Here is a 57170-nt window from a genome sequence, read left to right as displayed (position 1 = left end):
TGCGGAGCTTCCCATTGCGCAACCGACGCCGGTATTGAATCCCTTTCTTCATGACTTGGGTGTTGAATTCCTGGAAATGGAAAATGGTCATGCGCGTCTGGCACTGGATTTGACCGAGCGTCACATGAATAGCTGGCAAATTGCCCATGGCGGCGTGATCATGACCATGCTAGATGTGGTCATGGCGATGGCAGGGCGATCAATGAGCAGTGACCTAAAGGGTGTCGTCACGGTAGAGATGAAAACCACTTTCCTGCAACCTGGTGGTGTGCCAGGTGGTCGTATGGAGGCACGAGGCAAGGCGTTCCATCAATCCACCACCATGTGCTTTTGCGAAGGTGAAGTCTGGAATGGCGACAAACTCATTGCCAAAGCCATGGGGACATTCAAATACCTGCGACGCTTGAAGTCTGGCGAAAATATGAAAAAACTTTATGGCAGTGATTAATGTCTTCTGAGTTCCAATAAGCAGTAAGTAGTGCCTGCAAGTCCAATAAAGAATAAATGGAGACAAACATGCAGCAGACTCGCTTTGCAATTCTTTTCTTTGCTTTACTCAGTGGATCATTCATGAGCATGTCTTTGGCACAAACAGCCTTGCCTGATGCCGAGGCAAGTGACCCGCAAAAAATGGGCTGGATGCAAGGCTTTCCGCCTGCACCCGACAAAATCATCAAGTTTGCCAATGGCAGCAATTACCAGTTCCCGCGTACGCGCTGGTCGTTTTCGCATGGGCGTGAACTGGGGCCTACCAGCAATGTCTGGCATGGTGCTGGCCCAGTATCGGCCTTACCTGTGGCTTTGCGTGATCTCGACAAACTGCGCTTTGCAGATGAAAATGGCAAAGATATTGGTTGGGCCGATATGCAGGCCCGCACTTATACCGATAGCATACTGGTGCTGCACAAGGGCAAGATAGTCTACGAGCGTTACCTTGGCATTACCAAAACCTACTTGCCACATATCGCTATGTCGGTCACCAAGTCTTTTGTAGGTACGCTGGCTGCGACTTTGGCTGCGGAAGGCAAACTCGATCCCAGTGCACCTGTCACGCAATATATTCCCGAACTCAAAGACACCGCCTATGGCGATGCCACCGTTCGCCAGGTCATGGACATGACCATAGGTGTGCAGTATTCTGAAAACTATGCTGACCCTAAAGCTGAAGTCTGGGATTACGCCAGGTCAGGCGGCTTACTGCCAACAGCACCAACTCATGATGGGCCTAAAACCTTTTATGATTTCCTGGTGAAATTAAAAAAAGAGGGCAGGCACGATGAAGCCTTTGCTTACAAGACCGTCAATGCCGAGGTGCTGGCCTGGATAGTCAAACGGGCAAGCGGACAAAATCTGTCTGATCTCTTGTCTGAACGTATCTGGCAAAAACTGGGTACCGAGAATGATGCTTATTTTTCGGTCGATAGTGTAGGCACCGAGCAGGGCGGTGGTGGCCTGAACCTGACCTTGCGTGACATGGCACGCTTTGGTGAAATGATGCGCCTGAATGGCAAATTCAATGGCCAGCAGATCATTCCTGCCGTTGCTGTAGAAGATATTCGCAAAGGTGCTGATCCGGCCAAGTTCGCTAAAGCAGGCTATGCCACCTTGCCCGGCTACTCATACCGCAATATGTGGTGGGTGGGACACAACAGCCACCAGACATTTGAAGCACGTGGCATACACGGTCAACGTATTTATATCGACCCGGTGGCCGAAATGGTCATTGTTAAATTTTCTTCCCATCCCATTGCTGCCAATGGCGCAACTGACCCTGTCACTTATCGCGCTTTTCAGGCTCTGGCAAATCACTTGATGAAATGAGCAAATCATGACGACTAATTCTCAACCTTCTTACCAACGTATTGTGCTGGCCTCCCGCCCTAAAGGTCAGGTCGTGCCAGAAAATTTCCGCCTTGAATCTCTGTCTGTGCCAGAACTGAAGGATGGAGAGCTCCTGGTGCGCAATCACTACATGTCGCTGGACCCTTACATGCGTGGCCGCATGGAAGATGCAAAAAGCTACGCAGCCCCACAAGTGATAGGCGAAACCATGATAGGTGGCACGGTAGGTGAAGTGGTCGCCAGCAAGAATGCCAAATTCAATGTCGGTGACAAAGTCATAGGCATGCTGGGCTGGTCAGAAATGGGCGTGTCAGATGGCTTGTTACTGCGTAAAGTCGACACCACGCACATTCCTTTATCTGCTTACCTGGGGGCAGTCGGCATGCCCGGACTGACAGCCTGGTACGGCCTGACACAGATCATGCAACCCAAGGCGGGCGAGACCATTGTGGTATCTGCCGCCAGTGGTGCGGTTGGCAGTGTGGTTGGTCAACTGGGCAAGCAAATGGGTTGCCGCGTCGTGGGCATTGCTGGTGGCGTAGACAAATGTGCTTATGTCGTCCATGAACTGGGCTTTGATGCCTGTATCGATTATAAGGCAGGCAATCTAGAAGCTGATCTGGCAGCCGCAACACCAGGTGGAATTGACGCCGTATTTGAAAATGTCGGCGGTGAAATCTTTGATGCCAGTCTGGCACACATGAATGCCTTTGGCCGTATTGCCCTGTGTGGTTTGATTGCCGGTTACAACGGCGAACAATTAAGTATCAAAAACGCCCGTATATTCCTGACTATGCGTTTGACCATGCGTGGCTTCATCGTCTCTGAACACATGGATTTGTGGCCGCAGGGTTTGAAAGAACTTGGTGGCCTGGTTGCGACTGGTAAATTGAAATTCCGTGAATCTGTCGCTGAAGGGATTGCTGCTGCGCCAGAAGCATTTATTGGCCTGTTGAAAGGCAAGAACTTTGGCAAGCAACTGGTAAAGCTGATCTAGTCCATGTGTTAACCAAAAGAGCGCATAGCAACCATGTCCGATCTTATTTTACACAATTTTGAAATATCTCCGTTTTCGGAAAAAATACGCCTGATCTTCGGTTTCAAGCAATTAAATTGGAAGTCAGTCACGGTACCAATCATTTTGCCAAAGCCAGATGTAACTGCATTGACAGGTGGTTACCGACGCACGCCCATACTGCAAGTCGGTGGGGATATTTATTGTGATACTTCCTTGATTGCCGATGTACTGGAAAAACGTTCGCCAACACGTTCGCTTTATCCCGCCGCCATCAATGGCATTGCCCGCAATCTGGCGCAATGGGCGGACTCTACGCTGTTCTGGACTGCTATTCCTTATGCGTTTCAGCCAGCAGCCATTCCTTCCATATTCGGTAATATTAGTGCGGAGGAATTACAGGCGTTCAGTGCAGACCGTGCCACCATGCGTGGCAATATGCCACGCACCAGCATGGGTGAAGCTAAAGGACAGCTTTGTGAATATTTAATGCGTCTGGAAAACATGCTCAGTGACGATGCGCCATTTTTGCTGGGTGCGCAAGCCAGTATTGCTGATTTCTCTGTGTATCAGGCTTTGTGGTTGGTTCGCCTTGCTCCTGCGATTAGTAAAGTCTTTGATCCACATCCCAAGCTGTTGGCATGGATGGACAGGCTTGGTGCTTTCGGCCATCACCAGTCAGAGGCTTTGAATAGTGCAGAAGCAATTGACATAGCCAGGAACACAAAGAATTTTGACATAGATGGACGCAATTTTATTGACAGTCATGGCATAGCTCTGGGTGAGCAGGTTGCCATCATGCCGACCGACTATGCATTGGACCCAGTCATGGGTGAGTTGGTTATTGCTAGCGAAAATGAATTAGCCCTTCGTCGCGAAGATGTACGAGCTGGAACTGTGGTCGTGCATTTCCCACGCGTAGGGTTCCAAATGAAACGTGCAAAATAAATAAGCGTAATAAATTACATACAGGAGACAACATGAAAGTATTCAAAGACAGAGTAGCCGTGATTACCGGTGGTGCCAGTGGTTTTGGCCGTGAATTTGCGATTATCGGTGCGCGCCTGGGCATGAAGCTGGTGCTGGCGGATGTGCAGCAAGACGCTCTGGATAAAGCCAGGGTCGAGTTGGAAGCGCAAGGTGCACAAGTGCTGGCCATGCGTTGCGATGTGCGTCATGCAGAAGAAGTGCAGGCGCTGGCTGACGCCACCATGGAGAAATTTGGTGCCGTGCATCTGGTATTCAATAACGCCGGTGTCGGATCGGGTGGTCTTATCTGGGAAAACACCCAGGCTGACTGGGATTGGGTGATAGGTGTCAATCTCTGGGGTGTTATCCATGGTGTGCGCATCTTCACTAATCTGATGCTGGAATGTGCAAGAAAAGATCCGCAATTTGAAGGGCATATCGTCAACACGGCATCCATGGCGGGCTTGCTTAATGCGCCGACCATGGGTGTGTATAACGTCTCCAAGCATGCAGTTGTATCTCTGTCAGAATCTTTGTATCAGGATTTAAAACTGGTTGAGGCACCGATAGGCGCATCTGTGTTGTGTCCTTATTTTGTACCTACCGGAATTTCACAATCGCATAGAAACCGCCCTGACGATGTGCCAGGTTCTGCGCCAACCGCCAGCCAAAGAGCAGCTCAGACCATGTCAGACAAGGCTGTTAATTCTGGTAAGGTGACCGCTGAAGAAGTGGCTGAAAACACTTTCAAGGCAATTGCTGATGAGCAGTTCTACATCTTTTCTCATCCTGGCGCTTTGGGTAATGTGCAGGAACGCATGGAAGACATAGTCTTGCAACGCAATCCAGGTGATCCTTACAAGGCTGCACCGCATATTCGTGACATGCTCAGAGCGAAGCTCAAGGCCTGATCATCACTTTCAAACATCAGGGAGAAGCATTGATGACAGCAGAGATACTAAGCAATCAGTTTGCTACACTGGAGAATGGAACCCGCCTGCATTTTGCCTGTGCGGGTGAGCGAGGCAGGCCATTGATCTTGTTCGTGCATGGCTTCCCAGAATTCTGGTACGAATGGTCGGCTCAACTAGCTGAGTTTGGACAGGATTATTTTGCCGTGGCACCGGATTTGCGCGGCTTCAATCTTTCTGATATGCCTAAAGATGTTGCTGCCTACAAGGCCAGACATATTGTCGATGACCTGCGTTTGCTGATTGCATACCTCGGTTATCAGCAAGCCACGGTCGTTGCGCATGACTGGGGTGGGGCGGTATGCTGGAATATGGCGATTGCCCTGCCTGCCTTGTTTGAAAAACTGATCATCATCAATTCACCGCATCCATACCTGTTCATGCAGGCGTTGGCGACTGATCCTGCGCAAAAGACTTCCAGTGAATACATGAACTGGTTGCGCAATCCAGGGTCTGAAGAGGCGCTTGCCAAAGATGATTTTGCTCTCATGGATGGCTTCTTCAATGGCATGGGTCAGGGCGATGCGGAGTGGTTTGATACTGCGACAAAAGCCGCTTATCATGCATGCTGGGCGCGCGGTTTGGCTGGCGGTGTCAATTATTATCGTGCTTCGCCATTACATCCGCCGACTGATAAAAATCCTGGACCTCTACAGTTGAATCTGAATCCGGCTGATTTCCAGGTCAAGGTACCTACCCGCGTCATCTGGGGTGAAAACGATAAGGCGCTACCCAAGACTTTGCTGGATGGTATCGAGAATTTTGTCGATGATATCCAGATACAGCGCATTCCAGAAGGCTCACACTGGGTCATCCATGAACAGCCGGAACGCGTCAACCGTCTTATTCGTCAATTTTTGCAGGGTTAGGGTTTATGGCCAAAGCAGATTTTGCTTTCTTTCATCGCTTGCGAGTGCGCTGGTCTGAAGTTGACATGCAAGCCATAGTTTTTAATGGCAATTACCTCAATTACTTTGATGTCGCCTTTACCGAATACTGGCGTGCTATCGGTCTGCCAAATGTGATTGCGCAAGCCGCAGAGGGGAAGGAGCTGTTTGCCCGCAAATCCACAGTAGAATACATGGCACCAGCCAGGTTTGATGATGAGCTTGATGTCGGTGTACGCTGTGCCAGCTTAGGCAGGTCTTCTCTCCAATTCGTTCTCGAAATTTATCTTGGTGAAAACCATCTGATATCCGGCGAGTTGGTGTATGTCTATGCAGATACTGAAAAACGCAAGGCAGTTGCAGTCACAGATGAATGGCGTGAGATAATTTCATCCTATGAGACGCATGCACCTGTGGATATCCGACCATGAATACTGAAAACCTGCGCCTGGTCATTGCCGACTGGGCTACGCTGCAAAAAGATGCGCAAGCAATACGCTATGAAGTGTTTGTCATTGAGCAAAAAATCCCTGCCGAATTGGAATGGGATGCCGCCGATGCTGAATGTTTGCATGCGGTTGCTTATGATGCCAATGGGCAAGCTGTAGGAACAGGCCGCCTGTTGCCTGACGCGCACATAGGCCGCATGGCTGTATTGGCAACGGCGCGTGGTTTGGGTGTAGGTGCACAGATTTTGCGTGCCCTGATGAAAGAGGCGAAGGCCAGAGGCGAGGTGGCTGTGCGCCTGAATGCCCAACAGTCAGCAGAGAATTTCTATCTCAAGGAAGGCTACACCCGCGATAGTGAGATTTTTGAAGAAGCTGGTATTCCTCATGTGAGTATGACCTACCACTTTGCGTAATGCCAAACGAGCTGCGTCCCCTCGATAAACTTGATTTTATTGCAGCGTTCTTCCCGCCAGATTAGGTGACAACATCGTCGACCTTATAGATTTCATGTGTTCCAGATCGGCAAACGACTCCGTCATTAATTGATTTCGGCCCTACGCATTATTTCCAGAACGGTTTCGTGCAAGATTGCAATAGATCACGCAGGTATATTGCTTCGGTCAGGCTTTTCGTGCCTCATCCTGTTGGGCGAAGCGGATTTTTCCACTCAACAGTTGCCAGTACATGACCCAGTCCCCCATGAAGGAGAATAGAGGCTGCTTGAACGAAGCTGGTCGGTTTTTTTCAAACACAAAATGCCCAATCCAGGCAAAACCATAGCCGCAGATGGGTGCTGCAAGTAGATACATTATTGCACCAGTTGCAATAAACCCTGCTAAACATAATATGACCAATGTGCTACCTAAAAAGTGCAGTTGTCGACAGGTTTTATTACTGTGTTCGGTGAGATAAAAGGCATAAAACGCTGAAAAATTAGTGAATTTTTCTGCCATGTTGGTCTCCTTTTGGCGTCTTGGATTCTGCCGTTTGTTATATATCTGCATATTATGCCAAGCATTGCTGCCTGTGCCTCAATCTTCAAAAAAAATGCACAATCAGATTTCTGAAAAAGTTCAAAGAGGCAATCATTGATTAACTATTTGACATTGCAAAAAAATCTACTACTATTAAATCTGATAAACATTAAATAAATACCTATATATAAATATTGCTACTAAGATTTAGACTTCAATAGTCGCAGTTTATATCCTTAAGTATTTGATATTTAATGGATAAATCCGAAGTTACATTTTTTAATAATTTCCTTGTGGCATTAAAATCTGTGTGGCAATATGAGCTTGTAGCGCAAACCTATGCAAGCCCGGATCTAGTCAAACTCTCTGCATCTGACAACGTTTTTGGGGAAATCATGAACATCGAAAATTCTAAGGTCTCAACCCGTTTGATCACTGGTTTTGGATTGGTTTTGGGGTTATTGCTGGTTGTGCTGCTACTAGGGATCACTTACATGGCCCGGATGAATCAGCGTATGGACGAAATCGCTAACGTCAATAATGTGCAGTCTAAGTTAGCGTCGACCATGTATCTGACAGTGACCGAACGGGCGCTGGCCTTGCGAAACCTTATTCTGCTCTCTGATGAGGCTGAAATTCAGATTGAAGTAAAACGGATTGCAACGCAGACCAAGAAATACAACGATGCAGAAGAAAAACTTTCTCAGATGCTCAAATCTGATACTAACGCATCGCCTGAACAACTTACTCTGCTGGCGAGCATTAGAGATCAGGCAAAACTGTCCGAACCTTTCATCGCCAAGGGCGCTGAGCTAGGTGTCCAAAAAAAAGGTGAAGAGGCGTATAAATTGTTGCGCTTTGAATTCCGTCCGATACAAAAGAAATGGTGGGATTTGCTGAATGAATTTATCTCTGTCGAAGACAAGCAAAATACCGAAGCCATTTTGCAGGCAGAGAAAGACTATGCCAAAGCCAAGAATCTCATGTTTATGTTTGGGGCCGCAGCTTTGTTTTTGGGGGTGCTGGCTGCGTGGATCATCGTCAGGAGCCTACTAAAGCAATTAGGTGGCGAGCCACGCTATGCAGTGCAGATTGCAGAAAGAATCGCGGCAGGGGATCTGTCAGTGCCAATTCGCCTTGCTGAAAAGGATACGCATAGTCTCATGCATGCCATGGATGAGATGCAGAAGGGCCTGGCCAGCATCGTTGGTATGGTGCGCTCTGGTACTGATACTATCGCAACTGCTTCTCGTCAAATCGCTTCTGGCAACATGGATTTGTCTTCACGTACCGAACAACAAGCTGGTTCGCTTGAGGAGACAGCATCTTCAATGGAAGAATTGACTTCGACAGTCAAGCAAAACGCTGATAGTGCTAAACAAGCAAACTTGTTAGCAAAATCTGCGTCTGACGTGGCAATAAAAGGAGGTTCGGTTGTTTCCGAGGTTGTGCAAACCATGGGGTCCATCAATACTTCATCCCGTAAAATTGTCGATATCATTGGGGTGATTGATGGCATTGCTTTCCAAACCAATATACTGGCGCTCAATGCTGCGGTAGAAGCGGCTCGTGCCGGTGAGCAAGGGCGCGGCTTTGCTGTTGTCGCTACTGAGGTTAGAAATTTGGCGCAACGCTCAGCCGAGGCCGCGCGTGAAATCAAGCATTTGATAGATGACTCTGTCACCAAGGTAGGCATAGGTGCAAAGCTCGTTGATCAGGCAGGCGTGACCATGGACGAGATCGTGATCAGTATCAAGAGGGTCACCAGCATCATGAGTGAAATTATGCTGGCCAGTCAGGAGCAGACGGCTGGTATCGAGCAAATCAATGAAGCGATTGTTCAAATGGATGATGTCACCCAACAAAACGCGGCTTTGGTGGAGGAGGCTGCTGCCGCAGCGACAGCGTTGCAAAACCAGGCCGATGATTTGTCTGAATTGGTAAGTACCTTCCAGCTGAGCGCTGAAAAGTACGAGGAACCAAAATGGAGTGAACCTTCCACGGACGACAAAAAAATCATTCCTTTGATAAAGAAAGCGGCCAGTCAGGAAAAAAACAAAGCAGCAGTAAAGCAAATCAAACGCGTAGCAAACTCCAGCAATAACCCGCAGTCTGGCAGTGCAGATTGGGAAGAGTTTTAATGAGCTGGATCGTTTTTGATTACAACGGCAAACCCGGGAGTCGCCAATGCAAGCGAACACAAGCCTACTGAAAGAGCAAACTCAGCTTGATCAATCACCAGTCAGGGTGGAGCGCAGAACGCAGTTTGGTCGTTTTGTGCAAAATCCGCAGACCAGCGGGGTGGATATCAAGTGGCACTATGGCGTCGTTAATTCCAGTGCACGTGAACGTTTGATGAGGCAGAGCCCCGCTACGTTGTGGCTCACTGGCTTGAGTGGCGCCGGTAAGTCGACCCTGGCATATGCACTGGAAAAAATTTTGCTCGAGCGCGGCCATTGTTGTTTCGTAGTGGATGGTGATAATTTACGCCATCATTTGAATAGTGATCTTGGTTTTTCTGCTCATGACAGACGCGAAAATATACGCAGGGCTGCGGAGGTCGCTCATCTGATGAATGAAGCAGGCATGATTGCCATTACTGCATTTATTTCACCATTTCGTGATGACCGGGCCATGGCGAAAGAAATCATAGGTCAGGAGCGTTTTGTTGAAGTACATGTCAGTACGCCAGGCATAGTGTGCGAGAGGCGCGATCCTAAAGGGTTGTATGCCAAAGCACGCAGAGGAGAAATCCCGGATTTTACTGGCGTCTCTGCTCCGTACGAAGCGCCTTTGGACCCTGATCTCGAAATCAATTCTGAGCAACACACCATAGAAGAAGCTGCAGAAAAACTCTACAGACATTTGATAGGATTATGCTATATCAAATAGCGGCTAAAAGCGGGAAATTCATGCCAGCAGAGATCAACAATTCAGTGCAAGCCTATGATGTATTTAATGGTGACGCCGATGGTATTTGCGCCTTGCACCAGTTAAGGCTGGCTGAACCCCGTACAGCAGAACTGGTCACTGGCGCCAAGCGGGATATTGATTTGCTGACCCGCTTTGAAGTCAAGAGTGGTGACAGGCTTACAGTCCTGGATATTTCGCTGGATAGTAATATCTCATCATTGCGCAAGCATCTGGCTGCCGGTGCAGAGATCACTTACTTCGATCATCACAATGCAACGCATGCCTTTGAACATGAGCATTTGCATTTGCATTGCGACATGGCTGCTGATGTATGCAGCAGTATCCTGGTCAATCGCTACCTAAACAATCTGCATTGGCAGTGGGCCGTAGTGGCGGCTTATGGTGATAACTTGCCAGCAGTCGCAACTGCGATGGCAAGCGAGGCTGGCCTGAATGAATCGCAACGCGACCAGCTACAAGAGCTCGGTATTTTGCTCAACTACAACGCTTATGGCGAGTCAATAGATGATTTGCATTTTCACCCTGCAGCTTTGTATCAGGCTGTACATGACTATGTTGATCCCTTTGATTTTTTGAATAGCGCCGGACAATTTGTAGTGCTGCGTAATGCCTATGCCAGTGATATGGCGTTCATGCAAGGTTTGCATGCTTACCGCCAAAGTGAATTAACGTCCATCTTTATCTTGCCTGCACAGGCATGGGCCAGACGAGTCTCCGGCATTCTGGCAAATCAATTGACGCAAGAGCAGCACGGAAAGTCTTTTGCGGTGCTGACCTCAAAACCAGATGGCAGTTATGTTGTCAGCATACGTTCGGGTGATGCAGACAATTGCCCGGCCAGTCAATTTTGCTCCACGTTTGCTACTGGTGGCGGGCGACGTGGTGCAGGTGGCATCAACAATTTACCAGCATCAGAAGTAGATGGTTTTATTCAAGCATTTATAGCTTATTTCGACAAAATGGAAAGACCGCAACTCAGCTTGTCATGACCTGACAGGGTGGCAAGGTGGTTCTTCCAGATTCCTACCTTCAAGCATGGGGAGAGTATCATGGCAGAATCAGATAGTGTGACCAACGTACAAAAAACGGCTGCTGGCAGTAAGCGACCGACGCCTGTCCTTATGATACCCTTGCGCCGCTGTGGCAGTCATGCCCTGCGTCTGCGCCTGAATAACAGCAAGGAATTTTATTCGCCTTATCCCTTGCATATCGTTGATTTCATGCCCCTGGTGCCGCGCTATGGCGATCTAAATGACGACGAGTCTTACTTCAGGCTGGTCGTCGATGTCATCGGCTTGCAATCAGCCAGTATGGTGAAATGGAAAGGCATGGTATTTGATCCGGTGGATGTGTTTGAGTCGATTAAAGATGATCAGCGCAATGTGCACAGGATATTGTGGGAATTGTTATTGCGCACAGGCGAGCATCATCATGCCAGTATCGTCATGGATAAGTCGCTCGATAGCGTGCATTATGCAGAAGAGCTTTTGCAGATATTCCCGAATATGCTGTTCCTGAACGTAGTCAGGGATCCCAGGGCGCAGGTCGCTTCCATGAACAAGGCCATTATTCATGATTATGATTCGACGCTGAATGCCATGGCATGGTTGGAGGCGCATCAATTGTCGCGCGATATCGTTAAACTCCATCCAGATCGCGTGCTGACGATACGTTATGAAGATTTCTTGAGTAATCAGGAAACTGTTCTAAGGGCGATTTGCGATTTCTTTGGCATACAGTACTTGCCAGAGATGCTTGACGTGACCCATTCTAGCGAGGCGCAGCAAATATCACAGATGTCAGCATTGTGGGCAAGCAACCGTTTTCCACCCGTTATGGCCAACAAGGACAAATTCAAGCAGCAATTAAGCATGCAGGAAATTGAAGTCATAGAAAGCCTGACCAAAGAATTCATGCAATTGTATGGCTATGAAATGATGACGGATGCCAGTCTGGAATTGAGTCCGGAAGTTCTGGCCGCAGCCAAGGACAAGTCAAGCAAGGGCAGGGTAGAGGCCTGGGATACTCTTAAACATGACAATTACAAGGATTATGTCTTGCGCCGCTTCAGGGCAGATTACCTGGCAAGCCTGAACCAGCGTCTGCCAGCACACTCATAAGTTAAACCAATGCAACCATAATGCCGGCACCTGTTACCAGTGTGCCGGCTACTCTTTCTGTAATCACCGCATACCTCTCCTGGGTTGCCCAGTGACTGGCTTTGCTGGCCAGCATGCCATAACCCAGTAAAATGAAAAATTCTGGGATGATGGAGCAGGCTGCAAGGATCAGCATCTGCAGACCTATCGGCTCCTTGGGGTCGATGAATTGCGGCAATATTGCCACAAACATCAACAGGGTTTTGGGATTCATCAGTTGCAGCATCAGTGCGCTGCTGAATATCTTCCTGCCACTGAGTGCTACGCCATCCAGTTTGGATATCGTCAGTGGTGATGGTTTACCAAAGATGGCCGATAAACCAAGATAAACCAGATAAGTCGCACCCATGTATTTAATCGCCAAGAATACTTTAGGTGAGGCCAGTATCAGCGAGCCTATGCCTGTCGCCGACACTGCAAAATAAATGGCATTGCCCGTCAATATGCCAAGCGTGACAAACAGCGAGGTGCGCCATCCCCTGGCTATGCCATAGGCAACCACCATCATGACAGCAGGGCCCGGGGATAAGGACAGAGCTGCTTCTGTAGCAGTGAACAAGACCCAGCTTTCCAGATTCATCGCTATCACTGCTTAGCTCTTCACAAAATTATGGATAGCCGCCAGAACCTGGTTCGCCTGTTCAGACATCAATGAATGGCCGCAATTGTCTATGACCTTCTGCTGGCTATTTGGGATGACTTTGCTCAAAGTCAGGCTGGCCTTTGCGGGCGTCATCATGTCTTTTTTGCCGAGTATGAAAAGGCTGGGGCAGGTTACTGATTGCGCGGCTGCTTCGCCATTTGCATAGGCGTTGCAAGCAGCAAAGTCCGTGTAAAAAACCTTATCTGGATTGATGGCAGAAATGCGCTGCATCAGGCGCTGGCTGACACCCATCACGTAAAATCCAGGGCCAGGGCAGGATGGCTTGTGCGCAATGGAGGTGTGCGACCAGATATTCACCATATCAATTGCTGTCTGTTCGTCATCTCTGGCGGCATTGAGCAAGGTATCTGATACTTTCATGGGGTAGGCAGTACCAACCATTATAAGTTTGTTGATGCGTGTGCTGGCTTTGAAGCAAGTCTCTAGTGCGATCAATGAACCCATGCTATGCCCGATCAGCGTGGCTTGCGCTATGCCTGCGATATCCAGCAAAGCAAGCAGCCAGTCTGCCATTTGCTCTACGCTGGTCAGCGCCTGGCCTTTGCTGCGGCCATGGCCGGGCAAATCGACCGCAAATACATTAAAACCGTGATGTGCCAGATAGCGGGTCTGCAAACCCCAGACCGAGTGATCGTTTTGCGCCCCATGGATGAAAACCAGCGTAGGTAGGACAGGGTTGTAAGCCTTGCCACCGGTATAGCAATAGGCTGCATGGCCATTGACTTCAAATAACATCTCAGGCTCCCTTCTGTGCGGCTTTGAGGCCACGTGACAGGTCTTCGATCAGATCTTCGACATTTTCCAATCCTATCGATAGACGCATGGTTCCCTCGGTAATGCCAGATGCCAGCAATTGCTCTGCCGGCACGCGGAAGTGCGTGGTTGAGGCAGGATGTATTGCCAGAGACTTGGCATCGCCGACATTGGCCAGGTGCGAGAAAATATTCAGTGATTCAATAAAGCGCTGTCCCGCAGTGCGGTTGCCCTTGATGTTGAATGAAAATACTGCACCGCAACCTTTGGGCAGCAAAGTCTTTGCCAGTTCATAATCTGGGTGATTTTCCAGTTCGGGGTAAGAGACAGAATCTACTGCCGGATGTGAAACCAGAAATTCGACAACTTTACGGGTGTTTGCTACATGCCTGTCCATGCGCATGCCCAGGGTTTCTATGCCTTGCAAGATGGTGAAGGCATTGTGCGGGCTCATGCAGGCACCGAAGTCCCGCAAACCTTCCCTGCGTGCCCTGAGTGAAAAAGCGGCAACGGTTGACTCTTCACTGAATACCATGCCATGGAAACCGTCATAAGGCTCACAGAGTTCGGCAAAGTGCCCGGTCTTTTCATAGGCTGCCTGCCAGTCAAAAGTGCCGCCATCGACCAGCAAGCCGCCTATGGCTGTGCCATGGCCGCACAGGAACTTTGTAGCTGAGTGGAAAACCAGATCGGCACCATGATCAAATGGTTTCAGCAGATAGGGTGTTGTGAAGGTGGAGTCCAACATGAGCGGCAAGTGATGCTCATGCGCAATTTCACCAACTGCCGGGATGTTCAACACATCAAGGCCGGGATTACCAAGTGTTTCTGCAAACAAGACTTTCGTATTCGGGCGTATGGCGGCACGCCATGCATCCAGGTCACGTGGATCAACAAAGGTCGTCTCTATGCCAAAACGCTTCATCGTAAAAGCCAGCAGATTTTGCGAGCCGCCGTACAAGGCACGCGAAGCAACTACGTGGGAACCAGCTCCAGCTATTGTTGTGAGGCCCAGATGCATGGCAGCTTGCCCGCTGGCAACGGCGATCCCAGCGACGCCACCTTCAAGTGCCGCAATTCTTTCTTCTAGTACAGCATTGGTGGGGTTGGAGATACGTGAATAGACGTGGCCGGCTCTTTCCATATTGAAGAGCGAAGCTGCATGATCTGAATCCTTGAACACAAAAGAGGATGTCAGGTAAATTGGGGTAGCACGTGCGCCTGTAGCGGGGTCAGGGGCTGCGCCCGCATGCAGGGACAGGGTATCAAAGCCGTGGTATTTAGGGCCGCTCATGTGTGAGAGTCTCCATATTGTGAGGCAGCAATGCTACCATCGCTGATGCTGAAGGTGCAAAAGACAGGCAAAATGCGGGTGAATTCATTAATAAAATATTTTACATGCTGGATTTTTTGCAAGGCTTGCGATACATTGCAAATAAGGTCCATATAAATGTATAAGAGGAGGGGCATCATGAAAGTCTCAGAGATACTTCAAGTGAAGGGTAATATCCTTTTCACGATCACACCTGATATCCCAATTACCGAAGCTGTCAGCGTCATGGAGGAGAAAGATATCGGCTCTCTGGTCGTGATGGAGTACGGTGATCTGGTTGGTATACTGACTTTCCGTGAAGTCATACGTGCGATTCATAAAAACCAGGGTTCACTTGGTGCTGGCACAGTCCGTAAATACATGGATGACCATCCCCTGACTGTGACACCGGAAACCGAAGTCAATGAAGTGCGCCGCATGATGCTGGAAAAACATTCGCGTTACCTGCCTGTCATGGATGCAAAAACCCTGCTGGGCGTAATTTCGTTCTATGACGTAGCCAGGGCCGTACTGGAAGCGCAAAGCTTTGAAAACAAGATGTTGAAAGCTTATATCCGCGATTGGCCGGTTGAAGAAAACGAGCAGTGATCACCCAGTGACCGCGATGTTTGAAGTAATGTATTAAATACAGCATGTTGATCTCTATTCCAGGATAGTGAATGAAACCAGATAGCTGCGTAGCAAAGTCAGGCTTGTACGGCTCCCGCCGTATAAAAGTTATGCCGCGCGAACTGGATTCCAGAGTTTGCAGGATACTGCGCCTTGTCCGGGGTAGTATTCCTGACTGCACTGCACGTCGCGCCAGCCTGCATGGTCGCGAGAACGCTGTACCTAAAGTAGATATCAATATGCACTAAACCAATTGACGCCCGCAAGCTTGTATAGCGGGCGTTTTTTATTGTCTGTTTGGACGCTAGATAAGGAAAATAATATGCAAATCGCTGTTGTTGGTGCCGGATTAGCAGGTTTGACAGTTGCGCGTCAATTGCAGGCGCAAGGTCATCATGTCACTGTGTATGAGAAAAGCATGGGCGTCAGTGGCCGCATGAGTACCAGACACACGGAACTGGGTGGTTTTGATCATGGCGCGCAATATTTCACCGCCAGCTCTGATCGCTTTAAAAAAGAAATTGCAGACTGGAAGAAGTTTGGCTGGGTCGTTCCCTGGACAGCCAAGCTGGCAACGTTGGAAGCTGGTAGCAGTAAACCAGCAGGACGTAGTGGCACACGTTATATCGCAGTACCCGGCATGAGTTCCCTTGGTAAACAACTGGCGCATGGCCTGGATGTGCGCGCAGAGCAGCATGTAACTGCTCTCGAAGAGCATGGCAAGCAGTGGCTGCTGTCCATCCGTTCAGCTACGGTACCGATTGCTGCAACTGCCGGGCCTTTTGATGCGGTGATACTGGCGGTTACGGCCGATCAGGCAGAACCCCTGCTGAGTGTCACGCCAGCCCTGGCCAAACAAGCAAAGCAGGCACGCCTGGCACCCTGCTGGACGTTGATGCTGGGGTTCCAGACTTCGCTGGACCTGCCTTATGACGGTGCCTGGATCAATAATTCCCGTCTTGGCTGGATAGCACATGATGATGCCAAACCCTTGCACAGGGCTGGCGAGCGCTGGGTTTGCCACGCAACACAGGCATGGAGTATCGAGCATCTTGAAGATGACGATGAGAGGGTGAAAGAAAAATTGACCAAGGCCTTCCACGAAGCCACAGGCTCATGGATACAACCTATTCATGCCGTTGTACATCGCTGGCGCTATGCTGAGGCCGTAAAGCCAGCGGATTCTGATTTCTTGTGGAATGGCAAGCAGGGAATAGGTGTCTGTGGAGACTGGTTTGCCGCTGGTCTTGAAGGTGCAGGCAAGGTGGAAAATGCTTTTCTTAGCGCACTTGCACTGGCAAAGGCAATTCCTGATTGATCGCCAGCTTGTTGCTGACTTTATTTGAGCAAACTGGCAAGCCCGCGTGCGGGTTTGCCAGCATCATGCAGGGTCCAGCTCTTGCGTATGCCTTTGGGTACGTGCCAGAGTGCTTTCGTGCCTGCGCGGAAAAGTACGGTATCACCCTGTTTCAGGGAAAACTTTTTGCCTTCATAATCAATATCCACGCCGCCCTCAAGCACATAGATACTTTCATCAAGCTGGTAATGCCATTCAAAGGTAGATGGGCCATCGCACTCAAAGATGCCCGAACTGGTCTCGCCATCATATGACTTGAAAAATTCAGCGGCACGAAAATTCGGCTTGCCTTCCTTGATCCAGGAGGGATCAACCTCAAAGGGTTTGACCGGTAAATTAACAGCGCTTGTGCTTGCGGGCTGTGCCTGCGTGACATAGGCGATAGCATGGTAGAAGGTTGCCCCCAGCATGGTAAGCAAAACTGTAGTTGCGCCTATCGCCAATGTTTTTTTCATGCTTTACACCCTCCTTGCTATAAGCATAACACCGCGCGTTAATCGAGTATGAAAAACAAGGTTAAATCGCAGCTGCAAACTTGGTATTTCTGTAATTACAGAGCTAACTTTCATTATCCATGAGTGCGCTCACCAGTTTGCAAGCGCCATAAGGCAGCATAGCCAGCATCCAGTGCCAGCAATTCGTCATGCGTGCCACTTTCCATGATCTCTCCAGCTTCCAGCAAGTGTATGCAATCTGCCTGACGTACCGTGGATAAACGATGAGCAATGACGATGGTGGTGCGGTTGCGGCTGACAACATCCAGGCTGCGTTGTATCGCTGCTTCGGTTTCATTGTCGACGGCACTGGTGGCTTCATCGAGTATCAGTATGGGTGGATTTTTGAGAATGGCGCGAGCCAGTGCCAGGCGCTGGCGCTGGCCGCCCGATAATTTTTGGCCACGTTCACCAATACGGGTGGCAAAGCCTAGCGGCAGTTTGGAAATGAACTCCATTGCTTCGGCTGCCTGCGCTGCATCCCTGATGGCGGCATCATTAACATCCTGCATGCCATACGCGATATTCTCGGCTATCGTGCCATCGGTCAGGAAACTGTCTTGTGCAACATAACCTATGCAGCGACGTAAGTCTTGCAAGTTGATCTCATTGATCTCTGTGCCATCGAGTGTAATTTTTCCAGCTTGTGCAGAATAAAAACGCAAGAGTAATTTCACCAGCGTTGATTTGCCTGAGCCGGTAGAGCCGACAAAGGCGATAGTCTTGCCAGCGGGGATGTGTAGGCTGATTTGCTGCAAAGTTTTTTGATTGCCATAAGCGAAATCGACTTTGTCAAACTGTAAGTCCCCCTTGATTTGTGCTGGTGCGACATGTTTGCCTTCGTAGGGGATATTGATTTTGGTATCCAGCAAGCCCATGGCGCGGTCTATGGCCGACATTGAACGCTGATACATATCAGCCACGTCAGCCAAGCCTGTCATAGGCCATAGCAGGCGTTGCGTCAGGTACACCAGTACTGAATAAGCGCCGACTGCCAGTTCGCCTTGCAAAGTCAGCCAGCCGCCGTAGACCAGGGTAGCAGTAAAGCCTGCCAGAATCGCCATGCGAATTACCGGTGTGATGGCGGCGCTGATAGCAATGGCACTGCTATTCGCCTGACGATAGGCATTACTGGCTTCGGCGATATGATTTTTTTCAAAGCTTTCTGTGGCAAAGGCTTTGATTGTCGCCAGGCCCAGCAAATTATTATTCAAGCGGGCGCTGACGTCGCCGGCAGCTTCGCGCACTTCAGAATAGCGTGGTGCCAGGCGTTTTTGAAACCAGAATGCACCTATCAGTATCAGCGGTACTGGCAATAGAGAGATAACGGCAAGAGATGGTTGCAAAGTGAAAAACACTGCGCTGACCATGATGGAGGAACAGATAACCTGGATGATCTGGTTTGCGCCGCCATTGAGGAAACGTTCCATCTGGTTGATATCTTCATTGAGGATGGACATCAGGTTGCCAGTGCGCTGGTTTTCAAAATAAGCCATCTCGAGTTTTTGCACATGATCATACGTGTCCAGACGCAAATCATGCTGCAGGTTTTGTGCCAGTTTTCGCCACTTGATGGACAGCAGATATTCAAACCAGGATTCACCAGCCCAGATCAGGGCATTCACTGCACCGAGGAACATCAGTTGATGCCAGGTGTCGGTAATGCCAAAACCACCCAATACCCGCTTGGCCAAAAAACTCTTGTCGCCATTGATGACGATATCTACCGCGACACCAATCAAGACCTCAGGTAGTACATCAAAGGATTTATTTAATATCGAATAAATGGTCGCCAGACGAAAGTCACTGCGATAAGCTTTGGCATACTGAAATAGTTTTTTAAGGGGATGGACTGGTGGCATGGCAGGATTTACTCGATTGCAGAAAACAAAAGGGACTGCAAATTTTACAGTCCCTTCTTCATTTATGCTTGACTATGTCAATTATTAATCTTCACGGCGCAAATGCGGGAAGAGGATTACGTCACGGATGTTAGGTGAATCAGTAATCAACATCATCAAACGGTCTATACCAATACCGCAACCGCCAGTTGGTGGCAGGCCATATTCCAGGGCGCGGATGTAATCAGCGTCGTAGTACATGGCTTCTTCATCGCCAGCATCTTTTGCCGCAACCTGCGCCTGGAAGCGTGCCGCCTGGTCTTCTGCATCATTCAATTCAGAGAAGCCATTGGCAATTTCACGGCCTGTCATGAATAGCTCGAAACGCTCGGTAATGCCTGCAACCGTATCAGATGCACGTGCCAGTGGCGAGACTTCAACCGGGTAATCGATGATATAGGTCGGGTCCCACAATTGTGCTTCTGCGGTTTCTTCAAACAGCGCCAGTTGCAATGCGCCCAGACCGGCTGTGGCAAAAGGTTTGACACCAAATTTCAGCAGTTCTGCCTTGATGAAGTCAGCGTCATGCAATTGTTCGTTGGTATAGCCCGGTGCATATTTATTGATAGCTCCAACAATGGTCAGGCGCTGGAAGGGTTTGCTCAAATCCAGTTCACGGCCCTGATAGGTCAATACTGCGGTGCCGTGCGCATCTTCAGCAGCTTTGCGGATGACTTGCTCGGTAAAGTCCATGAGCCATTTGTAATCGACATAGGCTGCATAGAATTCCATCATCGTGAATTCTGGATTATGGCGTGGTGACACACCTTCATTGCGGAAGTTGCGGTTAACTTCAAACACGCGGTCAAAACCACCGACCACCAGACGCTTCAGATACAGCTCAGGCGCAATACGCAGATACATCTGCATGTCCAGCGCATTGTGATGCGTGATGAAAGGCTTGGCAGCAGCGCCGCCAGGTATCACGTGCAGCATTGGTGTTTCCACTTCCATGAAATCATTGCTGTTCATGAATGTGCGAATAGAGTTCATGGCTGCGGTACGCGCCTTGAAAGTGCGGCGCGTGTCTTCGCTCATGATGAGGTCGACATAACGCTGACGGTATTTGGTTTCCTGATTGGCCAGGCCATGGAATTTGTCAGGCAAAGGACGCAGGGACTTGGTCAGCATGCGCAAGGTCGTGACCTTGACAGTCAATTCATCAGTTTTTGTTTTGAATAGCACGCCTTCTATACCCAGGATGTCGCCCAGATCATAGTGACGGAAGGCTTCCATTTCAGCTTCGCCGGTTTTGTCAGTGGTGACATACAACTGTATGCGGCCATCAGCCTTGATGCCAGAAGCGTCTTGCAGTGTTGCGAATGCTGCTTTTTTCCCAGCTTCACGTTTCAACATCATGCGACCAGCGACACTGACTTCAACATTCAGTGCTTCCAGTTCTTCACGACTCATTGCACCGTATTTGTCGGCTAGTTCCGCTGCCTTGTGTTGTGGGCGGAAATCATTCGGGAAGGCTACGCCTTTGGCGCGGATAGCGTCCAGTTTGGCGCGACGTTCGGCGATGATGGAATTTTCATCAACAGGCAATTCACTTGCTGTCGTGTTATTGATATCAGACATAATTTTCCCTAAGGGAGGGCAGGCATCTGGCCTGCGGGTTTTGATTCTTTAAGGCTGCGCAGGCGATTGCCTGCGCACGTACGCAATATATGTAGTGTGTTAAACGCCTTGCTTTAAGGATGCCGCAATGAATTCATCCAGGTCACCATCCAAGATTGCCTTGGTGTTGCCAGATTCAAAATTCGTGCGTAAATCCTTAATGCGTGATTGATCCAGTACATAAGAGCGGATCTGATGACCCCAGCCTACATCGGTCTTGGAATCTTCCAGATTCTGTTTTTCACTCATGCGCTTGCGCAGTTCAAGCTCAAACAGTTTTGCCTTCAGCATTTCCCAGGCTTCAGCACGGTTTCTGTGCTGGCTGCGGTCATTCTGGCATTGAACAACAATACCGGAAGGGCCATGCGTCAAACGGACAGCGGAATCGGTTTTATTAATATGCTGACCACCGGCACCAGAGGCGCGGTAAGTATCGGTACGCACATCTGCGGGATTGATGTCGATCTCAAACGAGTCATCCACTTCAGGATAAACAAACAGGCTGGAGAAGGAAGTATGGCGACCATTGTTGGAGTCAAATGGAGACTTGCGTACCAGGCGGTGCACACCGGTTTCCGTGCGCAAAAAGCCATAGGCGTATTCGCCTTCGACTTTCAAAGTAGCGGTCTTGATACCAGCGATGTCGCCGTCAGACTGTTCCATGATTTCGACTTTGAAACCCTTGCGTTCGCAATAACGCAAATATTGACGCAACAGCATGGATGCCCAATCCTGTGCTTCAGTGCCACCGGCACCAGCCTGGATATCGATAAAGCAGTTGTTCGGGTCCATGGGGTTGTTGAACATGCGGCGGAATTCCATGCCTTCAACCAGTTCACGCAGGCTCTGGGCATCAACTTCTATGGCTTCAAGGGTATCGTCGTCGTTTTCTTCGCGTGCCATGGCGAACAGGTCATTCGCATCGCGCAGGCCGCTATCCGCTTTGACCAGCGTGTTGACGACGTTTTCCAGGGATTTTTTTTCTTTGCCTAGCTCCTGGGCGCGTTTGGGATCATTCCAGACGGCAGGGTCTTCCAGCTCGGCGTTGACTTGTTCCAGTTTCTCTGACTTGATATCGAAGTCAAAGATACCTCCGGAGTTCGGCTTCGCGGACGGTCAGGTCGGCAAGCAGGGCGGACAGGCTATTGAGGCGTTCAGCTTCCATGATAGGTATACTTTTCTAATGCAATCAAACCTTGCATTATACCTTGGTGCGGTGCGCTTGATGTAAATTGCTCACATGGACATACTCAAATGAGACGAAACCCCGACAGATTTGCCAGGGCTTATTGATTGCATGTCAAACACCGAGATCAGTTCAGCACGGACCTAGTTACCAGACAGAGTTGGTGATGGTAGGTTTTGAATCTCTGTGGCTTTCCATCCACTTTGCCAAATGGGTTTTGAAGCAGGATGGGCAGATATGATATTGAATCTGTGTTGACTGGCCACCATGGGGGAAAGACTCTTCCTCTTCAAGTTGCAGGGTGGTGATGGATTTTTCGTGTTCTTTGCTTGCCCAGTTTTCATCCCACTTTGATTCCGCACCACAAACATCACAGGTGAGCTTGTCGAAAACCTCTTCGGTATGCTCAAGTATCAGTACTGTTTTCATGTGTTTCATACTTCCTCCCTGTTTTGTGAGTCGGACTTGGTGGCAAGTGATGATTTGATTCTACATCAGTGGAGAGACATGAAAAGAGACGAATGAAAAAAAAGCTGCGCTGATCGGCGCAGACCAGTGCAGCTTTCATTCTATTATCAGATTGCCCTTACTTATTAGCGTCTGCCAGTCTTGTTTGCCGCAGTTTTAGGCTTTGCTGACTTGTATGCCAGGCCAGGTCTTGTTGAACTGGTGGCAGGGGCTTTACCTGGTGTCGTTTTTGCATTTGCTGCAGCGCGCGCATAAGACTTTTTGCCAAATGTATCAATTTTTGGTGCAGCTACCCGTTTGCCATTGGCAACACCACTTTCATCTATGGTGATGGGAATATGTGGCTGGCGCAGTGGTATCAGATGCCTCGGGCCGCTACCTATCAAGTCGCGCCTGCCCATTCGCACCAGGGCTTCATGGATGATTTCCCAGTTTTCAGGAGCGTGATAGCGCAACAGTGCTTTGTGTAGCTTGCGTATCTTGCCTGAGCGAGCCGTTTCCACTACTTCAGAATCGGCAGTGACTTTCTTGAGCGGATTCTTGCGGGTATGGTACATGGTGGTTGCCAGTGCCATAGGCGTAGGCATGAATGTTTGCACCTGATCGAGCTTGAAATCATTTTTCTTGAGCCAGACTGCCAGATTCACCATGTCCTCATCGGTAGAGCCCGGGTGGGCGGCGATAAAGTAAGGGATCAGGTATTGTTCTTTGCCAGCTTCTTTCGAATACTTCTGGAACATGGCCTTGAACTCATCATAGCTGCCTATGCCTGGCTTCATCATTTTCGACAAAGTGTCAGCTTCTGTATGCTCAGGCGCGATCTTCAGCAGGCCGCCGACGTGGTGGGTCACCAGCTCTTTTACATATTCTGGTGAGCGCACCGCCAGGTCATAGCGCAGGCCGGAGCTGACCAACACTTTCTTTATGCCGGGAAGGGCGCGCGCCTTGCGGTAGATCGAAATCAGCTTGCTGTGATCAGTGCCCAGGTTGGAGCAAATGCTAGGGTAGACACAGGAAAGTCGACGGCAGGATTCTTCTATCTTCTTGTCCTTGCAGGCAAGGCGATACATATTCGCCGTTGGGCCGCCAAGATCAGAGATAGTGCCGGTAAAGCCTTTGACCTTGTCGCGGATTTCTTCTATCTCGCGCAAAATCGATGGCTCAGAGCGGCTTTGTATGATGCGGCCTTCATGTTCGGTAATCGAGCAGAAAGTACAGCCGCCAAAGCAGCCGCGCATGATGTTGACTGAGAAACGTATCATTTCCCAGGCTGGTATGCGGGCCTTGCCATAGGCAGGATGGGGAGCACGGGCATAGGCGCGGTCATAAACGCCATCCATTTCATCCATGGCCAGCGGCAAAGGTGGCGGGTTCAGCCAGACATCACGGTCACCGTGGCCTTGTACCAGTGCCTTGGCATTGCCGGGGTTGGCTTCCAGATGGAATACGCGTGAGGCATGGGCATACAAGACGGCATCTCCCTTGACTTCATCAAAGGATGGCAGGCGTATCACGGATTTATGTTGCTTATTGCGCAGCATGAGCTGGCGTTCTTCGCGGCTCATGATGCGTATGGCTTGTAGTTGCACGACGTCAGCCTTGGTTTCGACTTTGGCTTCAGGCTTGGCTTCCGCAGAGGTGGTGGTAGCAGGCGCATCGCCCGTGGCGCATTTCGCCTCTTTCTCGGGAATCATCGCATACGGATCAGTATGCGTCTCGATTTTGCCGGGCGTATCAATTTTGACAGAGTTAATTTCTGTCCACTCTTCATCTGGCAGCCAGCCACGTGGTGTCATGAAGGCGGTGCCGCGCAAATCACGGATATCCTTGATTGCTTCGCCATTCGCCAGGCGGTGTGTCAGATCAATGAGGGCGCGTTCGGCATTGCCAAACAACAGAATGTCGGCTTTTGAATCTGGCAAGACGGAACGCCTTACTTTGTCAGACCAGTAATCATAATGGGCAATACGGCGCAGACTGGCTTCGATGCTGCCAGCGACTATGTTGGCATCAGGGTAAGCTTCACGGGCACGCTGGGCGTACACCACCAGCGCACGATCCGGGCGCTTGGTGCGGTCGCCATCCGGCGTATAGGCATCTTCAGAACGTATCTTGCGGTCGGCGGTGTAACGATTCACCATGGAATCCATATTGCCAGCAGTAACACCAAAATACAGATTCGGCTTACCCAGTGCACGGAAAGCGTCAGCAGATTGCCAGTCAGGCTGGCTAATAATGCCTACACGAAAACCATGATGTTCCAGCAGGCGGCCTATCAGAGCCATGCCAAAACTGGGATGGTCAATATAGGCATCGCCGGTGACAAGGATAACGTCGCAACTATCCCAACCCAGTGCATCCATTTCGGCGCGTGACATGGGTAAAAAAGGTGCGGTATTTTTTCCGCCAACTTCGGGGCGAAAACGAGGGAAAGAGAATAGATTTTTAGGCTGAGCGTTCATTGGCGGAATTGTACCGGAAAGCTGCTGGTTTTGCGTGGCGATAAGGAAATTCTTCTGGAAAATCAAAAGCTTGCATGAAATTGATAGGGCTTTTTGTTGGCTAATTGCTATGTTCAGATGACGAGCCTGACAAGGTCGTAAAGTGCCTGATGCCTGGTATGAGAACTGTCAGGTAGAAATTTCCTCAAATTAGTTTGCTCTTTCAAGAGCTAATTCCATATTAGATATAGCTGTTTTCGCGTAAAATCGCGCCAATATTAATTTGGCAGGAGAAGCACATGAGTATCAAATCAGACAAGTGGATACGCCGCATGGCAGAACAAACCGGCATGATAGAGCCGTTTGAACCTGGCCAGGTGCGTGAACGTGATGGCAATCGCATCGTCAGCTATGGCACGTCCTCATATGGTTACGATATACGCTGTGCCGACGAATTCAAGATTTTTACGAATATCAATAGCACTATTGTTGACCCAAAAAATTTCGATGAAAAATCCTTTGTCGATTTCAAGGGTGATGTTTGCATCATCCCGCCTAATTCATTTGCGTTGGCACGGACGATGGAGTATTTCCGTATTCCACGTAGCGTATTGACAATATGCCTGGGTAAATCTACCTATGCGCGTTGTGGCATCATCGTCAATGTCACACCGTTTGAACCTGAATGGGAAGGTTATGTGACGCTGGAGTTTTCAAACACTACGCCATTGCCAGCCAAGATTTATGCAGGTGAAGGTTGTGCACAGGTCTTGTTCTTCGAGAGTGATGAAGTCTGCGAAACATCCTACAAGGACCGTGGCGGCAAATATCAGGGACAAGTTGGCGTAACTTTGCCGAAAACCTGAATTTAATAAATTGATGCAACCGGACTACGCAGCCATACTTCAGACAATTTATGCTGAAGTCCAGCCTTTGTTGCCTCAGGGAAAAGTAGCTTCCTATATTCCTGAGTTATCGAAAGTGTCGGCCCAGCATTTTGGCATGGCTGTGTATTGCCTGGATGGTAGTGCCTACAAAATAGGTGACAGCCAGCAAAAGTTTTCTCTGCAAAGTGTGACCAAACTGTTTGCGCTGGCGCTGGCATTTTCTCGTGAAGGCGATGCGATTTGGGAGCGGGTAGGGCGTGAGCCTTCCGGCAATCCCTTCAACTCGCTGGTACAACTTGAGTATGAACGTGGTAAGCCGCGTAACCCATTTATCAATGCAGGTGCACTGGTCATCGCCGATATCTTGTCGGCCCGCTTTGTACAGTCGGATATTGCGGTTCAACAGTTTGCCAGGATAATTTCCGGTGAGCCTTCCATCGATTTTGATATTGCAGTTGCCCAGTCTGAACGCCAGACAGCGCATCGCAATTACGCGATCGCGCATTTGATGAAGGATTTTGGCAATCTGCATAATCCTGTCAAAACTGTCATCGACAGTTATTGCCGTCAATGCTCGCTGACCATGACTTGTACGGAATTAGCCATGGCTGGCAGCTTTCTTGCCAATCATGGCAGCGTACCCTGGAGTGGACAACAAATCCTTGATGCCAGTTCATCCAAGCGTCTGAATGCACTGATGCTGACTTGCGGCACTTATGATGCGGCAGGTGATTTTGCTTATCGCGTAGGTTTGCCAGCCAAGAGTGGTGTTGGTGGTGGGATTTTGGCACTGGTGCCGGGGGAGCTGGCCGTGGCTGTCTGGTCACCGGGGCTGGATGCAACAGGTAACTCGCTGGCGGGCACTTATGCGCTGGAGCGCTTCACGACCCTGACAGCCAGATCCATATTTTGATGAGGGCCACTGCACGCATTTTTAGCGTGTAGTGGCAAGTATCAACTAGGCCATAAATCCCAGATTGCGGTTTGAAAAATTCACGATATTCGGAAAAATGTCATTGATCTGGCTTGTGCTGAGTCCAAACCAGTTCGCCAGTGTAGCGCCGTACTGATCAACAGAAATCTGTGGCAGCAAGCTACCTGAACCTACATCCAGGCTATGTTTGAGTCCCGTGACCGGGAATTCGCCATACATATTATTGCCTTTTACTGCGCCACCGACGATAAAGTGATGAGATCCCCAGCCGTGATCCGTGCCATCGCCATTGCTGGTAAAGGTCCTGCCAAAATCCGAAGCGGTGAATAGGGTTACTTGCTTACGCATATCAGTGCCCTGCAAGTTACCCATGACACCGTCAAAGTAACTGATAGCATGCGCCAGTCTGGCCATCAGGTCGGCATGCGCAGTACGCTGGGCATCATGGGTATCGAATCCACTCAAACTGACAAAAAACACTTGTCTTTGTGCGCCAAGGGCGCTGCGTCCAGCAATAATCCTGGCGACAGTCTGCAATTGTGCGGCCAAAGCATTGTTGGCAAGATTGCCATTGTTTGGATTGGTATACTGCGCAGGATTTGGAACTCCAGTAGCACCAGCCGGTGCCATCGCAGGGCTGAGCAAGCTTTGTGCATTGATGGACCGATTGGTGACCGCCGCATGTTCTTTCTGGAACAGGTTGGCGGTGTCCGATGCAATAATGTTCTTCAAGGGGTTGCCAGCTGTGCTTGATCCAAACAGGCTGCCTGTCAGACCACCTATGGGGACTGCACCCGATGCACTGACCTGATATTGATTGACAGTACGGCCGGAGAGAAAAACTGCATTGCCAGAAGCCGAGATCGCCGTAAACACAGGGTAAGCATTACTGGAGGCCAGCATGTCACCCATGCGACCGCCCCAACCATAAGCCGCACCTTCTGGTGCATAGGCTTGCCACAATGATTGCTGGTCATTATGGGAAAATAGCTTGGGAGGTAGGGGCACGCTGGCTGCCTTATATTGTGCCAGAGTAGTGGGTACGATCAAGGGGCCGACATTGCTGAGTATGGCTGCGCGGCCATTCTCAAACAGCGTCTTTAACGGCCCCAGTTGCGGGTGTAGTGCAAAGCTGCGGCCTGCCTGGGATGTGGTTGGGTTGATGGGTAAAACGCCGCCATTACTACTGGTCGCAGGCAGGGCAATCGAGCCTGCCTCATTGGTTGTGCGCACAGTCAGGTATTGATTCCACGACGTGCTGTCAGTGGCCAATACAGTATTGGCATGGTCGTTGGCACCATACAGGAAAAGGCATACCAGGGCCTTGTATCCACCTGGCGAAGTTTGTGCGGCAGCGGACCCCATGGTTGCCAGGTTGATGGCAAATGGCAGACTGGCACTACCCGCAGCACCTGCTACGCCAAGTGCCGTAGAAACACGCAAAAACTCGCGGCGTGAAGCATTCACTTTAGTCATGATGGATCCCGTTCATTTTTGGACCAGATATTCAGGTGAGGCCATAGTCAGAAAAATTGACAGGTAGACGCGATTCTTTTTCGCAGTATCTGCATTGGCAGTGTTATTTGTCGGTATGGTGACAGAATTGACCGCTGTCAAAATTTGACTACGTAAATTACTACTCATCTGGTTGGCCATCAAAGTCAAGCTCAGTTGATCGATCAATTGATCTGGGGTGGCTGCGAGGGCGATCAGGTTGGTGTAATTCCCTTTGACATCGCGTGACGAGCCAGTACCATTCGGAATAACATCGCGCATGAAGTTCAAGTAGCCGACGACTGAAGTTTCCCCGGTGATTTGCATTTCAGGTGATACCAGGCCAGCATTGGCGATGCCGGAATTTGGCGGAACATAACCAGGTCGATAGAAGTTAAATACGGAAGGCGAGCGCATGGGTGTTTCCGCCAGGCCAGTCAAAGGGTCATCAAGACTGGTCATCAGGAAGCGGCCAGAAGTTGAGTTGACGTTGAATGCACGCATCCAGTTTGCCAAGCGCAATACTGGCTCTCTTAGTTTTCCCGTATTGGAGAAAGTCAGAGTCGTATCATTGCGTGCTTCATTGTCCAACAATATCGCCTTAATGACAGCGCGCATATCTCCTCTTACACCAGAGCCGTTATTATTAAAAGCAGCGGCAACTCTGGAGATATATTGCGGACTAGGGTTGCTGGTGACCAGGCGTTGTATCAATTGCTTGCCAATGAATGGCCCCACGTTTTGGTGGTTGAACAAGGTATCCAAAGCGATTTTCAGGCTAGCATCAGGATTGGCTGGTGATTGCGCAGGAATCGTCACCCCCAGGAAGGTCTTGGCGGTGACAGAGTGATATTTTGGATAGCCCTGCATGGGTAGCCATTCACGATTGGCATCTGCGTTGCCACCAAAAAAGCGATTATCACTCTTGTCAGGTCCGGCCCAGCTCCAGCCGGTGAATACCTTGGCCAAGCCAGTGATATCAGCGCTGGTATAGGTTTCTACAGGCTTCCCGGCGTTCATGATATAAGTGCCATCCTGATTCAATTGATATAAACCTATAGTGAACAGTTGCATGACTTCACGAGCGTAATTCTCGTCGGGCACCTGGGTTCCTGATTCTTTTTGATTTCGTAAGGAAGTCAAATACGTTCCCATCATGGGATGCAGGCTGACAGCCTCCAGCAAGTTGCGGAAATTGCCAAAGGCATTGGCGCTCAGGGTGTCGTAGTAAGCTGCCACGCCACGCGGGTAGTTGGCGACATTACTGTCCTGAAAGGAGATTACAAATATTTGAGAAAGGGCGAAGGTGACGCGTTGCCTTAATTGATCGTCGCCTTTGATTGCCTGCTGCCAGAAAGACTCAAAAAAATGATTCTGATTGAGGTCTTTCAGTCCGTTAATAAAGCCAGCTGCTTGTGCTTCCATATAACTACGGTGCAACTTCTGAGGCATGACAAGCTGTTTGTCTATCCAGTCTTTGTAGCTGCTATTGGCAAGACTATTGATCTCTACATTATTTGCGCCAAAGCTGGCTTGCGCAAGAAAACGGGAGGCTTGCGCTGGTGTTGGTGCATTTGTATTATTCGATTGAAAACCAACCAGGGCTTGTATTAAACCATTGGCGACACTGGTATCTGTGGGCGTCACTGTTGATGCAAGCGCCATGCCTTTGGTAATTGAATCCTCCGTACGTAGATAGGTCAGCCCCTGTTGAATGGCAAAGTTTTTGGCAACGCTGACTTTGTTTTCAAATAAACTGTTCACCCAGCCATACACAGGGTCGCCAGCATAACCATGTGTAGCAATGAGCATGGAACGTACCACAATACCGCGTGTGACTGATCCATTGGCCAAGCCGTTAGTCCAGTAATCCAGGCCAGCCTTGTCAGGTGGTGTGCGGCTCAGCACATTGCGATAGACGTTGGTAACAAAATCGACATTGTTGGCATTGGGAGCGTAGCCTGTTAGTGCAGCATCTTGTATGGCGGCGATGTAAAAAGATTCGCCTATTTTTTCTATTGATACGCCGCTCTTGAATTGATTGATCCAGTAAGCAAGTCCATTGGAGTCGGGTATGCGGTTGAAATAGGCAATGTACAGTTCTATGATTGCATTCAAATCGCTGGCAGCGATGCTGGAGGCCAAGCTTTCGATTTGCAGGTTGACCGACACATCTTTAAAAACCAACTGCTGAGTAGTAGTAGCCAGGCTAACTGTGCCATCTGTTCCAACATTATCTTTGACTGTATATCCAGAGCCATTGTTGGTAATGGTATAGCTTGAACGATTGCCGTTAAAGTTCGCCACCGTACTGCTGATGTTTGGCGCTGGTGCAAATAGTCTTTGTAATGCTGAAACTGGCGCTGGGGCAGCAGCGCTCGCAGGAGTAGTTGTTTTTTCGTCGCCACCACAGGAACTTAGTGCGATAACTGAAAGCACAAGCAAGCTGTGCTTGAGTGTGATGAGTCTGAAACTTGGCATGGTGACCCCTAATTGTCTGTTTCCAGATTATTTCATCCTGGAAAGCTAATTTTAATCCATGCCTATGGTGGAAATCTCCATAAAGTGTAACAAACAGTTAGGCTTTACATGAATTGATATTAAGAGTAAGCAGATGTAATTTGCTGGCGCAAATTTATTGTCGGAAAATTATCCTACTTGCCAGAAAAATCAGACCTTTTGCGAATGGATGTCAATTACTTAATCCATTTCGGCCAGGGTTTGGTGAACGAAAGCAGAGAGTATCAGTTTTGATTGTGCTGAAACATCAATGAATTCAAAACCGTGTCTGTACTCAAGGCCATTTTCCGTGGGTGCTTGCGACCGCAATATCACATTCAAACATAGATACTCGTCATTCCCCGCCGCGCTGACCTTGAACTTGATGATACCCAGATCCCCTTTTTTGCCAACCGCCTTCTTGATGACTCCTGACGCGCCACCCATGCTGAGGTCGCCTATTGTTGCAGCGGCTGTTTGTTCAGGATCGCCAATGGTGAGGGATGCAATAATTTTGACGGCCGCGCGGGATCCCTGACGAATCGTCGTGCAGCGTACTTGTTTCGGGTAAGAAATATGAAGGTAAGGGTGGGGCGAATATACGGATTTGATTGCTGAGGCCGTAAATGCATAAGCCTTTTTGCCTGGAAACGCGCGTACGATAAAAGTTTGACCGTCACGAATGATAACGGCCTTGCCATCGACGGTAGGCGCAGTCACCATGATGGACATGTTCTTGACAAAGCCGATCAACTTTACCGTATAGCGAACAGCAGTATGATCATGGACCTGCAGGTAGAGGATTTCACCCACATTCCAGCGCACGCTGTCTAACTCCATCAGCACATCTTTGTGAGCATCTTGTTGCGAAGAGCTGCTACCTGGGGATCCTGGTTGAGATGAAACAGGTTTGGAAATAGGCGCCATCTTGGATGGGATGGTGTCCCACATGGCGTCTGGATTGCAATAGCCATGTTCCAGCAATCCGTCCAGTTGATGCTGGCTTTCTACCTTGACTCCAGATGCCATCAGTAAATGGCCTTGTTCATCATAGATGGCCCAAGGTACGGTCTGACCTACGCTGATTTCAGCGTGTTTGATTGGCATTAGTCCTGATGCACCACCCATGTCCTGTATCCGTAATGTGAAATACCAAATTGATTGTATCTCGAAAATCAGAGCAAATTAAGTGTAATGTTGCTCGTTTGTATAATAAAAAGCACTTACCGCCTTTCTCTGGCGATAAGTGCTTTTTAAAAGACTTAGCTTTGCGGATTTAACTGCTTTGGGGGGAGCTTATTTGCCTGATTCTGCAGTGGATTTGACGCAGTCCACGAAATAACCGCGCTTACCATCGATCTCTGCCTTGACCAGACCATGGCAATCCGTTTCAAAGCCTGGGAATTTTTCATTGAAGTCGCGCACAAAACGCAAGTAATCAACAATTGTCTGATTGAAGCGCTCACCAGGAATCAATAACGGAATGCCTGGTGGGTAAGGGGTCAACAAAATCGCAGTGACCCGCCCTTCAAGTTCATCAATGGATACTCTCTCAGTTTCGCGGTGTGCCATCATCGCAAAAGCATCAGACGGTTTCATCGCAGGCTGCATGTCGGACAAATACATCTCTGTTGTCAAACGTGCCACATCATGACCCTTGTAAGCTTCATGTATGCCCTGGCACAGATCTTTTAGTCCGACGCCTTCATAGCGAGGGTTGGCAGCTGCAAACTCCGGCAAGATGCGCCACATAGGCTGGTTCTTATCGTAGTCGTCTTTGAACTGTTGCAAGGCGGTTAGCAGAGTATTCCAGCGGCCCTTGGTGATGCCGATGGTGAACATGATGAAGAAAGAATACAGGCCACATTTTTCAACGATAACGCCATGCTCAGCCAGGTATTTGGTGACGATGGAAGCAGGGATGCCAGTCGAACCAAATTTACCTTCCAGCGACAGGCCCGGCGTCACGATGGTAGCCTTGATCGGGTCAAGCATATTGAAGCCTGGTGCCAGTTTGCCAAAACCATGCCAGTTATCTTCGGCACGTATCATCCAGTCTTCGCGTGAACCTATGCCATCTGCAGCAAACTCCTCTGGTCCCCAGACCTGGAACCACCAGTCTTTGCCCCATTCCTGATCTACCTTGCGCATGGCGCGGCGGAAGTCCAGAGCTTCTAGTATGGATTCTTCTACCAGTGCGGTGCCGCCTGGTGCCTCCATCATTGCAGCCGCAATATCGCAAGATGCGATGATCGAATACTGGGGAGAAGTCGAAGTATGCATCAGGTAGGCTTCATTGAAGCTGTCGCGATCGAGTTTGCGGGTCTCGGATTCACGTACCAGAATTTGCGATGCCTGTGAGATACCAGCCAGCAGTTTGTGCGTAGACTGGGTAGAGAAAATCATCGACTTCTTGGCACGCGGCCTGTCCTTGCCGATTGCATGCATGTCTTTATAAAAGTCATGGAAAGTCGCATGCGGCAACCAGGCTTCGTCAAAGTGCAGGGTATCAATTTCGCCGTCCAGCAAGTCTTTCAATACTTCGACGTTGTACAGCACGCCGTCGTAAGTTGATTGCGTGATGGTCAGGATGCGTGGTTTCTTGTTCTTGGCTTCGCGTGCAAAAGGATTGGCTTCAATCTTCTTTTGTATGCTTTCCATGCTGAATTCTTCCAGCGGGATAGGACCGATGATACCAAGGTGATTACGGGTAGGCATCAGGAAAACCGGTATCGCACCACACATGATAATGGAATGCAGGATGGATTTATGGCAGTTACGGTCCACGACAACGATATCGCCAGGGGCCACTGTCGAGTGCCAGACCATCTTGTTGGATGTTGACGTGCCATTGGTCACGAAATAGCAATGGTCAGCATTGAAAATGCGTGCAGCATTGCGCTCGGATGCGGCAACCGGACCAGTATGGTCCAGCAATTGGCCCAGTTCTTCCACCGCGTTACACACGTCAGCGCGCAGCATGTTTTCACCAAAAAATTGATGGAACATCTGGCCGATAGGCGACTTCAGGAAAGCCACGCCGCCTGAGTGACCAGGGCAATGCCAAGAGTAGGATCCATCATTGGCATAATGTACCAAGGCACGGAAAAACGGTGGTGCCAGGCCATCGAGGTAAGAGCGTGCTTCGCGTATGATATGGCGAGCCACGAATTCTGGTGTGTCTTCAAACATATGGATGAAGCCGTGAAGTTCGCGCAGGATGTCATTCGGAATATGGCGGGAAGTGCGGGTTTCACCGTACAGATAAATAGGGATGTCCGCATTTTTGTAGCGAATTTCTTCGACGAAGGCACGCAGAGACTTTAGTGCGTAATCTGTCTCTTCATCAGTGCCATCGCCAAATTCTTCATCGTCAATAGAAAGGATGAAGGCAGATGCGCGGGATTGTTGTTGGGCAAACTGGGATAAGTCACCATAGCTGGTTACACCCAATACTTCCATGCCTTCGGTTTCTATGGCGTCGGCAAGTGCGCGTATGCCAAGGCCAGAAGTGTTTTCAGAACGGAAGTCTTCGTCGATGATGACGATGGGGAAGCGGAATTTCATGGAGGTCTCCAAAAAAGCTTGTTACAAGGGAGACGCCTGGGCAAGTTAAATCAACCGCTTGCGCGCCGAAAATTCAAAGAAGCGAATTCTCTCAGATATGTGGGGGCTGATGTGAAAAAATCGCAGGTTTCTGACTTGAAATGCAAAATTTCATCTGATTGTCATCAAATCTGGAATCGCACCGTATCTTGCTTAGTTAAATGGTCATCGACACGAATTTTATTCAAGCAAAACGAGTCGGCTTTCAAGAGTCAAGGAATGAAGAAAAAAGCGCTCAACAGAGCGCTTTTGGGTCAAAGTGATTTTTGCACGCGACGTTGTCAGAAGCGATAACTTGCAGCTGAAAAGACGGTGACGGGATTTTTCTGGAATACAAAAGGGCTTTTGCCTGAATCGCCGCTGAGACGGCTTACAGAGGCACCAGTGGTAAGTGACCAGTTGTTGTCTATATTCCAATGCCAGGTCGCACCTAGCTTGATGTCCGAGATGCCAGAGGAGGGGGTATATTGCGCATAACCACTCGCAGCCGATTGTGCTGCAGTAACGCCGTAGTAAGACTGCATGTAGGCAGAATTAACCCAGTTTGCACCAATGCTGGCAGACAATCTATGTTGTGGACTCAATAAGGTACTGGCTCGCGCACCAAAACTGACTTGTACGCCGTTATGGTCTAGTCCAGATCCATAACGTATCGATGACGCCAGGGAGAAATTCTGGTCAAGATTGTAATTCAGGAATGCACCTGTCTCAACTGCAGTATTGACATCACCCAGGCCGCGAAGTTTTCCTGAGCGTGACTCATCCCGGGCTCCTTCTAAAGTCAGACGCAAGCCATATTGCAGGCTGGCATCTTTTGAAAAATTATAGCCCAGACCATTTACTGCACTAAAAAATGCGCCATTTTTCCATTGTGCATCAAACATGGGATAGGCAGCCAGGCGGCGCTCATCTGAGCCTGTGTATTTAGGTATGCTCAGTGCAACTGCACCCAAAGAAAAATTCACATCCTTTGGCAGGTAGCTAGTGGGGACCAGTTGCACAAATTGTGACGTCTGGGCTCCCGCCGAACAGGTCATGGCCAATAATGTGATGCCGAGTATTTTTTTCATTATGTTCTCATCTGTTTATATATGTAAGGCAGCAAGTCCCGCCAGGACAGCACCAACGCCAGCTACGCCGTACGAGGCATATTGCAACCACTTTTTCTTGGTCAACAAAGTGATTGCAGCCAGAGATATCGCAATTTGCACTGCTGTCATGGCCTGCGCCCAGCGATGATGCTGATGTAAGGCTGCTTTGGACTTGTCCTCCCAATCCAGGCTAACTTTTTCCAGGGCTTCAGCTTCTTTTTTAATTTGTTCTTTCTCTGACTTATAGCGTTCAGCGTCAGCTTTATACTTTTTGGTGTCAACGCCGGGTATTTCAATTGCCAATTCAGCCAGGTTTTGCTTGCTAGACTTCGATTGGTAATGGTTCCATAAGTTCGATGCCTCAGTCTTTTTAATGGCGGAATTGTTTTTGAACATGGCCGCATCATTTTGTGTGGCACCACCCTGATAACCAAATAAAGCGCCTACCGTTGCCATAATGGCAGTCATTACCGCAATTCTACTGGCAAAATCATCATTGCTGTGTGCAGCATGTTCCAATTCATGATCATGTGGTCCGTGTACGTGAAACCCGTGTCCTGACATAGTAATCCTAAATCTTTTTGTATGTAACAAATGCAAAATGCAAATTATTTTCTTCAGAGTAATGTTTTTCTCTTTTAGTCTCATTCCATATTAGTGGATTGATCACAGGGAAAAAAGCATCACATGAAAATTCATGTTGTATCTCAGTCACTACCAGTTCATTCGCAAGGGGCATGCTTTGCTGGTAAATCTCGGCACCGCCAATAATGTAGGCGAAATCATCATTCAGCAAGTTCCTGGCTGCGTCCAGTGATGTAACCGTCTCAACCCCGGCGTGTAGCCATTCACGATTGCGCGTAACGACAATATTGCGTCTGTTCGGCAGGGGGCGACCTATGGATTCAAAAGTCTTCCTGCCCATGATGATGGCATGACCACTGGTAGTACGTTTGAAATGTGCCAGATCCTCCGGCAAATGCCAGGGCAATTTATTGTCCACGCCTATACCCAGCTTGGAATCGGTTGCAACAATAATACTTAAAGATGACATGCTCATGAATCCAGGTGTTAAACAGCAACGGGCGCTTTGATTGCTGGGTGAAATTGGTAATTGGCAAACTCAAAATCATCAAATTGATAATCAAAGATGGATTCAGGTTTGCGTTTGATGACCAATTGACCTAATGGCAAAGTGCTACGTGATAATTGTTCGTTAACTTGGTCCAGGTGATTGGAATACAAGTGGCAGTCGCCACCCGTCCAGATAAAATCACCAACTTCCAAACCTGTTTGCTGCGCCACCATGTGCGTCAGCAAGGCATAAGAGGCTATATTGAAAGGCACACCAAGAAAGATATCGGCACTGCGCTGATACAACTGGCAAGATAATTTGCCATCAGCGACGTAAAACTGAAACATCATATGGCAGGGCGGCAATTTCATCTGTGGAATGTCGGCGACATTCCAGGCAGAGACAATAAGCCGGCGCGAATCGGGATTATTGCCTATTTGTTCTATGACCTGCTTGATCTGATCTATGTGTTCACCAGACGGCGTGGGCCAGTTGCGCCATTGAGAACCATAGACTGGCCCAAGGTCACCGTTGACATCTGCCCATTCGTTCCAAATAGATACGCCATTGTCGGTCAGATATTTGATATTGGTTGAGCCTGCCAAAAACCAGATAAGTTCGTGAACGATGGACTTGAGGTGTAGCTTCTTGGTTGTCACCAACGGGAAACCCTTGCTGAGGTCAAAGCGCATCTGATAACCAAAGACAGACACCGTGCCGGTGCCGGTTCTGTCGGTTTTTTTTGTGCCGTTTTCTTTTACATGGCGCATGAAGTCAAGGTATTGGTGCATGGGGCTTAATAAATTACTATGTTGAATTATCATCTTTGCTAAAGCACTAGTATACCTTAGGGCAACAGAAAACACTTGGGGATTGCAATGGCTTCGGCCAAGGGGATGCGCAGACGTGACTTTTAGTGCAGGGTGCTGCTGATCAGCGCTTGCTTAGTAGTGGATTGCTTGATTCTGGTTCGCCCGGTGCGACCAATGGCAATTTGATTTCGAATCGGGTGCCTTGACCAACTACACTGGAGGCATGAATGGTGCCGCCAAGAACATTTGAGATGATATTGAAGGTAATACTTAAGCCCAGTCCACTGCCACCCTGGCCAAACTTGGTGGTAAAGAAGGGTTCGAAAATTCTGTTAATGATTTCTGCAGAAATGCCCTTGCCATTGTCTTCAAAGACAATGATGACATGGTCACCATGTTGTTCTGCTGTGCAGTGCATGTGACCTTCCTCGCGCCCCTCCAGGCCGTGCGCAACTGCATTGTTGACCAGATTCGTAAATACCTGACCCAGCAAGCCGGGATAGCTGTCGAGTTGTATTTCGCCTGGAATATCAAGTTCCAGCGTGAAAGGGGTTTTGCGCAAGCTGGAGTGCAACAGCGCAGTCAACTCTTGCAGCATGACCAGCAAGGCAAATTGCCTGCGCTGGGCGCTGGACTGATCAACTGCAACTTGCTTGAAGTCGCCAACCAGATGAGCAGATTGTTGCAAGCCACGCAACAGCAGCTTGGTCGAATCTACTGCCGTAGTCGCATAACGGGTGAGGTCAGAACGCTTCATTTTGCCTTCTTCAACCATCTTGACCAGATTGCGGGTTTCTTCCTCCAGGGTACTTGCAACCAGCAGGCAATTGCCAAGTGGGGTGTTGAGTTCATGTGCGACGCCTGCGACCATGGAGCCAAGTGCTGCCATGCGTTCTACTCGCGCCAATTCTGCCTGGGCAGAATTCACATTAGTCAAAGCGGCCTCCAGATTTTGATTCACTGTTTCCAGCTCTTGAGTGCGTTGTCTTACTTTGGATTCCAGCGTTCCTGAATATTCAAGTAATTGCTGATTTTTGATCTCCAGTTCACCGAATGACCTTTGCAATGCCTGACGCGTCGCTTCCAGGCTGGTTGCTAAATGGCCTAATTCGTCTTCACGGTTCAATGCGATGGGATCATTCAACTCACCGTTTGCCAAGCGGTCAGATTCACCCATCAAGATCCTGACTGGTTGCACCAGGCGCCATTGTAAGACCACGAGAATGAACAATATAGCCAGAACCAGGGACAGTACAGCAGTAGTGACATAACGCCGAAAATCAGAGGCCAGGCTTTCTTGTAGCAAGTCTTCAGCCAATGTCAGCCGTACCTGCCCTATCACCTGACCACCATGCTTGATCTCTCTCGCCATGCTGGTGAAAGGTCCTTTCTGGGTCTTTTTTCTGGTGTCGTTCCTGATGAAATCCTTGCGGTCGGGCAGGGTGATCACTTCTATGGTCGCTACCCTGGGGTCGGAGTACACTACTTCACTGGAGATATTGGCGATTTCCGGTGTTATTTGCCACAAAGGTTCGCTTAATATGACAGAAAGAATTTCGACCAGACGATTATGATCTTCCGCATTCCTGAGTTGCGCTGCAGTTTCTATCGTGTGCAGGTGATAGGGAATAAGTATGGCAGCCGGGACGGTTAATCCGAATACAACAGCCAGAATAATCGCCAGTCTTAGCGTGATTCGGCGGCGTAGTGCGGATAGAAGATGTCGAAACTGCATTGCTAGGTCCTTGTGCAACACTTCCCAGGAGGTATAGTCAGGGGGAACAGGATGCAATTTCCCGCAAGACATTCATATACAGATTTAACATGCACCTGCTTGCTTGATGATCGCACAAACAATTCTAAAATACTAAAAGGTTTTTTGCGTTTCAGCAAGTTATGATTATTGCGTGTTCATTCTGTGTATCCAAATGACCAAAAAATTCGCAAATTGCCGCTTTATTGTGATCATGGACGCTGACGGGATTATTTGCTTTCGGCTATCCAGGCCATTTGTATGGCTTCAAGTATCTTCTCACCACCGCGTGCATGATCGTCGTCAAACGCTTCAAGATCGACGATCCAGTTATGCAAGTCAGTAAAGCGTACTGTAAGTGGGTCAATATCAGGGAGCTTATCGCAAAGTGCTTCGGCGATTCTGTGGGTGTCTGTCCATTTCATGTTGAGCTCGACTTTTGCAAATGCTAACGGCGAGTACGTGAAAATCAATATTAATGATTTTCGCGTGCGTGGTTGATTGTGTACTTGGGGATTTCGATAGTGATATCCTGCTTGCCAAGCTTGACTTGGCAAGACAGGCGTGAAGTTGCTTCCAGTCCCCAGGCTGCATCCAGCAAATCTTCTTCGTCATCAGTAGATTCATTCAATGACTTGAAGCCTTCACGCACGACCACATGGCAAGTGGTGCAGGCGCAGGACATTTCACATGCATGCTCGATTTCCACGTCGTTCTCAACCAAAGCTTCGCACAGTGATTTTCCTTCCGGTGCGTCGATGACAGTTCCTTCTGGGCAAAGTTGAGGGTGTGGCAAAACAATAATTTGTGGCATGTTGTTCTCGTAATCTAACTATTTCAATATATATATATGGGTATGGCTAGGAGTGATGTCTGACAATACTGTTCAGACAATCTCATCCAGTTTTTTTCCGGCCAATGCACTGCGCACACTTTGGTCCATGCGGCGAGCGGCAAATTCTTCAGTGCCATCGGCGAGTGCGCTGATGGCTGCATGCAATAATTGATGATCTTTTCCATCCTTCAGTTTGGTGACCTGATTCATCAATGCTTTGATCTGTTCTTGCTCTGCATCATTGAGCAATTGGGCGTCGCCATTCAACGCAGATTGGGTTGCTAGTAAAATGCGTTCCGCTTCCACCCCTTCTTCGCGCAATGCACGCTCTTGCATGTCGGCATCTGCCGAGGTGAAAGAATCTTGCAGCATTCGCGTGATCTCATCATCTGCCAGGCCATAAGATGGTTTGACGGTGATCGCTGCTTCTACACCAGAGCGCAGTTCGCGTGCAGAAACGGACAATAAGCCATCGGCATCTACCTGGTAGGTGATGCGTATGCGTGCAGCACCGGCCGCCATAGGAGGAATGCCGCGCAATTCAAAGCGTGCAAGTGAGCGGCATTCGCTTACCAGTTCACGTTCGCCTTGCACTACATGGATGGCCATGGCGGTTTGTCCGTCTTTGAATGTCGTAAATTCCTGAGCGCGGGCGCAAGGGATGGTGGAATTGCGAGGGATGACTTTTTCTGCCAGGCCGCCCATGGTTTCCACACCCAATGACAATGGAATTACGTCCAGCAACAGCCAGTCATCGCCAGGGGCGCGATTGCCTGCCAGCAGATTGGCCTGTATCGCAGCACCGAGTGCTACCACCTTGTCAGGATCAATATTGGCCAAGGGTGTAGTCTGGAAGAATTCGCCGACAGCCTTGCGTACATGCGGCATGCGCGTCGCACCACCCACTAGCACGACGCCATCAATATCATCCACCGTCAGGTTGGCATCACGCAGCGCTTTGCGGCAGGGAGTCGTGGTCTTTACTACCAGGTTTTGCGTCATGGTGGCAAATGCTGTGGCACTGATTTGCAAATGCACAGATTCACCAGAATTTAGCTTTGCATCGATAAAAGTGCTGGGCTTGCTTGACAAGATTTCTTTAGCTTCGCGTGCCTTGATCATCAGTGCACTGGTATCTTCATCGGACAATGGTGCTAGTTTGGATTCTTGCAAGATCCAGCAAAACAGTCGGTGATCAAAATCATCGCCACCCAGGGCAGAATCGCCGCCAGTTGATAGTACTTCGAATACACCCTTGCTCATCCTTAAGATGGAGATATCAAATGTGCCACCGCCCAGATCGTAGACGGCATAGATGCCTTCAGATGCATTGTCGAGACCGTAAGCGATTGCTGCTGCAGTAGGTTCATTTAGCAAACGCAAGATATTCAGGCCAGCCAACTTGGCGGCGTCCTTTGTAGCTTGTCTTTGCGCATCATCGAAATAGGCGGGGACAGTAATCACCGCGCCGACCAAATCATCACCAAGAGCATCTTCTGCCTGCTGGCGTAGGGTGGCCAGAATTTGGGCAGAGACTTCTACCGGACTTTTGATGCCCGCTACAGTTTTGATCTGCACCATGCCAGGTTCATCATGAAAATCATAAGGCAGATTTTCAGCATAGGCGATGTCTTTCAGGCCGCGACCCATGAAGCGCTTGACGGAGGCTATCGTATTCCTGGGATCATTGCTTTGCTCGGCCTGGGCCTTGAAGCCTATATGCGCATGGCCATTCGGCAGATAGCGGACTACAGAAGGTAGCAGAGGACGACCTTCTTCATCATTTAACACTTCGGGGATACTATTACGTACGGTTGCAACCAGTGAGTTGGTGGTGCCCAGATCTATGCCTACTGCCAACCTGTGCTGGTGTGGAGCGGTGGACATGCCAGGTTCAGAAATCTGCAGTAATGCCATGGTGAGGTGGGATGGCTAAGCATCTAAAAAGGGCAAATCGGCATAGCCAGATTTGCCGGGTTATTCGAAATTACTCATCGAGAGCAGCGATATCGGCAATAAATTTTTCCAGAAACATGCAGGTACGGATTTGCAGTGCAGCTTCTTCAAAGTTACCCAGGTCTATCGAGTTGCCAACCGCATGTAATTGCGTTCGTAAGGCACTGTTCAGTTCGCGTTCGAGACGTAGCAAGGCAGCTTCATTATTGTCCTGCCGCGCGTCGTCAAAGGATTCGCGCCATTCCATTTGCTGCATCAAAAATGCGCCAGGCATGGAGGTGTTGGATTCTGTCTGCAAATCCACGCCCTGCAATTCGCATAGGTAGCGTGCGCGTTTCAACGGCTTTTTCAGTGTTTGATAAGCCTCATTTGCCCTGGTTGCCCATTGCATGGCGACGCGTTTTTCAGCTTCACTGGCTTGCACAAACTTGTCCGGATGGACCTGGTTTTGCACCTCGCGGTAAGCTGCATCCAATTGTCCCTGATCAAGTGCAAACTGTTGCGGCAACTGGAATAGCTCAAAATGATTCTGCATCTGCGCCAGCCTTAAATCCTGAAGCTTTCGCCGCAACCACATTCGTCCTTGACGTTTGGGTTGTAGAATTTAAAGCCTTCATTCAAACCTTCGCGGGCAAAGTCCAGTTCGGTACCGTCGATGTAGGGCAGGCTTTTAGGGTCAACAAATACCTTGACGCCATGCGATTCAAAAATCTGGTCGTCATTGCCGACCTCATCCACATACTCAAGCTTGTAAGCCATGCCCGAGCAGCCAGTTGTACGTACCCCAAAGCGCAGGCCTATGCCTTTGCCGCGACGCTCCATATAACGGGTCACATGTTTTGCCGCTTTTTCTGTGAGTGTGATAGCCATATTTATTCCAGTTTTTTTGCTACTAAACTTTTGCTGCCAGTTTTATTGAAACGAATCTTGAAACTAATTTCAGGCGCTTTGTTCAGCGCTGTGCTTGTTCTTGTAATCCAGCACAGCAGCTTTGATCGCATCTTCCGCCAAAATAGAGCAGTGAATCTTGACCGGCGGCAGTGCCAATTCTTCAGCAATTGCCGTGTTCTTGATCTCCAAGGCTTGGTCCAATGTCTTGCCCTTGACCCATTCAGTGACCAGGGAAGAAGACGCAATCGCAGAGCCACAACCATAAGTTTTGAATTTGGCATCCTGGATGACGCCATCAGCGCCGACCTTGATTTGCAATTTCATGACGTCGCCGCAAGCAGGTGCACCGACCATGCCGGTACCTACAGTGTCATCGCCTTTTTCAAAGGCGCCGACATTACGTGGATTTTCATAGTGATCCAACACTTTTTCAGAGTAAGCCATTTTGATGCTCCTTGATTTTCTTAAATGCGTTTTTCAAATGCGCCATGAATATGAATTAATGCGCAGCCCACTGGATAGTGGAGATATCAATACCGTCCTTGTACATATCCCAGAGGGGTGACAATTCACGTAACTTGGCAACCTTGGTCTTCAGCAGGTCTATCGTAAAGTCGATATCTTCTTCTGTCGTAAAGCGACCGATAGTAAAGCGTATCGAGCTATGCGCCAGTTCGTCGCTGCGGCCCAGTGCGCGCAGAACGTATGACGGTTCCAGACTGGCTGAGGTACATGCAGATCCGGACGATACCGCAATATCCTTGATTGCCATGATCAGGGATTCACCTTCAACATAGTTGAAACTGACATTCAGGTTGTGCGGCACACGGTGTTCCATGTCGCCATTGACATAAGTTTCTTCAATTTCTTGCAAGCCTTTTGCCAGGCGGTCACGCATGGAGCGTACATGTGCCAGCTCGCTTTCCATTTCCTCTTTTGCGATGCGGAAGGCTTCGCCCATACCAGCAATTTGATGCGGTGCCAGTGTGCCTGAGCGGAAACCACGTTCGTGACCGCCACCGTGCATCTGTGCTTCGAGGCGCACGCGTGGCTTGCGGCGAATGTAAAGCGCGCCTATGCCTTTCGGGCCATAAGATTTGTGAGCAGAGAAAGACACTAGGTCAACCTTGGTATTTTCCAGATCGATATGCACCTTGCCAGTCGCCTGCGCTGCATCGGAATGGAATACGATGCCTTTTTCACGGCACAATTCACCAATTTCAGCGATAGGCTGAATGACGCCTATCTCATTATTGACCCACATGACGGACACGAGAATGGTGTCCGGACGTATGGCTTCTTTTAATTGTTCTATCGTGATCAGGCCGTTGTCGCCTGGTTGAAGATAGGTTGCTTCAAAGCCCTGGCGTTCCAGTTCACGCACGGTGTCCAGCACCGCTTTGTGCTCGGTTTTTACCGTGATGATGTGCTTGCCTTTGGCCTTGTAAAAGTTTGCAGCACCCTTCAGCGCCAGGTTATTGCTTTCTGTCGCGCCAGAAGTCCAGATGATTTCACGCGGATCAGCATTGACAAGATCAGCCACTTGCGCACGTGCATCTTCAACTGCTTTTTCAGCATCCCAGCCGTACATATGGCTACGTGAAGCCGGATTGCCATACTGCGCGCGCAGGAAGGGAATCATTTTATCGGCAACACGGGGGTCAACCGGCGTCGTCGCCGAATAATCCATATAAATAGGGAAGTGTGGTGACTTCAAGGTGTCGAGCAGGCTTTGTTCCAAAGGGGCGTTCATTCAAAACTCCAAATATTCAAGAGGCAATGTGATTGACATGCGTATGGTGCATGACGACTACATGGTTTTCTGATGCTTTCTGTCTTTGCTGATTGACCAGGTCCTGAAGTGAAACGGAATCCAGGTAATCGACCATTTTGGCGTTCAGCGTCGCCCACAGGTCGTGCGTCATGCAGTGCAGGCCATTTTCATGGTCGCTGCCATGACAATTGCCTTTGCCACCGCATTGCGTTGCATCAAGAGGCTCGTCAACTGCAATGATAATATCGGCAACGGTGACATTCTGCGCCTTGCGGGCAAGATTATATCCGCCGCCTGGTCCTCGGACGGATTCAACGATTTCATGGCGGCGCAATTTCCCGAATAACTGTTCAAGATAGGACAGGGATATATCCTGACGCTGGCTGATGCCAGCCAGGGTCACGGGTCCCTTATCCTGGCGCAGGGCCAGGTCTATCATTGCCGTCACGGCAAAACGTCCTTTGGTGGTCAGTCGCATATATTACTCCGGGGATACTCCACGCACGAAAAGCTGAATGCCCTGAGTTGTTGAGCATTTTAGTCAAGTATAGCAAACTTGAGTAATTTTGTCAGGAATAGACTTATAGTGAGGAGGGCGATGCCAGGTGAGCTTTGCGTTCTGCTGTGTAATGCCACCAAGTCTGAGGTGGTTCGCCATTCATGAATTTTACTATGGAAATGAAAACATCGTAGACACATGGGTCATGCCTGACTTTGGTCAGGGCACATAGCTCGTCGTACATCTGGTAGGGATTGCGTCCTTTTAACTGCTGTGGCTCAGTAATGCTTAGTAGATGCAAGTCGGCAACTGTAGCCTTGCCGACATTTGGTAACTGTTCCAAGTGCTTGATGTCAGTGCAAGTAAGTGCTTTTTCATAAATTTTTTTGCTGCTCCTTACAAGCGAGTTCTGAGTAAGAAATTGTATGATGAAATCTTGGCGGTATAAAGTTAAAGACCGCCATTTGGCGGTCTTTTGAAGCTAATATATTTGATCTCGATCAAATATCAAAGCTGATGCCTTGCGCCAGTGGCAAGGAATTGCTGTAATTGAAGGTGTTAGTAGTGCGACGCATATAGGCTTTCCATGCGTCAGAACCAGATTCACGGCCGCCACCAGTTTCTTTTTCGCCACCAAACGCGCCGCCAATTTCTGCGCCGGAAGGTCCAATGTTGACGTTGGCGATACCACAGTCACTGCCAGCAGCAGAGACAAAGGTCTCGGCTTCACGCAGGTCGGTTGTGAATATTGAAGATGACAGGCCTTGCGGCACTTCATTATTCAATCTGATAGCTTGCTGCAAATCGCTGTAACGTACTATGTACATGATGGGCGCAAAGGTTTCATGGTGCATGGACGCAGTCTGGCTTGGCATTTCTACCAGTGCCGGACTGACGTAAAAGCCATCTTCGTTGCCCTCAACTACGGTGCGTTCGCCGCCAAACACTTGACCTTGTTCGGATTTGGCAATTGCCAACGCGCTTTGCATGGCATCGAAAGAGGCAGCATCAATCAATGGGCCGACCAGGGTGGTCTTTTTCAGAGGATTGCCGACTGGCAGGCCTGCATAGATTTTCTTCAGGCGCGGCACCAGTGTGTCATAAATACTGTCATGGACGAACAGGCGGCGCAGGGTAGTGCAGCGTTGACCAGCAGTGCCAACTGCAGAGAAGGTGATGGCGCGGACGGCCATTTCCAGATCTGCACTTGGAGCCACGATCATGGCGTTATTACCGCCCAGTTCAAGGATGGTACGAGTCAAACGCTTGGCGCAGACTTCAGCAACCTGGCGGCCCATGCGGGTGCTGCCTGTGGCGCTGACCAGGGCGATGCGCTTGTCTTCGACCATTTGCGCGCCAGTATCGCGTCCACCAATGATCAGTTCTGCCAGACCTGCCGGGGCATCGCTGCCAAAGCGGGCAACTGCCTTCATGAACAGGGCGTGGGTAGCGATCGCTGTCAGTGGGGTTTTTTCTGACGGCTTCCAGGTCACACTATTGCCGCAAACAAAAGCCAGTGCGGCATTCCATGCCCAGACTGCGACCGGGAAATTGAAGGCAGAAATGACACCCACTACGCCTATCGGATGCCATTGTTCCATCATGCGATGGCCAGGACGCTCTGAAGCTATCGTTAGACCATACAACTGCCGTGACAGACCAACTGCGAAATCGCAGATATCGATCATTTCTTGTACTTCGCCCAGGCCTTCTTGTAGGATTTTGCCAGCTTCCAGTGTCACCAACTGACCCAGGGCCAGTTTGTGAGTGCGCAATTCTTCCCCAAACAGGCGCACCAACTCACCGCGACGCGGCGCCGGGACGTTGCGCCATTGTAAAAATGCGGCATGGGCACGGTCTACGCGTTGTTTGACCTCTGCCGCAGTGTCAGCGCGCAGGCTGGCCAGATTTTTGCCGTCTATAGGGGAGATACTGTGAATGTCGCTACCCTGATAATCGCTTAAATTGATATCAAGCTCTTTCAGGATCGCTTGCAAAGTGGTGTTTTCCATCTTGTTTGCCTCGTCAGGTTTTTAAAAGGCAGACTTTCTTTTGGAAAGTCTGCCTTTATTAGTTATTAGATAGGCTAAATGCCAGTGGCCATATTGTAGCTCTGGCAGCGATCTTGTGCCCAGAACAGCAATGTTGGCTGATTACGCTGCGTAATATTGACCAAATCGGTTGGCCAGGAAATCAGCCAGGACAGCTTGCTCCTGACGCACCAGACCGTGCTGTGGCAATTTACCTGTAACTACCAGGTCAACCATAGCGCAAATGCCGGAGGCAGTTGTCAACTGTATGGCTGACAGCAATTGGCCGTTGACTTTTTGTGCATAGATTTTCTTCGCGTAGGATTCTTGTTCCAGGCGGCCATCGCGCATACCAACAACACTGACAAACACCAGCACCACGTCCTGTTTGGTCATGGGAATAGCGGTTTCCATGACTTCTTTCAAAATTGGACGGCGCTCCAGTTTGCCCAATTGCAGGTCGCGTATCAATACTTTGACGATATCGCGGTGACCAGGATAGCGCACAGTCTTGTAATTCAGGTTTTGTACCTTGCCTTCCAGGCTTTCGCACAAAGTGCCGAGGCCACCAGAAGTGTTGAAGGCTTCGTAGTCTATGCCATCCAGGGAGAAATGCTCGATTTCTTCCAGGGCTGCGGTTTCGCGCAATTGACCATCAACAATCGCTTCGCAAGGATTGCAGTATTCATTGATCAGGCCGTCAGTGCTCCAGGTTAGATTGTATTTCAACGCATTATTCGGGAAGGTAGGCAGGGCGCCGACACGCATGCTGACATCGCGCAGGGTTTCAAAACGCTTGGCAACATCATTGGCCACGATAGAGATAAAACCTGGTGCCAGGCCGCATTGTGGTACGAAGGCGCAATCAGCACCTTCCGCCAGTTGTTTGACAATACGTGTGCTTTCCACGTCTTCAGTCAAATCAAAATAATGGGAATTAGCTTCACGTGCTGCGCCAGCGATGATGGGTGTCAAAAAGTAAGGGCAGGCAGACATGGTGACCTTATGTCCGCGTATTAACTCTGTGACTGCCGCTTTATCACCCAGATCAGCCTGGACGATGCGGGTATTCGGGAAGCCAGCTTGCTGTACATATTTCAGACGTTCCGGGTCACGGTCTGCCACTGTGATTTCGTAATCGCCAGTGTGGGACAGCAAATTCAGAATCGCATCACCAATTTTGCCTGCGCCCAGAAGTATTAGTTTGGTTGTCATGTTTGTCTCCAGGATATAGTTGTGTTGTGAATGGAAGTGTAAGATTGATACTGAAGTCTAGGCCTTAGTTTTGTCAGTTAATAGCAGCAAAGTTATCGTCATATTGTGTATTTGCGAGATAAAATGTCTAGATAATCAAACAAAATGACGATATGAAACCTGATCTTGATGAGATAGACGACAAAATCCTGGCTTTGTTGATGGATAATGCCCGCCTGCCAGTGACAAGTATTGCCAAATTGGTGGGTATAGCGAGAACTACCGTGATCGCCCGTATATCTGCACTAGAGAAGCGTGGAGTCATAGCAGGTTACGGCCTAAAGCTGAATCAGAAGTTGGTGCAGCCCGCTGTCAGGGCTTATGTGGGTTTGTCAGTGGAAGCACGTTATGCTGCTGGCTTGATCAAGTATCTGCAGCAGTTACCGGAGACCGAAACGCTATGTGCAGTCAGCGGTGCTATCGACTATATGCTGACACTGCGGTGCGGCAATACGGATACATTGGACAAATTGCTGGATCAGATAGGGGCGCTGGATGGTGTCAGGCAGACTTCAACTTCAGTGATATTGAGTAAAAGGATAGACCGTGGAGCGCTATAGTGATGCACCGTGACCCAGATAGTGTCGTATCCGGGATGGACTGAAAAAATTAGGTGCTGCTGGCCGACTTGGCTTGTGATTTTTTATCTTCTGAAGTTGTCTTTTTAACTGCAGCAGGTACTGCTTGTGAATTGTCAGTAAAACGTTGATTCGATTGCTGCAATACTTGCAAGTGCACGGATGCGCGGTCAATTCCGCTTCTATCCAGTTGCAGAGGCGCAGGGGCTGCCGATGTTTGTGCAGGCGCTTCTTGCATCACTTCCGTTGTCTTGCCCTGATCTTCGTTCTGGATCGGAATGGAAGGTGCAAAGATAAAATCTTGTGAAAAAGCTATGCCTACCAGCAAAGTGGAAGACAGCACGCACAAGAAAATAGATTTTTTTAACATGATTGCCTGCAAATTAATAAGTGCTGCGGGTGTCAAAACCAATTTCGCCACAACTATCACAGTTAATGTTTCAGTAAACCGTGGGTGTGTTTTTTGCTATTTTTAATACAAATCTTTGGATAGTAGATGCTAAACAAGCAATTGAGGCCTTCTCTGTACAGGTACCTTTGCCTGTTGAGTCTGCCTGTCTTGCTGATCAAGAGCGAGCTTTTCCTCAGGGCTGAGACGTTTCGCCGCAATGAAGACAGTTTGCATCGTGTTACCAGCCTGTTCGATATCAAAAGCTATCTTTTGTTGTTCTGTCAGTCTCTGTGCTGTTATTGTGACTGTGGAAATATTTGCTTTTGCAGCAAGTTTATTAATATATGTAGTCACCGATACTATGGTAGCAGCAAATACGCAAATGGTTAAGAGTGTTAAATTAGTTTTCTTGACGATATTCATTATTTTCTCTCTGGTTCTTCGTGTGGTCTTTCGATGTAAGCACTTTAAGCAAGTTACCTTGTGACTGCCATGCGTTTGCGATGAAATGCAGAAACCGGGGGGCGAAATTCAAATATTGAAACATGAGCGGCGCCCCTTCCCATGAAAAACCAGATGCTTTTTGCCAATTGGTGCCGCATTGAGAGATACTAGGTGCCTGTTAAAACATTAAGACTTGGGAGTCTGCATGTCGGGAAGTCGATACATTCAACAGATCAAACAGCTTGCTGTGCTGCTGACATTTTGGCCAGTGCTGGCACTAGCACAATTGCAGCCATGGGGAAATTACCCCGCATTGCCCAAGCCTAGTGCCTCAGGGCAGGCTGAGCAAGCTGACGACCGACATCGCTTTCTGGAATCGCTAAGTGACGCCCAGGTTCGGGCCTGGATGAAAAAGCAAACTGACTTTGCCAATGCGGCATTGGCAAACATCAGTGGTCGGGACGCTTTACTGAAGCGCCTCAAAGTCTTGCAAAGCACAGAATTTGGTGCCGGCAGTTTGCTGGAAGTGCGGGGCATGCAGTTTTTTGTGCGCATAACTGCGGATAACAGGCAGCAGCTTTTCATGCGCAATGCCGCTACCAATGCTGAGCGCTTGCTCCTGCTGACCGAGATTGGGCAAAGCATAGGTCTGTTCACGCCATCTGTGGATGGCAGCCATGTTGCCGTGACGATAATTACCCCCCCTGGACAGCGCCAAAGCCTGCGTATTATCAAGACTGGCGATGCCAGCATGCTCAAAGATAATCTGGAAATGATAGCTGCAGACATCAAGGATGTTGCCTGGAATGCTGATTCCACAGCGATTTATTACCGTAAGTCCGCAACAAAACCAGGTGCCGACCGTGGCGCTATCTGGCAGCACTTACTTGGCAGTAAACTGGAAACTGATGTTCCCGTCATTGGTCCAGGCGTTAACAAGAGCAGACGATTTGCTGTCAGTGATATCGTGTCGATCAGGACCAGAGCCAACTCGCCCTACCTGCTGGCAGCTGTTCAGCACGGGCATAACCAAGAACGCAGCCTGTACGTCATCAAGCAGGATCAGCTAAATGGAGCAGCGTCTCCCTGGCAGCGCATTGCAGCGCCAGCAGATAAAGTAAGGAATGCATGGCTGGCTGGTGAACAACTCTATCTGTTATCAACAAAAAAGAAGAATACAGGGGCTATACTTAAACTGGATTTAAAGACACCGCAAATCAGCGCTGCCAAGGAAGTCTTGCCCGCCAGCAGTGATGAATTGCTGGATGTGGCGGTTGCCCGGAATGCCTTGTATATTCATGCCGTTGAAGCCGGGTATAGCAAGCTCATGAAGGTGGAGCTTGATGGCAGTAAGCAGGAGGACCTGAGTTTGCCGCGTTCCGGACGTATCAGTGACTTGAGTGCCGATGCCGATAGTGAAGGGGTGCTCTTTGTTCTGGAGGCCGCAAATGCCGCGCCTTTAGCTTACCGTGCATTGGCTGGTGGTCAAGTCAGGAATGTAGAGGTGTTCCGTGCGCCGCAAGTTGGTTTTCATCGTTTCGTCAGCAAGAACCTGAGTATTTCCAGGCCTGGCAGCAACAAGAAAATTGCCTTGACACTACTATATTCCGAGGGCATGGAACTGGATGGTAAGCGTCCTGGCTTGTTGACGGTGGATACGGGTACTGGTTTGTCGAAGTTGGCCAGGTTCGACGCCTTGCGACTGGCATGGCTGGAACAGGATGCCCTGATGGCTATTGTTCATATTCCGGCAAATGAAAATGCCAAGCAAAAAAATCCAAATGAAGGCTTGGATGAGGTTATTGCAGCTGCTGACTACTTGATTGCCGAAGGTTATACCAGCCCTAAGAAACTGGTCGCGCAAGAAACAACGCCAGGCAAGCGATGGTTAGCGCAAGCCATTAGCCAGCGGCCTGAATTGTTTGTTGCCATGCAAAGTGCGGCAGTGCTCTCTGAAGCTGTGACTGCGGGCAAAAACCAAAAGTCGAATGCAGGCGGCAAGAGTAATGTTACCGGGGGTAACCTGAGTCCGTATGCCAGCTTGAGTGCTGGACGGAGTTATCCCGCAACCCTGATATCGGCCCGTTTTGGTCTGGCCGATACACCAATCTGGATGAGTGGCAAGTTCAGTGCGCGTTTGCAAGCAGTAAATGAAGAAAAATCCAGACCGGCATTATTTCGTACCGACTTTGCTGGTAGCTGGAAATATGATGCGCTTAGTGAGCTTGCAGATAATTGGGCCTTCTTGCTTTGGCAGACAGGGCACAAAGGATTTGTGCTTAAATAAAAAATGGCCGCTGTGAGAGAGCGGCCATTTTTTATCCAGTTGCCCGGGTATTCGGATTAGCAGGCAGCGTAGTTAACCGTGACCACGTGTACAGCCAGGCCGCCCAGGGAAGTCTCCTTGTATTTTGCCTGCATGTCAAAACCCGTCGCACGCATGGTTTCTATTACGTCGTCCAGACTGACATGATGCGTGCCATCACTGCGCAGGGATAATGACGCAGCTGTAATCGCCTTGACTGCTCCCATGCCATTGCGTTCTATGCAGGGAATTTGCACCAGACCGCCGATAGGGTCACAAGTCATACCCAAATGGTGTTCTATGCCGATTTCTGCGGCTGATTCAATTTGCTCATTAGTGCCGCCAAGGGCGGCGGTCAATCCAGCAGCTGCCATGGCACAGGCCACACCGACTTCGCCCTGGCAGCCGATTTCAGCGCCGGAAATCGAGGCATTCTTTTTGCACAGCATGCCTATGGCGGACGCTGCCAACATGAAATTGCGTATGCCTTGCTCTGGGTGGCTGGGTTTACAGTCTTCTGCGTAGTAGCGCAACACAGCCGGGATAATGCCGGCAGCACCATTGGTTGGCGCAGTAACTACACGGCCGCCAGCTGCATTTTCTTCATTGACTGCCATGGCATACAGACTGACACGGTGCAGGCCATCATGTGGCAATACGTCAGCTGTTTCATTGGCAGCGCGCCATAATTTGGCAGCGCGTCGTTTGACATGCAATCCACCTGGCAGTTCGCCAGACGTTTGCAGACCGCGCGAGATACAGCCTTTCATGACTGACCAGATTCTATCCAGGCCAGCATCGAGTTCTTCGTCGCTACAGTAGACATTTTCATTGGCGCGCATCATGTCTGTGATGGACAAACCTGTGCGTTTGCCATGGGCCAGCAATTCGGCCATGGTTCCAAATGGGTAGGGCAGGGGTTTCCATTCGCCGCTGTCGTCAGAGTCAGGATTCGCCAGTTCTTCTGATGAATAGATAAAACCGCCGCCTGTGGAGTAGTATATTTTTTCAAAACTGCTGCCATCATTACGAGTCAGTATGAATTTCATGCCATTTGGGTGGCCAGGCAATACTTCTTGCTTGAACCAGAGTATATCTGCGGCAACATCAAACTTGACAGAGTATTCACCCAGCAAATTCATTTTGCCTGAACTGGCCAGGGCGGCCAGTTTTTCATCCACGCTTTCAGGAACGAGGTCTTGCGGCGTCTCGCCCATCAAGCCCAGTAAAACTGCCTTGTCGGTTGCATGGCCATGGCCAGTCAGAGCGAGGGAGCCGTATAAGGCGACCTGTACTTTGGACACCTTATACAAATCTGCAGATTCAAGCAAAAATCTGCGGGCAGCCAGCATGGGGCCGACCGTATGGGAACTCGATGGGCCTACGCCTATTTTAAATAATTCGAATACACGCATGTCCATCAATTCACCTCTTTACTTGTCTCTGTTAATTATTTATGCGGCCTGATCCAACTCCTTCAACGCCGTTTGATCGACACGAATATTTTTCAACATGTCTTCCACCAGTTGTTGCAGGCCTACTTGTGCTTGCCAGCCCCAGTCAGTTGTCGCTACGTTGTCATCCAGGCTTTGTGGCCAGGAAGCGGCGATTGCCTGACGGCTGTCAGGCGCGTAGTGTATGTCAAATGCAGGCAAATTTTGTTTGATTGCAAACGCTAATTCCCGTGGATTAAAGCTTAAACCTGCTACATTGTAAGAAGAACGTATAGAAAGTTTGGCGGCTGGCGCATCCATCAGGGAGATGGTGGCGCGTATAGCATCCGGCATGTAGATCATCGGCAAGCTGGTTTCTGACTCAAGGAAACATTCATAAATTTCGCCTCGCAGAGCTGAATGAAATATGGCTATCGCATAGTCGGTAGTGCCACCGCCTGGAGGAGATTTGTAGCTGATGATGCCTGGGTAACGTATGCTGCGTACATCGACACTGTATTTTTGGAAATAATATTCGCACAGTCGTTCGCCAGCCAGTTTGCTGATGCCGTAGATTGTACTGGGGTCCATTACCGCGTATTGTGGTGTATTGATCGGCGGCGTGTTTGGGCCGAATGCAGCGATGGAGGAAGGCCAGAATACTTTCAATGGCTTGCCAGCTTCGTTGCGTGTGCGTGCCAGTTCAAGGATATTGAGCAGGCCATCCATGTTCAGCGTCCAGGCTTTCAGGGGGGCTTGTTCACCCGTCGCCGACAGCATTGCTGCCAGTTGATAGACCTGGGTGATGTCGTATTGAGCCACGACTTGCGCCAGACTCTCAGGGTTCAGGACATCAATGACTTCATAGATTTTAGCGCCATACAGGCTTTCAGGCCTAATGTCGGCAGCGACTACATTGTCTGCCCCATGCTGGTTTGCTAATGCTTCCACCAACTCACTGCCGATCTGGCCGTTGGCGCCTATCACTAAAATACGTTCCATGGATATCCCTTACTTAATGATGTTTAATTCGCGACCTGCCTGAGCAAACGCAGTCAGGGCAGTATTCAATTGTTCTGTAGTATGGGCGGCAGACAGCTGTACACGCACGCGGGCTTGTCCCATGGGAACGACCGGATAGAAGAAACCAGTCACCAGGACACCCAGTTCATACAGGCGCGCAGCAAATTTTTGCGCAACCGGTGCATCGAACAGCATGACGGGGACGACAGGATGTGTGCCTGGTTTGATGGTAAAGCCCAGTGCTTCGATTTCACGACGGAAGTGTGCAGTATTGGCATGCAGGCGGTCACGCAATTCAGTCGAGTTGGACAAGCGCTCCAGAACAGACAGGGACGCACCGGCTATCGACGGTGCCAGGGTGTTGGAGAACAGGTATGGGCGGGATTTTTGGCGCAGGGTGTCGATGACTTCCTTACGTGCAGCCGTAAAGCCACCCATGGCACCACCCAGTGCTTTACCTAACGTGCCAGTAATAATATCTATGCGACCCAGGACATTATGATGTTCATGTGTACCACGACCAGTCGCGCCCATGAAGCCGGATGCATGGCATTCATCAATCATGACCAGCGCATCATATTTGTCAGCCAGGTCACAAATCTTGTCGAGTTGGGCAATTGTGCCATCCATGGAGAAAACGCCATCAGTCACGATGATGCGGTGACGCTTATCGGCAGCAGTTATTAATTGTTTTTCCAGGTCAGCCATATCATTATGGGCATAACGGAAGCGGGCGGCCTTGCACAGGCGTATGCCGTCAATGATGGATGCGTGGTTCAGTGCATCGGAGATGATGGCATCATTTTCATCGAACAAGGGTTCAAATACACCCCCATTGGCATCAAATGCGGCTGCGTAAAGGATGCAGTCTTCCGTGCCAAGGAAAGCTGACAAGGCTGTTTCCAGTTGTTTGTGTACAGTTTGCGTACCGCAAATAAAGCGCACGGAGGACAGGCCATAACCATATTGCTCAGTAGCTGCTATGGATGCCTGTACCATGGATTCATCACCAGACAAACCCAGATAATTGTTGGCGCATAAGTTAATCAGCTTGCGGCCATCATCACAAGTGACTTCAGAACCCTGGCGGGAAGCAATCACGCGCTCTGGTTTGTAAAGGCCTTGTTCACGCAAATTGTTCAGATTGCTGGCCAAGCCTTGGATGAAGTTTGTTCTGGAAGTGGTCTGACTCATGGTGTCCCCGTGTATCTGGTGTGTTGCTGTGTATATTTGATCTTTGTTTACCAGCTTTATTGATGAAAGACTGGCAATTTCATGTCTGCAGATCAAAGGCACTGTTACACTATTGTTGGAAATTCCTAAAATATTTAAATAATTCAATATCTAGAACTAAAGTTCGATATATCGAATATTAAGCTAGCTTTTTTACTGATGCAAGAGTCTCTATGAAAAAAGTTTTACCCAATACCCCGCCAGAAGTGGGCGCGACTTTGCAAAAAATGCGTCTGGAGCGTGGTTTGACGCTGGAAGATTTGTCGCGTACAGCGGGAGTGTCGAAGTCCATGTTGTCGCAGATAGAAAGGGAAAAGGCTAATCCCACTATAGCTGTTGCATGGAGATTGGCAAATGCTTTGGGTGTCAGCATTGCGGAACTATTGTCATCTGAGTCACCCAAACTTGATCCCATTCGTGTATTGGAAGCGCACGAAACGCCGACACTGCCAGGTGAGCATGCTGGCTACGTGCTGCGCATACTGGGCCCGATGGAGCTGGCGGGTAAATATGAATGGTATGAACTGACCCTGGCACCCGGTGGTGCATTAGTGTCAAACTCACACGACCCTGGCGCATCAGAGCATCTGACTTTGTTGAATGGCAGCGTCGAAATTGAAGTGGAGGGCGCACGCAAGAAGCTCAAACTGGGTGCAACGGCGCGCTATGACGCAGATAAAAATCATGCTATCCGTAATTTGGGTAAAACCGAAGCTAAAGCCCTGCTGGTCGTCATCCATCGTTAAGTGCCAATCAGAATGCCATATTGCGGATTCTGGTAAGATCTACACTGTAAACTTGTTTGCTACATCATATTTTGCTGCCTGGCTGCAATTATTCTTGTGGCATAGGGTATGTGTTGTATGGAGATAAAAGCAGGTATGAGCAAGAATAAGACAATTCAAGTGTATGACAGGCCGGCAGGCGGCTGGGGAGCGTTAAAAAGTGTAGCTCAACAGATATTTGAACAGGGCATCCCCAAGAAGGGGGCTATGACTCTGCTGTCTGCCAACCAGCCAGATGGTTTTGATTGTCCAGGTTGTGCCTGGCCAGATGCAGATCACACCTCTACCTTTGAGTTTTGTGAAAATGGTGCCAAGGCAGTTGCTGCCGAATCAACAGCGCGACGCGCCACACCAGAAGTGATCTCCAGCCTTACTGTCACTGAGTTATTTGAAAAATCCGATTATTGGCTGGAATCCCAGGGGCGCCTTACTCATCCCATGCTATATGACCGTGCCAGCGACCGGTATCAGGTAATTGATTGGGATCAGGCTTTTGAGACTATTGCTACGCATCTCAATGCCTTGCCTAGTCCTGACGATGCGATTTTTTATACTTCGGGCC

Annotated in this window: 56 protein-coding genes (1 of these 56 only partly in view); 21 read left to right on the top strand and 35 right to left on the bottom strand. The window is 49.3% G+C overall.

Annotated features, from left to right (window positions below; translation table 11 throughout):
- Positions 1 to 34 precede the first annotated feature (34 nt).
- The 8 genes from H8L47_RS01920 (at position 35) to H8L47_RS01885 (ending at position 6546) form a co-directional block, all read left to right on the top strand.
- Positions 35 to 448, top strand: coding sequence for a PaaI family thioesterase (locus H8L47_RS01920; protein ID WP_408057679.1), 414 nt, complete (start codon positions 35 to 37; stop codon positions 446 to 448).
- A gap of 122 nt (positions 449 to 570) precedes the next feature.
- Complete coding sequence (locus H8L47_RS01915) at positions 571 to 1821, top strand: serine hydrolase domain-containing protein (RefSeq protein WP_230413541.1); 1251 nt, start codon at positions 571 to 573, stop codon at positions 1819 to 1821.
- A gap of 7 nt (positions 1822 to 1828) precedes the next feature.
- Positions 1829 to 2839 carry an NADP-dependent oxidoreductase gene (locus H8L47_RS01910; RefSeq protein ID WP_186951542.1) on the top strand — a complete coding sequence of 337 codons (1011 nt, stop codon included), beginning with the start codon at positions 1829 to 1831 and terminating at the stop codon, positions 2837 to 2839.
- Between the two features lie 33 nt (positions 2840 to 2872).
- Entirely contained in the window at positions 2873 to 3805 is a 933-nt protein-coding gene (locus H8L47_RS01905) for a glutathione S-transferase family protein (protein WP_186951541.1), read from the top strand.
- Positions 3806 to 3837: 32 nt separating this feature from the next.
- The gene (locus H8L47_RS01900) at positions 3838 to 4737 is read left to right on the top strand and encodes an SDR family oxidoreductase (protein ID WP_186951540.1); all 900 of its coding nucleotides are present in this window, start codon (positions 3838 to 3840) and stop codon (positions 4735 to 4737) included.
- A 32-nt stretch (positions 4738 to 4769) separates the two neighbouring features.
- Positions 4770 to 5666 carry an alpha/beta fold hydrolase gene (locus H8L47_RS01895; protein WP_186952002.1) on the top strand — a complete coding sequence of 299 codons (897 nt, stop codon included), beginning with the start codon at positions 4770 to 4772 and terminating at the stop codon, positions 5664 to 5666.
- Between the two features lie 5 nt (positions 5667 to 5671).
- Positions 5672 to 6115 carry an acyl-CoA thioesterase gene (locus H8L47_RS01890; protein WP_186951539.1) on the top strand — a complete coding sequence of 148 codons (444 nt, stop codon included), beginning with the start codon at positions 5672 to 5674 and terminating at the stop codon, positions 6113 to 6115.
- On the top strand, positions 6112 to 6546 hold the full coding sequence (locus H8L47_RS01885; protein ID WP_186951538.1) for a GNAT family N-acetyltransferase: 435 nt from the start codon (positions 6112 to 6114) through the stop codon (positions 6544 to 6546). The genes H8L47_RS01890 and H8L47_RS01885 overlap by 4 nt, the downstream gene beginning before the upstream one ends.
- Positions 6547 to 6753: 207 nt before the next feature.
- On the opposite strand, the gene H8L47_RS01880 is transcribed toward H8L47_RS01885, so the two are convergent.
- Positions 6754 to 7086, bottom strand: a complete 333-nt coding sequence (locus H8L47_RS01880) for an Mpo1-like protein (RefSeq protein WP_186951537.1) — start codon at positions 7084 to 7086, stop codon at positions 6754 to 6756.
- A gap of 416 nt (positions 7087 to 7502) precedes the next feature.
- Here H8L47_RS01880 and H8L47_RS01875 point away from each other — a divergent pair, with 416 nt between their 5' ends.
- From H8L47_RS01875 to H8L47_RS01860, 4 genes are read left to right on the top strand one after another with little or no spacing between them, the layout of a single operon-like run.
- Complete coding sequence (locus H8L47_RS01875) at positions 7503 to 9248, top strand: methyl-accepting chemotaxis protein (protein WP_186952001.1); 1746 nt, start codon at positions 7503 to 7505, stop codon at positions 9246 to 9248.
- A 46-nt stretch (positions 9249 to 9294) separates the two neighbouring features.
- Positions 9295 to 9999 (top strand): adenylyl-sulfate kinase, encoded by a 705-nt coding sequence (gene cysC, locus H8L47_RS01870; RefSeq protein ID WP_186951536.1) that lies wholly within the window; start codon positions 9295 to 9297, stop codon positions 9997 to 9999.
- A gap of 20 nt (positions 10000 to 10019) precedes the next feature.
- Positions 10020 to 11030, top strand: coding sequence for a hypothetical protein (locus H8L47_RS01865; RefSeq protein ID WP_222616368.1), 1011 nt, complete (start codon positions 10020 to 10022; stop codon positions 11028 to 11030).
- A gap of 60 nt (positions 11031 to 11090) precedes the next feature.
- A complete protein-coding gene (locus H8L47_RS01860) occupies positions 11091 to 12161 on the top strand; it encodes a sulfotransferase family protein (RefSeq protein ID WP_186951535.1) in 1071 nt (356 codons plus the stop codon).
- Between the two features lies 1 nt (position 12162).
- On the opposite strand, the gene H8L47_RS01855 is transcribed toward H8L47_RS01860, so the two are convergent.
- The 3 genes from H8L47_RS01855 to H8L47_RS01845 are packed head-to-tail and all read right to left on the bottom strand — an operon-like array spanning position 12163 to position 14911.
- Complete coding sequence (locus tag H8L47_RS01855; protein ID WP_230413577.1) at positions 12163 to 12780, bottom strand: LysE family translocator; 618 nt, start codon at positions 12778 to 12780, stop codon at positions 12163 to 12165.
- Between the two features lie 12 nt (positions 12781 to 12792).
- The gene (locus H8L47_RS01850) at positions 12793 to 13599 is read right to left on the bottom strand and encodes an alpha/beta fold hydrolase (RefSeq protein WP_186951533.1); all 807 of its coding nucleotides are present in this window, start codon (positions 13597 to 13599) and stop codon (positions 12793 to 12795) included.
- A 1-nt stretch (position 13600) separates the two neighbouring features.
- Complete coding sequence (locus H8L47_RS01845; protein WP_186951532.1) at positions 13601 to 14911, bottom strand: O-acetylhomoserine aminocarboxypropyltransferase; 1311 nt, start codon at positions 14909 to 14911, stop codon at positions 13601 to 13603.
- A gap of 177 nt (positions 14912 to 15088) precedes the next feature.
- On the opposite strand from H8L47_RS01845, the gene H8L47_RS01840 reads away from it, so the two are divergent.
- The 3 genes from H8L47_RS01840 to H8L47_RS01830 all read left to right on the top strand — a co-directional run bounded on the left by H8L47_RS01840 (position 15089) and on the right by H8L47_RS01830 (position 16877).
- A complete protein-coding gene (locus H8L47_RS01840; RefSeq protein WP_186951531.1) occupies positions 15089 to 15538 on the top strand; it encodes a CBS domain-containing protein in 450 nt (149 codons plus the stop codon).
- Positions 15539 to 15609: 71 nt separating this feature from the next.
- Positions 15610 to 15807, top strand: coding sequence for a hypothetical protein (locus H8L47_RS01835; RefSeq protein ID WP_186951530.1), 198 nt, complete (start codon positions 15610 to 15612; stop codon positions 15805 to 15807).
- A gap of 74 nt (positions 15808 to 15881) precedes the next feature.
- Positions 15882 to 16877 carry an NAD(P)/FAD-dependent oxidoreductase gene (locus H8L47_RS01830; RefSeq protein ID WP_186951529.1) on the top strand — a complete coding sequence of 332 codons (996 nt, stop codon included), beginning with the start codon at positions 15882 to 15884 and terminating at the stop codon, positions 16875 to 16877.
- 20 nt (positions 16878 to 16897) lie between these two features.
- Here the strand turns inward: H8L47_RS01830 and H8L47_RS01825 are convergent, their stop codons facing one another.
- The 6 genes from H8L47_RS01825 to H8L47_RS01800 all read right to left on the bottom strand — a co-directional run bounded on the left by H8L47_RS01825 (position 16898) and on the right by H8L47_RS01800 (position 25047).
- A complete protein-coding gene (locus tag H8L47_RS01825) occupies positions 16898 to 17371 on the bottom strand; it encodes a cupin domain-containing protein (protein ID WP_186951528.1) in 474 nt (157 codons plus the stop codon).
- A gap of 113 nt (positions 17372 to 17484) precedes the next feature.
- On the bottom strand, positions 17485 to 19272 hold the full coding sequence (locus H8L47_RS01820) for an ABC transporter ATP-binding protein (RefSeq protein WP_186951527.1): 1788 nt from the start codon (positions 19270 to 19272) through the stop codon (positions 17485 to 17487).
- A gap of 84 nt (positions 19273 to 19356) precedes the next feature.
- A complete protein-coding gene (gene lysS, locus H8L47_RS01815) occupies positions 19357 to 20892 on the bottom strand; it encodes a lysine--tRNA ligase (protein ID WP_186951526.1) in 1536 nt (511 codons plus the stop codon).
- Between the two features lie 99 nt (positions 20893 to 20991).
- Positions 20992 to 22096, bottom strand: a protein-coding gene (gene prfB / locus H8L47_RS01810) for a peptide chain release factor 2 (protein WP_186951525.1) whose coding sequence is annotated in 2 segments (ribosomal slippage) — positions 20992 to 22014 and positions 22016 to 22096 — 1104 coding nt in all. Because the reading frame shifts where the segments join, the coding sequence is not laid out codon by codon here.
- A 168-nt stretch (positions 22097 to 22264) separates the two neighbouring features.
- Complete coding sequence (locus H8L47_RS01805) at positions 22265 to 22555, bottom strand: hypothetical protein (protein WP_186951524.1); 291 nt, start codon at positions 22553 to 22555, stop codon at positions 22265 to 22267.
- A 155-nt stretch (positions 22556 to 22710) separates the two neighbouring features.
- The gene (locus H8L47_RS01800) at positions 22711 to 25047 is read right to left on the bottom strand and encodes a YgiQ family radical SAM protein (protein WP_186951523.1); all 2337 of its coding nucleotides are present in this window, start codon (positions 25045 to 25047) and stop codon (positions 22711 to 22713) included.
- 278 nt (positions 25048 to 25325) lie between these two features.
- On the opposite strand from H8L47_RS01800, the gene dcd reads away from it, so the two are divergent.
- On the top strand, positions 25326 to 25892 hold the full coding sequence (gene dcd, locus H8L47_RS01795) for a dCTP deaminase (protein ID WP_186945400.1): 567 nt from the start codon (positions 25326 to 25328) through the stop codon (positions 25890 to 25892).
- 13 nt (positions 25893 to 25905) lie between these two features.
- A complete protein-coding gene (locus tag H8L47_RS01790) occupies positions 25906 to 26826 on the top strand; it encodes a glutaminase (protein WP_186951522.1) in 921 nt (306 codons plus the stop codon).
- A 45-nt stretch (positions 26827 to 26871) separates the two neighbouring features.
- Here H8L47_RS01790 and H8L47_RS01785 read toward each other — a convergent pair whose 3' ends face one another.
- The 20 genes from H8L47_RS01785 to H8L47_RS01690 all read right to left on the bottom strand — a co-directional run bounded on the left by H8L47_RS01785 (position 26872) and on the right by H8L47_RS01690 (position 48377).
- Positions 26872 to 28323 (bottom strand): DUF1501 domain-containing protein, encoded by a 1452-nt coding sequence (locus H8L47_RS01785; protein WP_186951521.1) that lies wholly within the window; start codon positions 28321 to 28323, stop codon positions 26872 to 26874.
- A gap of 12 nt (positions 28324 to 28335) precedes the next feature.
- Positions 28336 to 30822 carry a DUF1800 family protein gene (locus tag H8L47_RS01780; RefSeq protein WP_186951520.1) on the bottom strand — a complete coding sequence of 829 codons (2487 nt, stop codon included), beginning with the start codon at positions 30820 to 30822 and terminating at the stop codon, positions 28336 to 28338.
- 219 nt (positions 30823 to 31041) lie between these two features.
- Complete coding sequence (locus H8L47_RS01775) at positions 31042 to 31968, bottom strand: flagellar brake protein (protein WP_186951519.1); 927 nt, start codon at positions 31966 to 31968, stop codon at positions 31042 to 31044.
- Between the two features lie 168 nt (positions 31969 to 32136).
- The gene (locus tag H8L47_RS01770; protein WP_186951518.1) at positions 32137 to 34407 is read right to left on the bottom strand and encodes an arginine/lysine/ornithine decarboxylase; all 2271 of its coding nucleotides are present in this window, start codon (positions 34405 to 34407) and stop codon (positions 32137 to 32139) included.
- 320 nt (positions 34408 to 34727) lie between these two features.
- Positions 34728 to 35516: a MipA/OmpV family protein gene (locus H8L47_RS01765; RefSeq protein ID WP_186951517.1), complete on the bottom strand. Its 789-nt coding sequence runs from the start codon at positions 35514 to 35516 to the stop codon at positions 34728 to 34730.
- 15 nt (positions 35517 to 35531) lie between these two features.
- Positions 35532 to 36101 carry a DUF4337 domain-containing protein gene (locus H8L47_RS01760; RefSeq protein WP_186951999.1) on the bottom strand — a complete coding sequence of 190 codons (570 nt, stop codon included), beginning with the start codon at positions 36099 to 36101 and terminating at the stop codon, positions 35532 to 35534.
- Positions 36102 to 36108: 7 nt separating this feature from the next.
- Positions 36109 to 36591 carry a dihydrofolate reductase gene (locus H8L47_RS01755; RefSeq protein ID WP_186951516.1) on the bottom strand — a complete coding sequence of 161 codons (483 nt, stop codon included), beginning with the start codon at positions 36589 to 36591 and terminating at the stop codon, positions 36109 to 36111.
- A gap of 17 nt (positions 36592 to 36608) precedes the next feature.
- A complete protein-coding gene (locus H8L47_RS01750; protein WP_186951515.1) occupies positions 36609 to 37403 on the bottom strand; it encodes a thymidylate synthase in 795 nt (264 codons plus the stop codon).
- A 142-nt stretch (positions 37404 to 37545) separates the two neighbouring features.
- Positions 37546 to 39159 carry a sensor histidine kinase gene (locus tag H8L47_RS01745; protein ID WP_186951514.1) on the bottom strand — a complete coding sequence of 538 codons (1614 nt, stop codon included), beginning with the start codon at positions 39157 to 39159 and terminating at the stop codon, positions 37546 to 37548.
- A 248-nt stretch (positions 39160 to 39407) separates the two neighbouring features.
- Positions 39408 to 39602: a Fe-S cluster assembly protein IscX gene (iscX, locus tag H8L47_RS01740; RefSeq protein ID WP_186951513.1), complete on the bottom strand. Its 195-nt coding sequence runs from the start codon at positions 39600 to 39602 to the stop codon at positions 39408 to 39410.
- A 50-nt stretch (positions 39603 to 39652) separates the two neighbouring features.
- Positions 39653 to 39991 (bottom strand): ISC system 2Fe-2S type ferredoxin, encoded by a 339-nt coding sequence (gene fdx, locus H8L47_RS01735; protein ID WP_186951512.1) that lies wholly within the window; start codon positions 39989 to 39991, stop codon positions 39653 to 39655.
- A gap of 72 nt (positions 39992 to 40063) precedes the next feature.
- Positions 40064 to 41929, bottom strand: coding sequence for a Fe-S protein assembly chaperone HscA (hscA, locus tag H8L47_RS01730; RefSeq protein ID WP_186951511.1), 1866 nt, complete (start codon positions 41927 to 41929; stop codon positions 40064 to 40066).
- Positions 41930 to 41999: 70 nt separating this feature from the next.
- Positions 42000 to 42503 carry a Fe-S protein assembly co-chaperone HscB gene (gene hscB, locus H8L47_RS01725; RefSeq protein ID WP_186951510.1) on the bottom strand — a complete coding sequence of 168 codons (504 nt, stop codon included), beginning with the start codon at positions 42501 to 42503 and terminating at the stop codon, positions 42000 to 42002.
- A gap of 11 nt (positions 42504 to 42514) precedes the next feature.
- Positions 42515 to 42838, bottom strand: coding sequence for an iron-sulfur cluster assembly protein IscA (gene iscA / locus H8L47_RS01720; protein ID WP_110253627.1), 324 nt, complete (start codon positions 42836 to 42838; stop codon positions 42515 to 42517).
- 69 nt (positions 42839 to 42907) lie between these two features.
- Positions 42908 to 43303: a Fe-S cluster assembly scaffold IscU gene (gene iscU, locus H8L47_RS01715; RefSeq protein ID WP_186951509.1), complete on the bottom strand. Its 396-nt coding sequence runs from the start codon at positions 43301 to 43303 to the stop codon at positions 42908 to 42910.
- Positions 43304 to 43358: 55 nt separating this feature from the next.
- A complete protein-coding gene (locus tag H8L47_RS01710; RefSeq protein ID WP_186951508.1) occupies positions 43359 to 44612 on the bottom strand; it encodes an IscS subfamily cysteine desulfurase in 1254 nt (417 codons plus the stop codon).
- Positions 44613 to 44628: 16 nt separating this feature from the next.
- Complete coding sequence (iscR, locus tag H8L47_RS01705; protein ID WP_162041504.1) at positions 44629 to 45111, bottom strand: Fe-S cluster assembly transcriptional regulator IscR; 483 nt, start codon at positions 45109 to 45111, stop codon at positions 44629 to 44631.
- A 103-nt stretch (positions 45112 to 45214) separates the two neighbouring features.
- On the bottom strand, positions 45215 to 45475 hold the full coding sequence (locus H8L47_RS01700; RefSeq protein ID WP_222616367.1) for a helix-hairpin-helix domain-containing protein: 261 nt from the start codon (positions 45473 to 45475) through the stop codon (positions 45215 to 45217).
- Between the two features lie 157 nt (positions 45476 to 45632).
- Complete coding sequence (gene amaB, locus H8L47_RS01695) at positions 45633 to 47144, bottom strand: L-piperidine-6-carboxylate dehydrogenase (protein ID WP_186951507.1); 1512 nt, start codon at positions 47142 to 47144, stop codon at positions 45633 to 45635.
- A gap of 141 nt (positions 47145 to 47285) precedes the next feature.
- Positions 47286 to 48377 (bottom strand): saccharopine dehydrogenase family protein, encoded by a 1092-nt coding sequence (locus tag H8L47_RS01690; protein ID WP_186951506.1) that lies wholly within the window; start codon positions 48375 to 48377, stop codon positions 47286 to 47288.
- Positions 48378 to 48529: 152 nt separating this feature from the next.
- Between H8L47_RS01690 and H8L47_RS01685 the strand changes: the two genes are divergently transcribed.
- Complete coding sequence (locus H8L47_RS01685) at positions 48530 to 48976, top strand: Lrp/AsnC family transcriptional regulator (protein WP_186951505.1); 447 nt, start codon at positions 48530 to 48532, stop codon at positions 48974 to 48976.
- 49 nt (positions 48977 to 49025) lie between these two features.
- On the opposite strand, the gene H8L47_RS01680 is transcribed toward H8L47_RS01685, so the two are convergent.
- Positions 49026 to 49364 carry a hypothetical protein gene (locus tag H8L47_RS01680; protein ID WP_186951504.1) on the bottom strand — a complete coding sequence of 113 codons (339 nt, stop codon included), beginning with the start codon at positions 49362 to 49364 and terminating at the stop codon, positions 49026 to 49028.
- Between the two features lie 129 nt (positions 49365 to 49493).
- Entirely contained in the window at positions 49494 to 49808 is a 315-nt protein-coding gene (locus H8L47_RS01675; protein ID WP_186951503.1) for a hypothetical protein, read from the bottom strand.
- A gap of 226 nt (positions 49809 to 50034) precedes the next feature.
- On the opposite strand from H8L47_RS01675, the gene H8L47_RS01670 reads away from it, so the two are divergent.
- Complete coding sequence (locus H8L47_RS01670; RefSeq protein WP_186951502.1) at positions 50035 to 52116, top strand: S9 family peptidase; 2082 nt, start codon at positions 50035 to 50037, stop codon at positions 52114 to 52116.
- A 56-nt stretch (positions 52117 to 52172) separates the two neighbouring features.
- Here the strand turns inward: H8L47_RS01670 and H8L47_RS01665 are convergent, their stop codons facing one another.
- Genes H8L47_RS01665 through kbl form a run of 3 tightly spaced genes read right to left on the bottom strand, consistent with a single transcriptional unit; the run spans position 52173 to position 55784 of the window.
- On the bottom strand, positions 52173 to 53555 hold the full coding sequence (locus H8L47_RS01665) for an L-serine ammonia-lyase (RefSeq protein WP_186951501.1): 1383 nt from the start codon (positions 53553 to 53555) through the stop codon (positions 52173 to 52175).
- 33 nt (positions 53556 to 53588) lie between these two features.
- Entirely contained in the window at positions 53589 to 54569 is a 981-nt protein-coding gene (locus H8L47_RS01660) for an NAD-dependent epimerase/dehydratase family protein (protein WP_186951500.1), read from the bottom strand.
- 9 nt (positions 54570 to 54578) lie between these two features.
- Positions 54579 to 55784, bottom strand: a complete 1206-nt coding sequence (kbl, locus tag H8L47_RS01655; RefSeq protein WP_186951499.1) for a glycine C-acetyltransferase — start codon at positions 55782 to 55784, stop codon at positions 54579 to 54581.
- 212 nt (positions 55785 to 55996) lie between these two features.
- Between kbl and H8L47_RS01650 the strand changes: the two genes are divergently transcribed.
- Both H8L47_RS01650 and H8L47_RS01645 read left to right on the top strand, forming a co-directional pair.
- The gene (locus H8L47_RS01650; protein WP_186951498.1) at positions 55997 to 56569 is read left to right on the top strand and encodes a helix-turn-helix domain-containing protein; all 573 of its coding nucleotides are present in this window, start codon (positions 55997 to 55999) and stop codon (positions 56567 to 56569) included.
- Between the two features lie 135 nt (positions 56570 to 56704).
- Positions 56705 to 57170: the 5' end (the start) of an FdhF/YdeP family oxidoreductase gene (locus H8L47_RS01645; protein ID WP_186951497.1), read on the top strand. Its footprint extends 1841 nt past the window's final position; the window shows 466 of its 2307 coding nt (coding positions 1-466); its start codon is at positions 56705 to 56707; its stop codon lies beyond the right edge, outside the window.

Origin of the sequence: Undibacterium umbellatum, from assembly GCF_014284125.1 — a bacterium.
Taxonomy (GTDB): domain Bacteria; phylum Pseudomonadota; class Gammaproteobacteria; order Burkholderiales; family Burkholderiaceae_D; genus Undibacterium; species Undibacterium umbellatum.
The sequence above is the reverse complement of the archived record's forward strand: the minus strand, read 5'-3'. Positions and strand labels throughout refer to the sequence as shown.

What these genes read in the sequence shown, in the direction of transcription:
- H8L47_RS01915 (WP_230413541.1), top strand. Translation starts at nt 571, where the DNA reads ATGAGCATGTCTTTGGCACAAACAGCCTTGCCTGATGCCGAGGCAAGT.
- H8L47_RS01910 (WP_186951542.1), top strand. Translation starts at nt 1,829, where the DNA reads ATGACGACTAATTCTCAACCTTCTTACCAACGTATTGTGCTGGCCTCC.
- H8L47_RS01905 (WP_186951541.1), top strand. Translation starts at nt 2,873, where the DNA reads ATGTCCGATCTTATTTTACACAATTTTGAAATATCTCCGTTTTCGGAA.
- H8L47_RS01900 (WP_186951540.1), top strand. Translation starts at nt 3,838, where the DNA reads ATGAAAGTATTCAAAGACAGAGTAGCCGTGATTACCGGTGGTGCCAGT.
- H8L47_RS01895 (WP_186952002.1), top strand. Translation starts at nt 4,770, where the DNA reads ATGACAGCAGAGATACTAAGCAATCAGTTTGCTACACTGGAGAATGGA.
- H8L47_RS01890 (WP_186951539.1), top strand. Translation starts at nt 5,672, where the DNA reads ATGGCCAAAGCAGATTTTGCTTTCTTTCATCGCTTGCGAGTGCGCTGG.
- H8L47_RS01885 (WP_186951538.1), top strand. Translation starts at nt 6,112, where the DNA reads ATGAATACTGAAAACCTGCGCCTGGTCATTGCCGACTGGGCTACGCTG.
- H8L47_RS01880 (WP_186951537.1), bottom strand. Translation starts at nt 7,086, where the DNA reads ATGGCAGAAAAATTCACTAATTTTTCAGCGTTTTATGCCTTTTATCTC.
- H8L47_RS01875 (WP_186952001.1), top strand. Translation starts at nt 7,503, where the DNA reads ATGAACATCGAAAATTCTAAGGTCTCAACCCGTTTGATCACTGGTTTT.
- cysC (WP_186951536.1), top strand. Translation starts at nt 9,295, where the DNA reads ATGCAAGCGAACACAAGCCTACTGAAAGAGCAAACTCAGCTTGATCAA.
- H8L47_RS01865 (WP_222616368.1), top strand. Translation starts at nt 10,020, where the DNA reads ATGCCAGCAGAGATCAACAATTCAGTGCAAGCCTATGATGTATTTAAT.
- H8L47_RS01860 (WP_186951535.1), top strand. Translation starts at nt 11,091, where the DNA reads ATGGCAGAATCAGATAGTGTGACCAACGTACAAAAAACGGCTGCTGGC.
- H8L47_RS01855 (WP_230413577.1), bottom strand. Translation starts at nt 12,780, where the DNA reads ATGAATCTGGAAAGCTGGGTCTTGTTCACTGCTACAGAAGCAGCTCTG.
- H8L47_RS01850 (WP_186951533.1), bottom strand. Translation starts at nt 13,599, where the DNA reads ATGTTATTTGAAGTCAATGGCCATGCAGCCTATTGCTATACCGGTGGC.
- H8L47_RS01845 (WP_186951532.1), bottom strand. Translation starts at nt 14,911, where the DNA reads ATGAGCGGCCCTAAATACCACGGCTTTGATACCCTGTCCCTGCATGCG.
- H8L47_RS01840 (WP_186951531.1), top strand. Translation starts at nt 15,089, where the DNA reads ATGAAAGTCTCAGAGATACTTCAAGTGAAGGGTAATATCCTTTTCACG.
- H8L47_RS01835 (WP_186951530.1), top strand. Translation starts at nt 15,610, where the DNA reads ATGAAACCAGATAGCTGCGTAGCAAAGTCAGGCTTGTACGGCTCCCGC.
- H8L47_RS01830 (WP_186951529.1), top strand. Translation starts at nt 15,882, where the DNA reads ATGCAAATCGCTGTTGTTGGTGCCGGATTAGCAGGTTTGACAGTTGCG.
- H8L47_RS01825 (WP_186951528.1), bottom strand. Translation starts at nt 17,371, where the DNA reads ATGAAAAAAACATTGGCGATAGGCGCAACTACAGTTTTGCTTACCATG.
- H8L47_RS01820 (WP_186951527.1), bottom strand. Translation starts at nt 19,272, where the DNA reads ATGCCACCAGTCCATCCCCTTAAAAAACTATTTCAGTATGCCAAAGCT.
- lysS (WP_186951526.1), bottom strand. Translation starts at nt 20,892, where the DNA reads ATGTCTGATATCAATAACACGACAGCAAGTGAATTGCCTGTTGATGAA.
- H8L47_RS01805 (WP_186951524.1), bottom strand. Translation starts at nt 22,555, where the DNA reads ATGAAACACATGAAAACAGTACTGATACTTGAGCATACCGAAGAGGTT.
- H8L47_RS01800 (WP_186951523.1), bottom strand. Translation starts at nt 25,047, where the DNA reads ATGAACGCTCAGCCTAAAAATCTATTCTCTTTCCCTCGTTTTCGCCCC.
- dcd (WP_186945400.1), top strand. Translation starts at nt 25,326, where the DNA reads ATGAGTATCAAATCAGACAAGTGGATACGCCGCATGGCAGAACAAACC.
- H8L47_RS01790 (WP_186951522.1), top strand. Translation starts at nt 25,906, where the DNA reads ATGCAACCGGACTACGCAGCCATACTTCAGACAATTTATGCTGAAGTC.
- H8L47_RS01785 (WP_186951521.1), bottom strand. Translation starts at nt 28,323, where the DNA reads ATGACTAAAGTGAATGCTTCACGCCGCGAGTTTTTGCGTGTTTCTACG.
- H8L47_RS01780 (WP_186951520.1), bottom strand. Translation starts at nt 30,822, where the DNA reads ATGCCAAGTTTCAGACTCATCACACTCAAGCACAGCTTGCTTGTGCTT.
- H8L47_RS01775 (WP_186951519.1), bottom strand. Translation starts at nt 31,968, where the DNA reads ATGGGTGGTGCATCAGGACTAATGCCAATCAAACACGCTGAAATCAGC.
- H8L47_RS01770 (WP_186951518.1), bottom strand. Translation starts at nt 34,407, where the DNA reads ATGAAATTCCGCTTCCCCATCGTCATCATCGACGAAGACTTCCGTTCT.
- H8L47_RS01765 (WP_186951517.1), bottom strand. Translation starts at nt 35,516, where the DNA reads ATGAAAAAAATACTCGGCATCACATTATTGGCCATGACCTGTTCGGCG.
- H8L47_RS01760 (WP_186951999.1), bottom strand. Translation starts at nt 36,101, where the DNA reads ATGTCAGGACACGGGTTTCACGTACACGGACCACATGATCATGAATTG.
- H8L47_RS01755 (WP_186951516.1), bottom strand. Translation starts at nt 36,591, where the DNA reads ATGTCATCTTTAAGTATTATTGTTGCAACCGATTCCAAGCTGGGTATA.
- H8L47_RS01750 (WP_186951515.1), bottom strand. Translation starts at nt 37,403, where the DNA reads ATGCACCAATACCTTGACTTCATGCGCCATGTAAAAGAAAACGGCACA.
- H8L47_RS01745 (WP_186951514.1), bottom strand. Translation starts at nt 39,159, where the DNA reads ATGCAGTTTCGACATCTTCTATCCGCACTACGCCGCCGAATCACGCTA.
- iscX (WP_186951513.1), bottom strand. Translation starts at nt 39,602, where the DNA reads ATGAAATGGACAGACACCCACAGAATCGCCGAAGCACTTTGCGATAAG.
- fdx (WP_186951512.1), bottom strand. Translation starts at nt 39,991, where the DNA reads ATGCCACAAATTATTGTTTTGCCACACCCTCAACTTTGCCCAGAAGGA.
- hscA (WP_186951511.1), bottom strand. Translation starts at nt 41,929, where the DNA reads ATGGCATTACTGCAGATTTCTGAACCTGGCATGTCCACCGCTCCACAC.
- hscB (WP_186951510.1), bottom strand. Translation starts at nt 42,503, where the DNA reads ATGCAGAATCATTTTGAGCTATTCCAGTTGCCGCAACAGTTTGCACTT.
- iscA (WP_110253627.1), bottom strand. Translation starts at nt 42,838, where the DNA reads ATGGCTATCACACTCACAGAAAAAGCGGCAAAACATGTGACCCGTTAT.
- iscU (WP_186951509.1), bottom strand. Translation starts at nt 43,303, where the DNA reads ATGGCTTACTCTGAAAAAGTGTTGGATCACTATGAAAATCCACGTAAT.
- H8L47_RS01710 (WP_186951508.1), bottom strand. Translation starts at nt 44,612, where the DNA reads ATGAACGCCCCTTTGGAACAAAGCCTGCTCGACACCTTGAAGTCACCA.
- iscR (WP_162041504.1), bottom strand. Translation starts at nt 45,111, where the DNA reads ATGCGACTGACCACCAAAGGACGTTTTGCCGTGACGGCAATGATAGAC.
- amaB (WP_186951507.1), bottom strand. Translation starts at nt 47,144, where the DNA reads ATGGAAAACACCACTTTGCAAGCGATCCTGAAAGAGCTTGATATCAAT.
- H8L47_RS01690 (WP_186951506.1), bottom strand. Translation starts at nt 48,377, where the DNA reads ATGACAACCAAACTAATACTTCTGGGCGCAGGCAAAATTGGTGATGCG.
- H8L47_RS01685 (WP_186951505.1), top strand. Translation starts at nt 48,530, where the DNA reads ATGAAACCTGATCTTGATGAGATAGACGACAAAATCCTGGCTTTGTTG.
- H8L47_RS01680 (WP_186951504.1), bottom strand. Translation starts at nt 49,364, where the DNA reads ATGTTAAAAAAATCTATTTTCTTGTGCGTGCTGTCTTCCACTTTGCTG.
- H8L47_RS01675 (WP_186951503.1), bottom strand. Translation starts at nt 49,808, where the DNA reads ATGAATATCGTCAAGAAAACTAATTTAACACTCTTAACCATTTGCGTA.
- H8L47_RS01670 (WP_186951502.1), top strand. Translation starts at nt 50,035, where the DNA reads ATGTCGGGAAGTCGATACATTCAACAGATCAAACAGCTTGCTGTGCTG.
- H8L47_RS01665 (WP_186951501.1), bottom strand. Translation starts at nt 53,555, where the DNA reads ATGGACATGCGTGTATTCGAATTATTTAAAATAGGCGTAGGCCCATCG.
- H8L47_RS01660 (WP_186951500.1), bottom strand. Translation starts at nt 54,569, where the DNA reads ATGGAACGTATTTTAGTGATAGGCGCCAACGGCCAGATCGGCAGTGAG.
- kbl (WP_186951499.1), bottom strand. Translation starts at nt 55,784, where the DNA reads ATGAGTCAGACCACTTCCAGAACAAACTTCATCCAAGGCTTGGCCAGC.
- H8L47_RS01650 (WP_186951498.1), top strand. Translation starts at nt 55,997, where the DNA reads ATGAAAAAAGTTTTACCCAATACCCCGCCAGAAGTGGGCGCGACTTTG.